The 57,671-nt window shown below is 66.5% G+C and carries 49 protein-coding genes, 1 tRNA gene and 4 pseudogenes (2 of these 54 only partly in view); 28 read left to right on the top strand and 26 right to left on the bottom strand.

All coding sequences use genetic code 11. The annotated features are described in order from the left end of the window. The 6 genes from MMSP_RS07850 to MMSP_RS07825 form a co-directional block, all read right to left on the bottom strand. Positions 1-267 carry the 5' end (the start) of a septum formation initiator family protein gene (locus tag MMSP_RS07850; protein WP_011742168.1) on the bottom strand. Its footprint begins 435 nt before the window's first position, so the window shows 267 of its 702 coding nt (coding positions 1-267); the start codon lies at positions 265-267; the stop codon falls past the left edge of the window. Positions 268-300: 33 nt separating this feature from the next. Next, a complete protein-coding gene (eno, locus tag MMSP_RS07845) occupies positions 301-1,587 on the bottom strand; it encodes a phosphopyruvate hydratase (RefSeq protein ID WP_012396016.1) in 1,287 nt (428 codons plus the stop codon). A gap of 80 nt (positions 1,588-1,667) precedes the next feature. Next, on the bottom strand, positions 1,668-2,399 hold the full coding sequence (locus tag MMSP_RS07840; protein ID WP_020786176.1) for a lytic transglycosylase domain-containing protein: 732 nt from the start codon (positions 2,397-2,399) through the stop codon (positions 1,668-1,670). Positions 2,400-2,753: 354 nt separating this feature from the next. Beyond that, positions 2,754-3,854: a nucleoside triphosphate pyrophosphohydrolase gene (locus MMSP_RS07835; RefSeq protein ID WP_020786175.1), complete on the bottom strand. Its 1,101-nt coding sequence runs from the start codon at positions 3,852-3,854 to the stop codon at positions 2,754-2,756. Next, positions 3,851-7,519, bottom strand: coding sequence for a transcription-repair coupling factor (mfd, locus tag MMSP_RS07830; protein ID WP_020786174.1), 3,669 nt, complete (start codon positions 7,517-7,519; stop codon positions 3,851-3,853). The genes MMSP_RS07835 and mfd overlap by 4 nt, the downstream gene beginning before the upstream one ends. 66 nt (positions 7,520-7,585) lie before the next feature. Then, on the bottom strand, positions 7,586-8,179 hold the full coding sequence (locus MMSP_RS07825) for a TetR/AcrR family transcriptional regulator (protein WP_011742173.1): 594 nt from the start codon (positions 8,177-8,179) through the stop codon (positions 7,586-7,588). Between the two features lie 293 nt (positions 8,180-8,472). On the opposite strand from MMSP_RS07825, the gene MMSP_RS07820 reads away from it, so the two are divergent. From MMSP_RS07820 to pth, 8 genes are all read left to right on the top strand, one after another. Beyond that, positions 8,473-8,544 (top strand) — tRNA-Gln (locus MMSP_RS07820). A 111-nt stretch (positions 8,545-8,655) separates the two neighbouring features. After that, a complete protein-coding gene (gene glmU, locus MMSP_RS07815; protein WP_020786173.1) occupies positions 8,656-10,134 on the top strand; it encodes a bifunctional UDP-N-acetylglucosamine diphosphorylase/glucosamine-1-phosphate N-acetyltransferase GlmU in 1,479 nt (492 codons plus the stop codon). Between the two features lie 112 nt (positions 10,135-10,246). Further along, a complete protein-coding gene (locus tag MMSP_RS07810; RefSeq protein WP_020786172.1) occupies positions 10,247-11,227 on the top strand; it encodes a ribose-phosphate diphosphokinase in 981 nt (326 codons plus the stop codon). After that, positions 11,228-11,596: an arsenate reductase (glutaredoxin) gene (gene arsC, locus MMSP_RS07805; protein ID WP_020729728.1), complete on the top strand. Its 369-nt coding sequence runs from the start codon at positions 11,228-11,230 to the stop codon at positions 11,594-11,596. It abuts the gene before it with no gap. A 44-nt stretch (positions 11,597-11,640) separates the two neighbouring features. After that, the gene (locus MMSP_RS07800; protein WP_200861969.1) at positions 11,641-12,249 is read left to right on the top strand and encodes an LpqN/LpqT family lipoprotein; all 609 of its coding nucleotides are present in this window, start codon (positions 11,641-11,643) and stop codon (positions 12,247-12,249) included. Beyond that, the gene (locus tag MMSP_RS07795; RefSeq protein ID WP_020786170.1) at positions 12,249-13,130 is read left to right on the top strand and encodes an oxidoreductase; all 882 of its coding nucleotides are present in this window, start codon (positions 12,249-12,251) and stop codon (positions 13,128-13,130) included. Before MMSP_RS07800 ends, MMSP_RS07795 begins: the two co-directional genes overlap by 1 nt. A gap of 229 nt (positions 13,131-13,359) precedes the next feature. Continuing rightward, positions 13,360-14,004, top strand: coding sequence for a 50S ribosomal protein L25/general stress protein Ctc (locus MMSP_RS07790; protein ID WP_020786169.1), 645 nt, complete (start codon positions 13,360-13,362; stop codon positions 14,002-14,004). Between the two features lie 12 nt (positions 14,005-14,016). Beyond that, entirely contained in the window at positions 14,017-14,592 is a 576-nt protein-coding gene (pth, locus tag MMSP_RS07785; protein ID WP_020726405.1) for an aminoacyl-tRNA hydrolase, read from the top strand. A 13-nt stretch (positions 14,593-14,605) separates the two neighbouring features. Here pth and MMSP_RS07780 read toward each other — a convergent pair whose 3' ends face one another. Both MMSP_RS07780 and MMSP_RS28205 read right to left on the bottom strand, forming a co-directional pair. Then, entirely contained in the window at positions 14,606-15,514 is a 909-nt protein-coding gene (locus MMSP_RS07780; RefSeq protein WP_106407446.1) for a DUF302 domain-containing protein, read from the bottom strand. A 184-nt stretch (positions 15,515-15,698) separates the two neighbouring features. Continuing rightward, a complete protein-coding gene (locus MMSP_RS28205; RefSeq protein WP_020786167.1) occupies positions 15,699-16,025 on the bottom strand; it encodes a hypothetical protein in 327 nt (108 codons plus the stop codon). Between MMSP_RS28205 and MMSP_RS29525 the strand changes: the two genes are divergently transcribed. Continuing rightward, complete coding sequence (locus tag MMSP_RS29525; protein ID WP_304412626.1) at positions 15,916-16,875, top strand: PE family protein; 960 nt, start codon at positions 15,916-15,918, stop codon at positions 16,873-16,875. The two genes, MMSP_RS28205 and MMSP_RS29525, sit on opposite strands and share 110 nt — an antisense overlap. Here the strand turns inward: MMSP_RS29525 and MMSP_RS07770 are convergent. The 5 genes from MMSP_RS07770 to MMSP_RS07750 form a co-directional block, all read right to left on the bottom strand. Continuing rightward, positions 16,868-18,502 (bottom strand): fatty acyl-AMP ligase, encoded by a 1,635-nt coding sequence (locus MMSP_RS07770; protein WP_020786165.1) that lies wholly within the window; start codon positions 18,500-18,502, stop codon positions 16,868-16,870. The two genes, MMSP_RS29525 and MMSP_RS07770, sit on opposite strands and share 8 nt — an antisense overlap. 365 nt (positions 18,503-18,867) lie before the next feature. Continuing rightward, positions 18,868-19,830, bottom strand: coding sequence for a 4-(cytidine 5'-diphospho)-2-C-methyl-D-erythritol kinase (locus tag MMSP_RS07765; RefSeq protein ID WP_179953019.1), 963 nt, complete (start codon positions 19,828-19,830; stop codon positions 18,868-18,870). A 58-nt stretch (positions 19,831-19,888) separates the two neighbouring features. Continuing rightward, a complete protein-coding gene (rsmA, locus tag MMSP_RS07760; RefSeq protein ID WP_036426311.1) occupies positions 19,889-20,821 on the bottom strand; it encodes a 16S rRNA (adenine(1518)-N(6)/adenine(1519)-N(6))-dimethyltransferase RsmA in 933 nt (310 codons plus the stop codon). After that, entirely contained in the window at positions 20,818-21,945 is a 1,128-nt protein-coding gene (locus MMSP_RS07755; protein WP_036426310.1) for a resuscitation-promoting factor, read from the bottom strand. The genes rsmA and MMSP_RS07755 overlap by 4 nt, the downstream gene beginning before the upstream one ends. A gap of 170 nt (positions 21,946-22,115) precedes the next feature. Then, positions 22,116-22,964, bottom strand: coding sequence for a TatD family hydrolase (locus tag MMSP_RS07750; protein ID WP_020726411.1), 849 nt, complete (start codon positions 22,962-22,964; stop codon positions 22,116-22,118). A gap of 33 nt (positions 22,965-22,997) precedes the next feature. Between MMSP_RS07750 and metG the strand changes: the two genes are divergently transcribed. Both metG and MMSP_RS07740 read left to right on the top strand, forming a co-directional pair. Further along, positions 22,998-24,554, top strand: a complete 1,557-nt coding sequence (gene metG / locus MMSP_RS07745) for a methionine--tRNA ligase (protein ID WP_015356980.1) — start codon at positions 22,998-23,000, stop codon at positions 24,552-24,554. Between the two features lie 283 nt (positions 24,555-24,837). Beyond that, positions 24,838-25,434 carry a serine O-acetyltransferase gene (locus MMSP_RS07740; protein WP_036426309.1) on the top strand — a complete coding sequence of 199 codons (597 nt, stop codon included), beginning with the start codon at positions 24,838-24,840 and terminating at the stop codon, positions 25,432-25,434. Between the two features lie 67 nt (positions 25,435-25,501). On the opposite strand, the gene MMSP_RS07735 is transcribed toward MMSP_RS07740, so the two are convergent. Then, complete coding sequence (locus MMSP_RS07735; protein WP_015356982.1) at positions 25,502-27,205, bottom strand: hypothetical protein; 1,704 nt, start codon at positions 27,203-27,205, stop codon at positions 25,502-25,504. 497 nt (positions 27,206-27,702) lie between these two features. Here MMSP_RS07735 and MMSP_RS07730 point away from each other — a divergent pair, with 497 nt between their 5' ends. The 4 genes from MMSP_RS07730 (at position 27,703) to MMSP_RS07715 (ending at position 32,383) form a co-directional block, all read left to right on the top strand. After that, complete coding sequence (locus MMSP_RS07730) at positions 27,703-28,887, top strand: NAD(P)/FAD-dependent oxidoreductase (RefSeq protein ID WP_020786158.1); 1,185 nt, start codon at positions 27,703-27,705, stop codon at positions 28,885-28,887. Further along, positions 28,884-29,789, top strand: a complete 906-nt coding sequence (locus MMSP_RS07725) for an RNA polymerase sigma-70 factor (RefSeq protein WP_015356983.1) — start codon at positions 28,884-28,886, stop codon at positions 29,787-29,789. Before MMSP_RS07730 ends, MMSP_RS07725 begins: the two co-directional genes overlap by 4 nt. Positions 29,790-29,889: 100 nt before the next feature. Continuing rightward, positions 29,890-31,164 (top strand): aminodeoxychorismate synthase component I, encoded by a 1,275-nt coding sequence (locus MMSP_RS07720; protein WP_036426308.1) that lies wholly within the window; start codon positions 29,890-29,892, stop codon positions 31,162-31,164. 124 nt (positions 31,165-31,288) lie between these two features. Further along, positions 31,289-32,383: a hypothetical protein gene (locus MMSP_RS07715; protein WP_235065696.1), complete on the top strand. Its 1,095-nt coding sequence runs from the start codon at positions 31,289-31,291 to the stop codon at positions 32,381-32,383. Here the strand turns inward: MMSP_RS07715 and rsmI are convergent. Next, positions 32,335-33,189: a 16S rRNA (cytidine(1402)-2'-O)-methyltransferase gene (gene rsmI, locus MMSP_RS07710; RefSeq protein WP_020786156.1), complete on the bottom strand. Its 855-nt coding sequence runs from the start codon at positions 33,187-33,189 to the stop codon at positions 32,335-32,337. The two genes, MMSP_RS07715 and rsmI, sit on opposite strands and share 49 nt — an antisense overlap. 25 nt (positions 33,190-33,214) lie before the next feature. Between rsmI and MMSP_RS07705 the strand changes: the two genes are divergently transcribed. Continuing rightward, entirely contained in the window at positions 33,215-34,771 is a 1,557-nt protein-coding gene (locus tag MMSP_RS07705) for a dolichyl-phosphate-mannose--protein mannosyltransferase (RefSeq protein ID WP_036426306.1), read from the top strand. Here MMSP_RS07705 and arcA read toward each other — a convergent pair. Then, positions 34,768-35,976: an arginine deiminase gene (gene arcA / locus MMSP_RS07700; protein ID WP_036426305.1), complete on the bottom strand. Its 1,209-nt coding sequence runs from the start codon at positions 35,974-35,976 to the stop codon at positions 34,768-34,770. The two genes, MMSP_RS07705 and arcA, sit on opposite strands and share 4 nt — an antisense overlap. Positions 35,977-36,055: 79 nt before the next feature. On the opposite strand from arcA, the gene MMSP_RS07695 reads away from it, so the two are divergent. Beyond that, positions 36,056-36,652: an alpha-ketoglutarate-dependent dioxygenase AlkB gene (locus MMSP_RS07695; RefSeq protein ID WP_179953042.1), complete on the top strand. Its 597-nt coding sequence runs from the start codon at positions 36,056-36,058 to the stop codon at positions 36,650-36,652. 25 nt (positions 36,653-36,677) lie between these two features. On the opposite strand, the gene MMSP_RS07690 is transcribed toward MMSP_RS07695, so the two are convergent. From MMSP_RS07690 to MMSP_RS07680, 3 genes and pseudogenes are all read right to left on the bottom strand, one after another. Continuing rightward, complete coding sequence (locus tag MMSP_RS07690) at positions 36,678-37,331, bottom strand: DUF5642 family protein (protein WP_015356990.1); 654 nt, start codon at positions 37,329-37,331, stop codon at positions 36,678-36,680. Between the two features lie 27 nt (positions 37,332-37,358). Then, positions 37,359-38,046: pseudogene (locus tag MMSP_RS07685) on the bottom strand (DUF5642 family protein). Positions 38,047-38,117: 71 nt separating this feature from the next. Further along, on the bottom strand, positions 38,118-39,119 hold the full coding sequence (locus tag MMSP_RS07680; RefSeq protein ID WP_085981874.1) for a GNAT family N-acetyltransferase: 1,002 nt from the start codon (positions 39,117-39,119) through the stop codon (positions 38,118-38,120). A 164-nt stretch (positions 39,120-39,283) separates the two neighbouring features. Between MMSP_RS07680 and MMSP_RS07675 the strand changes: the two genes are divergently transcribed. Next, positions 39,284-40,030: a class I SAM-dependent methyltransferase gene (locus tag MMSP_RS07675; protein WP_011742198.1), complete on the top strand. Its 747-nt coding sequence runs from the start codon at positions 39,284-39,286 to the stop codon at positions 40,028-40,030. Positions 40,031-40,065: 35 nt separating this feature from the next. Here the strand turns inward: MMSP_RS07675 and MMSP_RS07670 are convergent, their stop codons facing one another. Both MMSP_RS07670 and MMSP_RS07665 read right to left on the bottom strand, forming a co-directional pair. Beyond that, positions 40,066-40,317 carry a hypothetical protein gene (locus tag MMSP_RS07670; RefSeq protein ID WP_012396050.1) on the bottom strand — a complete coding sequence of 84 codons (252 nt, stop codon included), beginning with the start codon at positions 40,315-40,317 and terminating at the stop codon, positions 40,066-40,068. Between the two features lie 114 nt (positions 40,318-40,431). Continuing rightward, the gene (locus MMSP_RS07665) at positions 40,432-41,211 is read right to left on the bottom strand and encodes a DUF4239 domain-containing protein (RefSeq protein WP_020786150.1); all 780 of its coding nucleotides are present in this window, start codon (positions 41,209-41,211) and stop codon (positions 40,432-40,434) included. Between the two features lie 125 nt (positions 41,212-41,336). On the opposite strand from MMSP_RS07665, the gene MMSP_RS07660 reads away from it, so the two are divergent. The 7 genes and pseudogenes from MMSP_RS07660 (at position 41,337) to MMSP_RS07630 (ending at position 50,394) form a co-directional block, all read left to right on the top strand. Then, complete coding sequence (locus MMSP_RS07660) at positions 41,337-41,873, top strand: hypothetical protein (protein ID WP_015356994.1); 537 nt, start codon at positions 41,337-41,339, stop codon at positions 41,871-41,873. 316 nt (positions 41,874-42,189) lie between these two features. Beyond that, positions 42,190-43,362 (top strand): PPE family protein, encoded by a 1,173-nt coding sequence (locus MMSP_RS07655; RefSeq protein WP_020786149.1) that lies wholly within the window; start codon positions 42,190-42,192, stop codon positions 43,360-43,362. 188 nt (positions 43,363-43,550) lie between these two features. Then, positions 43,551-44,354, top strand: a complete 804-nt coding sequence (locus MMSP_RS07650; RefSeq protein WP_020786148.1) for a WecB/TagA/CpsF family glycosyltransferase — start codon at positions 43,551-43,553, stop codon at positions 44,352-44,354. Positions 44,355-44,485: 131 nt separating this feature from the next. Then, complete coding sequence (locus MMSP_RS07645) at positions 44,486-45,937, top strand: sugar transferase (RefSeq protein ID WP_223161176.1); 1,452 nt, start codon at positions 44,486-44,488, stop codon at positions 45,935-45,937. Between the two features lie 14 nt (positions 45,938-45,951). Continuing rightward, on the top strand, positions 45,952-47,427 hold the full coding sequence (locus tag MMSP_RS07640; RefSeq protein ID WP_020786146.1) for an oligosaccharide flippase family protein: 1,476 nt from the start codon (positions 45,952-45,954) through the stop codon (positions 47,425-47,427). Beyond that, positions 47,424-49,342: pseudogene (locus tag MMSP_RS07635) on the top strand (glycosyltransferase). Before MMSP_RS07640 ends, MMSP_RS07635 begins: the two are co-directional and overlap by 4 nt. Then, complete coding sequence (locus tag MMSP_RS07630) at positions 49,339-50,394, top strand: glycosyltransferase family 4 protein (RefSeq protein WP_036426303.1); 1,056 nt, start codon at positions 49,339-49,341, stop codon at positions 50,392-50,394. Before MMSP_RS07635 ends, MMSP_RS07630 begins: the two are co-directional and overlap by 4 nt. A 14-nt stretch (positions 50,395-50,408) precedes the next feature. On the opposite strand, the gene MMSP_RS07625 is transcribed toward MMSP_RS07630, so the two are convergent. Beyond that, positions 50,409-51,359 carry a bifunctional 2-polyprenyl-6-hydroxyphenol methylase/3-demethylubiquinol 3-O-methyltransferase UbiG gene (locus MMSP_RS07625; protein WP_020786142.1) on the bottom strand — a complete coding sequence of 317 codons (951 nt, stop codon included), beginning with the start codon at positions 51,357-51,359 and terminating at the stop codon, positions 50,409-50,411. A gap of 61 nt (positions 51,360-51,420) precedes the next feature. Further along, positions 51,421-53,383, bottom strand: a pseudogene (locus MMSP_RS07620) (hypothetical protein). A 436-nt stretch (positions 53,384-53,819) separates the two neighbouring features. On the opposite strand from MMSP_RS07620, the gene MMSP_RS28190 reads away from it, so the two are divergent. Together MMSP_RS28190 and MMSP_RS28185 are read left to right on the top strand one after the other, a co-directional pair. After that, complete coding sequence (locus tag MMSP_RS28190) at positions 53,820-54,428, top strand: FkbM family methyltransferase (protein WP_020786138.1); 609 nt, start codon at positions 53,820-53,822, stop codon at positions 54,426-54,428. Next, complete coding sequence (locus tag MMSP_RS28185; RefSeq protein WP_020786137.1) at positions 54,410-54,790, top strand: hypothetical protein; 381 nt, start codon at positions 54,410-54,412, stop codon at positions 54,788-54,790. The genes MMSP_RS28190 and MMSP_RS28185 overlap by 19 nt, the downstream gene beginning before the upstream one ends. On the opposite strand, the gene MMSP_RS07610 is transcribed toward MMSP_RS28185, so the two are convergent. Then, positions 54,770-55,567 carry a bifunctional 2-polyprenyl-6-hydroxyphenol methylase/3-demethylubiquinol 3-O-methyltransferase UbiG gene (locus MMSP_RS07610; RefSeq protein ID WP_036426301.1) on the bottom strand — a complete coding sequence of 266 codons (798 nt, stop codon included), beginning with the start codon at positions 55,565-55,567 and terminating at the stop codon, positions 54,770-54,772. The two genes, MMSP_RS28185 and MMSP_RS07610, sit on opposite strands and share 21 nt — an antisense overlap. A gap of 141 nt (positions 55,568-55,708) precedes the next feature. Then, positions 55,709-56,332, bottom strand: coding sequence for a class I SAM-dependent methyltransferase (locus MMSP_RS07605; RefSeq protein WP_020786135.1), 624 nt, complete (start codon positions 56,330-56,332; stop codon positions 55,709-55,711). 301 nt (positions 56,333-56,633) lie between these two features. Between MMSP_RS07605 and MMSP_RS29770 the strand changes: the two are divergent. Further along, positions 56,634-57,337: pseudogene (locus MMSP_RS29770) on the top strand (carbon-nitrogen hydrolase family protein). Here MMSP_RS29770 and MMSP_RS07595 read toward each other — a convergent pair. Continuing rightward, positions 57,316-57,671, bottom strand: partial view of a bifunctional 2-polyprenyl-6-hydroxyphenol methylase/3-demethylubiquinol 3-O-methyltransferase UbiG gene (locus MMSP_RS07595; protein WP_235065693.1) — the end only. It continues 406 nt past the right edge of the window; the window shows 356 of its 762 coding nt (coding positions 407-762); its start codon lies beyond the right edge, outside the window; it ends in the stop codon at positions 57,316-57,318. The pseudogene MMSP_RS29770 and the gene MMSP_RS07595 overlap by 22 nt on opposite strands.

Genomic DNA, 57,671 nt, shown 5'->3' with positions numbered 1-57,671 from the left:
GGCCAGCACGGCCGCACGCCGGGCGGTGAAACCCAAACGTTGGTCGGATCGCTGCTCCACCGATTCGGTGAATGAGCGCTTGATGGGTTCGACGACATGTTCACGCAGCGTTCGGGCGGTGTTGCGACTGGCGGCCGGCCCGGTGTTGGCCGCTTGTGTGGGCCTGGACACCGAAGTGGTGCGACGCCCGCGCGCCGACTCGCCGGCTTTACCCGGGCGCGATGCCGGGGATCGGCGCTTCGGATCGGGACGTTTCGCGTCGGCCATGAAGCTTCAGCCACGTTTCCGTCGGCCGTCGGCCTATTTCGGGTCCGCAACGAATCGGGGGAAGGCCAGATCGCCGGCGTAGCGGGCCGCGTCACCGAGAGCCTCTTCGATCCGAAGCAGCTGGTTGTACTTGGCCACACGCTCGCTGCGGGCGGGTGCGCCCGTCTTGATCTGGCCGCTGCCGACGGCCACCGCCAGGTCGGCAATGATGGTGTCCTCCGTCTCACCGCTGCGGTGGCTGATCATCGTGCGGTAGCCGCTGTGGTGCGCCAGCGCGACCGCGTCGAGCGTCTCGGTCAGCGTCCCGATCTGATTCACCTTGACCAGCAGCGCATTGGCCACGCCCCGGTCGATGCCCTCTTCGAGCCGCTCGGGATTGGTGACGAACACGTCGTCGCCGACGATCTGTACCCGGTCACCGATCTCGGCCGTCAGTGCGGCCCACCCGTCCCAATCGTTCTCGTAGAGCGGATCTTCGATGGAGACCAGCGGATAGGAGCCGAGCAGCCCGGCGTAGAACTCCGTCATCTGCGCGGCGGTGCGGGGCGTGCCCTCGAAGGTGTAGCTGCCGTCGGCGTGGAATTCGTTGGCGGCCGCATCGAGCGCCAAAGCCACGTCCACACCGGGCTTGAAGCCCGCCGCCTCGATGGCCTGGCTGATCAGATCGAGTGCCGCGGTGGTGCTGGCCACATCGGGAGCAAAACCACCCTCGTCGCCCAAACCGGTGGACAGCCCGGCCTTCTTGAGCACCGCCTTGAGCGCGTGGTACACCTCCGCGCCCCAGCGCAATGCCTCACTGAAGCTGGGCGCACCGATCGGGGCCACCATGAACTCCTGAATGTCCACGCCCGTGTCCGCGTGTGCGCCGCCGTTGAGGATGTTCATCATCGGCACCGGAAGGATGTGGGCGTTGGGCCCGCCGATGTAGCGGAACAGCGGCAGTTCGGCCGATTCCGAAGCCGCCTTGGCCACCGCCAGCGAGACGCCGAGGATCGAGTTGCCCCCCAACCGGGACTTGTCGGGCGTGCCATCGAGATCAACCAGGGCCTGATCGACCAAGCGCTGGTCGTCGGCGTTGAGTCCGATGACCGCCGGGCCGATCTCATCGAGCACGGCTTCCACTGCCTTCTTGACGCCCTTGCCGCCGTAGCGATCGCCACCGTCGCGCAGTTCGACGGCCTCATGCTCACCGGTCGACGCGCCCGACGGCACCGCGGCCCGGGCAAAGGTTCCGTCGATCAGAGCCACCTCGACCTCGACGGTCGGGTTGCCGCGGGAATCGAGGATCTCGCGGGCCCCGACCTGCTCGATTATCGGCACTGGGTTCTCCTTTGTGTCCTGGCGTTCGTTGAGGTCCCCGGCAGCCTTTAGCGTAAAGCCTGGGTCAGCGTTCCATCTTTCTACAGCGGGTGGCCCGCCGCGTAAGCGGTCGCCCAGTCGCGCACCGCCCGAGCGTAGACGCCGGAGTTGTTGTAGGCGCGCAAAGCGGTGATCCATCCCCGCGCAGTCGCGAGATCTTTACCGCGCCAGCATAAATACCCGGCCGCCGAAAGCGCGGCGTCGTCGATGTTGTCCGGACTGACGATGCCGTCATTGTTGGCATCCACCCCGTAGAGCCGCCAGGTTTCGGAGATGAACTGCATCGGCCCCATCGCACGCTCCACGCCGTCGTCACCGTCGAGGTTGGCACGCTCGCTATCGACGATGCGCAGGGTGCCGCCGGTTCCGTCCAGGCGCACGCCGCGAATGGGAGGCCGCACGTCCCCGTTGGGCGCTATGGTCGCGCCCCGATAGGTGCCGTTGTGACTTTCCACCTGCCCGATGCCCGCCAGCGTGGTCCACGCGATATGGCACTTCGGGTTCTCGACCTCCGCAACCCGAGCGGCGTAGGCGTAGGCCTCCAGCGCAATCACCGGCATCTCCAGCGCCGGGGCGCGTTGCTCGACCCATTCCCGCAGCTGATCGGCGGGCCGACCGCTGGCGTAGGTGTCCACCGGCGGCACCGGATCACCCGGTGGCGGCGGCACCCCTTCGGGGATGAACAAGCTGAGCTGCCAGGTGCAACTTGACGCCAAGAGCATCGCGGTCGCGCCAATAACGGCGGCCGCGCGCAACCAACGTCTTGGCGACACAATCCTCCCTTTGGCTACTGCTGGCGCTCTACGCGTCCGTTGGGCCACTTCGCCGTCCGCGCGCTCACGTTCCGACTTGGCGGCCGCTACGACCTAAATCATCGTCCCATGGGTTTGAGAGTTACCCCGTCGCAGTTCTCATCCAGCACACGGCCAGGAGTGCATCCTGGTACTGGAATTGGTTAGCCGAAGATCAGGCCAGCAAGCGCAATTTTTAGCTTCTATCTGGAAAACAGCTATTTCAGCAAACCTCATAAAGGTCGCTTGATATGGAGCGGCTCTGAGTCCCCGCAAAGTTGGCGAGAACCGGCTCAAGCGCCTCCGAAGTCCCCGCTAGTGCGCGGACGACTCGTCCTAGCGCCTGCCCTTCCGCTTCTTGCTGCCGCCGCGGGATTCCCGGGATTCTTTGGGGGTCTCGCCTTCGGCAGGCGCCTCGACTTGTTCTTCGGGCTCTGCTGGTTCTTGCGGCGGTTCTTCGTCGACCACGGGCTCCGGCGCCACATCGGCCCCCGCGCTGCCAGACGGCCAGTGCACCAGCCACTCCTGCTCGGTGATCGTCCCGACCGGCGCCATGTCGAGTTCCTCTGCCACGGCGTCGCCGCGCCGGGCGGCCACAATCGCCCGCTCGGCGCGGCGAACGTTATCCGAGAAGTCCAAAACCGCGGCGCGCAAGCAGTTTTCCGCGTCGATATCCGCCGACACGGCAATCGAGGTGATTTCGGCGGGGATCAGCTGCACCGGCAGGCCGGCATTGCAGACCCGCGCAATCACCTTCTGCGCCAACGCTAACGCGGGCTGACCGGTGGGAACGTCGTCCAATACCGACTCGCGTGGATTGCGCGCCTTTTCCGCCGCCTTGCCTTCCTCCCACTGGGCCATCTGCTCTTGCAGCGAAATCGATTCGCCGGCAAGTACTCCCGGTGCCCGGTTGCCGAGCTTGCGCATCAGCGTGTCGGCGACGTCATCGATGGTGAACGGAAGCAATGCCGCATCTTCAGCGATGCGGGCATGGAAAAGCACCTGAAGCAGCAGGTCCCCAAGCTCCTCGCGCAACTGGTCGGCGCTGCCACTGTGTACCGCGTCGAGCAGCTCGTAGGTCTCTTCGAGCAGGTAGCGCCGCAACGAGTCGTGGGTCTGCTCACTTTCCCACGGCCCGTCGGTGCGCAGTTTGTCCATCATCGCCACGGCATCGAGCAGGCGTTCCCCGCGCCGGCGATCCGGCGCCGCGATCAGCCTGGCCCCTGCCGCCAGCCTCGCCACCACCGCGGGGTGGTTCGGGTCGGACGACAACAGCACCGGCGCCTCCTCGCCCACGTGCACCGGATGCGCGTCGGGCAGTGACCAGGGCACGGCGATCGGCATCTCCTCGGTGTATTGCACGGTGCCCCCGAGCAGCTCGATGGCTTCGACAGGCACCAGCGACGGACGGCGGGGGTCGACCAGGACGACAATCATCGCGCTTGCCGCTCCTTACCCGACGCGGTGGCGCCCGCATCGTCTTCGGACAAACTGGTTCTACCAATATCTTGTTGCGGCTTGCCTGCCAATGCCGTCACCAGATTGGCCACCATCTGCACCAATTCCACATCCCGGATGCGCGGCGCACCGACGCCACCGTCACGCGGGATGGGTACCTGCACGGTGGACGTCGTAGCCCGGTAGTGGCCTCCCGGATACATCCGCTTGAGCCGCACCTGGGCGGAATCGGGCAGATCCATCGGTGCCAGCCGAACTGTCGCCGAAGACGGCGCCGACACGTCGGTGATGCCCGAGGCCCGGCACAGCAGCCGCAACCGCGCCACCGCGACCAGCCGCAGTGCCGGCTCCGGCAAAGCCCCGTAGCGGTCGATGAGTTCGTCCACCACGGCCGCGACGCCACTGTCGGAGGTGGCGGTGGCGAGCCGCCGGTAGGCCTCCAACCGCAGGCGATCGCTGCCGATGTAGTCCGGTGGCAGGTGGGCGTCGACCGGCAGGTCGATCCGCACATCCTTGGGCTCCTCGGGAGTGGTCACCATCTTGCCGTCGGCGGCGGCCCGATACGCCTCGACGGCCTCGCCCACCAAACGCACATAGAGGTCGAAGCCGACTCCGGCGACGTGCCCCGACTGCTCGACGCCGAGCACGTTGCCCGCGCCGCGGATCTCCAGGTCCTTGAGCGCGACCGCCATGCCCGCGCCAAGCTCGTTGTTTTGCGCGATGGTCGCCAACCGGTCGTAGGCGGTCTCGGTCAGCGGCGCCTGCGGCGGGTACAAGAAGTAGGCGTAACCGCGCTCACGGCTACGGCCCACTCGGCCGCGCAGCTGGTGCAGCTGAGACAACCCGAAGGTGTCGGCCCGTTCGACGATCAGCGTGTTGGCGTTGGAGATGTCCAAGCCGGTCTCCACGATCGTGGTGCAGACCAAGATGTCGAATTCACGCTGCCAGAATCCCTGGACGGTGCGTTCCAGCAGATCCTCGGGCATCTGCCCATGCGCGACGACCACCCGCGCCTCGGGCACGAGTTTGCGAATCCGCGCGGCGGTGTCGTCGATGGAACTGACCCGGTTGTGCACATAGAACGCCTGCCCGTCGCGCAGCAGCTCGCGCCGCAGCGCCGCGGCGACCTGCTTGTCGTCATGGGGTCCCACGTAGGTCAGCACCGGGTAGCGCTCCTCGGGGGGCGTCAGGATGGTCGACATCTCCCGAATACCGGCCAGGCTCATCTCCAGCGTGCGCGGAATGGGGGTGGCGCTCATCGTCAAGACGTCGACGTGGCTGCGCAACGACTTGATGTGCTCCTTGTGCTCGACACCGAACCGCTGTTCCTCGTCGACCACGACCAAGCCCAGGTCTTTCCAGCGCACGCCGGTCTGCAGCAGCCGGTGCGTGCCGATCACCACGTCGACCGATCCGTCGGCCATGCCCTCGATCACCGTGCGTGACTCGGCGGGGTCGGTGAAGCGGGACAGACCCTTGACCGTGACCGGGAACCCGGCCATCCGGTCGGTGAAGGTTTGCAGATGCTGGTCGGCCAACAGCGTGGTGGGCACCAGCACGGCAACCTGTTTGCCGTCCTGAACGGCCTTGAACGCCGCCCGCACCGCGATTTCGGTCTTGCCGTAGCCGACATCACCGCAGATCACCCGGTCCATCGGGATGGACTTTTCCATGTCGCCCTTGACCTCGGTGATCGCGGTGAGCTGGTCGACGGTTTCGGTGAAACCGAACGCGTCCTCCATCTCGGCCTGCCACGGTGTGTCAGGGGCGAACGCATGCCCGGGGCTGGCCTGCCGCTTGGCGTAGAGCGCCACCAGTTCGCCGGCGATTTCCCGCACCGCCTTGCGCGCCTTGGTCTTGGTGTTGGTCCAGTCACTGCCGCCGAGCCGGCTCAGTGCTGGCGCCTGCCCGCCGACATATCGCGACAACTGGTCCAGCGAATCCATCGGGACATACAGCTTGTCGGAACCACCGCCCCGCTTGGCGGAGGCGTATTCGAGCACCAGGTACTCGCGCCGGGCACCCCCGACGGTGCGCTCGACCATCTCCACGAACCGGCCGATGCCGTGCTGATCGTGCACCACCAGATCGCCGGCCGTCAGGGCCAGTGGATCGACGGTGTTTCGCCGCTTGGCCGCCAGGCGCTTGCCCTCGACCGCCGTGGCCCGGTTGCCGGTCAGATTCGTCTCGGTGACCACGACCAAGTTGGCGCCGGGGACGATGACGCCGTCGCGCAGCGGCCCCTTGAGCACGCCCACCACGCCCAACTTGGGTGCGGCGCCGGGTTCCAGCATGGCGGCGGGAATGTCGGATTCGGCCAGCCGCTCCACCATGCGATGGGCGGTGCCGGTCCCGGGCTCCACCATCACCGCGTACCCGCCGGTCGAGACATGCGCGCGCAGCATCGCAAAGATGTCGTCGATATCCTTCTGGTGCCCACGAGCCGAGGGCGCCGCGCGGACCTCCAGCTCCGTCGCCGATTCCTCGGACAGCTGGCTCAACGTCCACCACGGGTGCCCGGAACTGCTCGCCGCGGTCTGCACCTGCTCCAGCTCGGCAAAGCCGGACCCACCCAGGGCTTCGACGTCGACGGGCGCGTCGGTTCCCATCGCCGCGACCGACCATGAGGCCTCGAGGAACTCGCGGCCCGTCTTGATCAAATCGGCGGCCCGGGTGCGCACCTTCTCCGGGTCGCACACCAGCACCGGAGTGCCCTCGGCAAGCTGATCGGTCAACAGCGCATGGTCATCGGGGCGCAACACCGGCAGCAGCGCTTCCATCCCATCGGTCGGGATGCCCTCGGCCAGTTTGGCCAGCATGTCGATGACGCTGCCGGTCACGGTGTTCTCCGAAGCCGGGTGCTGGGCGGCCAGCGCCGCGGCTCGCGCCCGTACGTCTTCAGTCAGAAGCAGCTCCCGGCAGGCCACCGCGACCAGCGTGCTGACCTCGATCTCGGGAATGGAGCGCTGGTCGGCGACCGAGAACATGCGCATTTCGGTGATCTCGTCGCCCCAGAATTCGACCCGCACCGGGTGCTCGGCGGTCGGCGCGAAGAGGTCCAGAATGCCCCCGCGGACGGCGAACTCGCCCCGCCGGCCCACCATGTCGACCCGGGTGTAGGCCAGCTCGACCAGCCGGGCGATGACTTCATCGAATCCGATTTCTTGTCCGACACTCAGACTGACCGGTTCCTGCCGGCCCAGTTGCGGCGTCATCGGCTGCAACAGCGAGCGCACCGCGGTCACCACCACGCGCAACGGCGGGCCCAGCCGGGTGTCGTCGGGATGAGCCAGCCGGCGCAGCAGCAGCAGCCGGGCGCCGACCGTGTCGACACCGGGTGAGAGCCGCTCGTGCGGAAGGGTCTCCCAGGACGGGAACAACGCCACGGCTTCGCCGAAGACTCCCCGCAGTTCCGCGGTTACGTCGTCGGCCTCACGCCCGGTGGCGGTGACCACGAGCAGCGGTCCCTGTTGGGCCAGTGCGCTGGCGACGAAGGAGCGCGCGCTGGCCGGGCCGACCAACGTCAATTCATCAGGGCGATCGGAGGCACGCGCGATGAGTTGCTGGAAAGTCGGCGCGGTAAGCGCCAAGTCGACGAGCCCCGCGATCGGGGTATCTGGGCTAGCAGCCCCCGGTGCGGTCATGATGCGGCCATTCTAGGGCGCGGTCGTTTCTCGATATCGAGCCCGGCGGCCGATGGGCGGATCGGACTACTCGTCTTGCAGCTGCGGATCGGCTTCCAAGTGGGTCAGCCCATTCCAGACCAGGTTGACCAGGTGCGCGGCGACGACTTCCTTTTTGGGTTCGCGGGCGTCGAGCCACCACTGCGCGGTCATCGACACCGAACCCACCAAGGCCTGGGCATACAGCGGGGCCAGCTCGGAGTCCAGACCCCTGCGGGCGAAGTCGCCGGCCAAGATCGAGCTGACCTGGCTGACGGCGTCGTTGAGCAGGCTGGAATAGGTTCCGGAGCTGATCGACGCCGGTGAGTCGCGGATCATGATGCGAAAGCCGTCGGTGCGTTCTTCGACATAGGTGAGCAACGCCAGGGCGACCCGCTCGACGCGCACTCGCGATCGGTTGTTGGTCAACGACGAGGTGATGCCGTCCAGCAGGGCCGACATTTCGCGGTCGACCACCACCGCGTACAGGCCCTCTTTGCCGCCAAAATGCTCGTAGACCACCGGCTTGGAGACGTTGGCACGCTGGGCGATCTCCTCGATCGAGGTCCCGTCGTAGCCGCGTTCGGCGAACAACGATCGCGCGATGCCGATCAGCTGATGCCGGCGTTCGCTGCCCGTCATCCGGGCGCGCGGCGCCTTTGCCTCTTTTTCCGGCATTTTCTCCGGCCCTGCCACGCCAACAGGGTATCTGTTTTCCGGCCCGCGGCGCCCAGCGTGTGGGCCGGGCGCCGACTGTGTCTCCAGTGCGCTTCGGTGGCGATATTCGCGCCCCACACGCACGCTGGGCGCCCGGATTGCACCGTGGATGGGGCGCCGACGATGTCGGCGGGATATGGCGGGCTCGGGAATCGGCCCACCCACCCGTTAGAGTTTCATAGTGGCGAGCGGGCGAAATGCTCGCCGTCGACCGGCAGTCCGTCGTGGTGTAATCGGCAGCACCTCTGATTTTGGTTCAGATAGTTCAGGTTCGAGTCCTGGCGACGGAGCTTGTTTGGGTGGCACCATCTAGCCCACCTCCACGTGAAATGACACCCTGGAGGGCGTGTCATCACGCCGACCCCTAGCTTGCGTGAGAAAAAGCCAATAAAGGAGAGTCGATGACGTTTCGTGGTGACACTGCGGTCGTGGTCTTGGCGGCTGGGGCTGGCACCCGGATGCGATCAGACACCCCCAAGGTGCTGCACACCCTGGCCGGGCGCAGCATGCTGTCCCACTCACTGCACGCGATGGCCAAGCTCGCACCGCAGCACCTGGTGGTGGTGCTCGGCCACTGCCACGAACGTATCTCCCCGCTGGTCGACGAGCTGGCCGAATCCCTCGGTCGCACCATCAACGTGACGTTGCAGGATCGGCCGCTGGGCACCGGGGACGCGGTGCGCTGCGGCCTGTCGGCGCTTCCCGCCGACTACTCCGGCATCGTGGTCGTCACCGCGGGCGACACCCCGCTGTTGGACGCCGAAACGCTGGCCGACCTGATCGAGACCCACAGCGCGACGTCGTCCGCCGTCACGGTGCTGACCACCACGTTGAGCGACCCGCACGGCTACGGCCGCATCCTGCGCACCCAGGACAACGCCGTGATGGCCATTGTCGAGCAGACCGATGCGACGCCCTCACAGCGCGAAATCCGCGAGGTCAACGCCGGCGTCTACGCCTTCGAAATCACCGCACTGCAATCCGCGTTGAGCAGGCTGAGCTCGGACAACGCCCAGCAGGAGCTCTACCTGCCCGATGTCATCGCCATCCTGCGCCGCGACGGGCAAACCGTCAGCGCCCGCCACATCGACGACAGCGCGCTGGTGGCCGGCGTCAACGATCGGGTCCAGCTGGCCCAGCTGGGCGCCGAGCTGAACCGCCGGATAGTGGCCGCCCACCAGATGGCCGGCGTCACCGTGATCGACCCGGCAACCACCTGGATCGACGTGGACGTGGCGATCGGACGCGACACCGTTATCCAGCCGGGGACCCAGTTGCTGGGCCATACCCAGATCGGCGACCGCTGCGAAATCGGGCCCGACACGACGCTGACCGACGTCACCGTCGGGGACAACGCCTCGGTGGTACGCACCCACGGCAGCTCGTCATCGATCGGCGCAGCGGCCGCGGTCGGCCCCTTCACCTACTTGCGGCCCGGCACGGTGCTGGGCACCGGCGGCAAGCTGGGCGCCTTCGTGGAGACCAAGAACTCGACCATTGGCGCCGGCACCAAGGTGCCGCACCTGACCTACGTCGGCGACGCCGACATCGGCGACGACAGCAACATCGGTGCGGGCAGCGTGTTCGTCAACTACGACGGCATGACCAAGAACCGCGCCACCATCGGCTCGCACGTGCGCAGCGGGGCCGGCACCAGGTTCGTGGCACCGGTGAATGTCGGCGACGGCGCATACACCGGGGCCGGCACCGTGATCCGCGACGATGTTCCACCGGGCGCGCTCGCGGTGTCCGGCGGACCGCAGCGCAATATCGAAGACTGGGTGCAGCAGAAGCGTCCGGGAACCCCGTCCGCTGAGGCCGCCCGCAAGGCCTCGGCCGAACAATCCACACCGCCGCCCGACGCCGATCAGACACCGTGAATTCGCTTCTCGGCTACCCGGCGACATGTGCAGGCCCTTCGCTACGTACGATGAGGCGTTCGATTTCCCATTCAGATCCCACTTTTGATCCCGAAACGGCGAGGGCAGCGCGTTGAGCCACGACTGGACCGATAACCGCAAGAACCTGATGCTCTTCAGCGGGCGCGCCCATCCGGAGCTGGCCGAACAGGTGGCCAAAGAACTCGACGTTCACGTGACCGCGCAGACCGCGCGTGAGTTTGCCAACGGCGAGATCTTCGTGCGCTTCCAGGAGTCGGTGCGTGGATGTGACGCCTTTGTTCTGCAGTCCTGCCCGGCACCGGTGAACACCTGGCTGATGGAACAGCTGATCATGATCGACGCGCTCAAGCGCGGCAGCGCCAAGCGGATCACCGCGGTCATGCCGTTCTACCCCTATGCCCGGCAGGACAAGAAGCACCGCGGCCGCGAACCGATCTCGGCGCGGCTGATGGCCGATCTACTCAAGACCGCCGGTGCCGACCGAATCGTGACCGTCGACCTGCACACCGATCAGATCCAGGGCTTCTTCGACGGACCCGTCGACCACATGCGCGGGCAGAACCTGCTGACCGGCTACATCAGGGACAACTACTCCGACAACAACATGGTCGTGGTCTCCCCCGACTCGGGCCGGGTGCGCATCGCCGAGAAATGGGCCGACGCGCTGGGCGGCGTTCCGCTGGCCTTCATCCACAAGACCCGCGACCCGCGAGTGCCCAACCAGGTGGTCTCCAACCGCGTGGTGGGCGACGTCGCCGGCCGGACCTGCGTGCTGATCGACGACATGATTGACACCGGCCGCACGATTGCGGGTGCGGTGCAGTTGCTGCGCAACGACGGCGCCGGCGACGTGATCATCGCGGCGACCCACGGTGTGTTGTCTGACCCCGCCGCCGAGCGGCTGGCCGCATGCGGTGCCCGCGAGGTGATCGTCACCAACACCCTCCCGATTACCGAGGCCAAGCGCTTTCCGCAGCTCACGGTCTTGTCCATCGCTCCGCTGCTGGCCAGCACCATCCGCGCCGTATTCGAAAACGGCTCAGTCACAGGACTATTCGACGGAGACGCGTAGATGGCCGCCGGAACCGCGGGGACCACACCCGAGGCCGTCATCTACCACAATCCCAAGTGCAGCACGTCGCGCAAGACCCTGGAATTGCTGCGTGAGCAGGGCCTGGAGCCGACCGTCGTCCAGTATCTGAAGACACCACCGACGCGGGACGAGTTGGTGCGCATGATCGGCGATGCCGGCATCGAGGTGCGCACCGCCGTGCGCAAACGCGACCGGCTGTACGAGGAGCTGAACCTCGCCGACGCGACCGATGCGCAACTGCTCGACGCGATGGCCGAGCACCCCGTGCTCATCGAACGGCCGTTTGTGGTCACCCCGAAGGGCACCCGGCTGGCTCGGCCGGTCGAGGCCGTTCGCGAGATCCTGTGACAGCTCGCCGGATCGCAGCGGCCGTCGTTTCACTCGCGGTCACGATGCCGGCGGTTGCCTGCAGCACACCCGAGCCCCCTGACTACAAATCCATCTGGACCACGAGCGCAACAACCAGCACCACCGCCACCACCGCCCCGCCCGTGCCGCTGTCGCAGTACCTGGAAAGCATCGGGGTCAGCGGAAAGCAGATCGCGCCGAGCGACCTCAAAGGCCTTACCGTGTCGATCCCGACACCACCGGGCTGGTCCCCCTACGAGGGCCCGAAGATCAACCCGGAAACGGTGATCATCTCCAAGGGCGGCCACTACCCCACGGCCAGACTGGTCGTGTTCTTGCTGCGCGGGAACTTCGACCCCGCCGACGTCGCCAGGCGCGGCAACGACGACGCGCAACTGTTCGAGAACTTCAAACAGCTGGACGCCTCATCGGCAGACTTTCACGGTTTTCCCTCGTCGATGATGCAGGGCAGCTACGACCTCGAGGGTGCCCGCATGCACAGCTGGAATCGGATCGTCATTCCCACCGGGCCGCCGCCGGACAACCAGCGGCATCTGGTCCAACTGACCATCACCAGCCTGGCCAGTCAGGCCGCCGGCAGCGCATCCGACATCGAGTCGATCATCAACGGATTCGTGGTTGCGGTGAAGTGATGGCCGACTGGACCGCCGCGGATCTACCGTCGTTCACCGGGCGCACGGTCATCGTGACCGGCGCAAACAGCGGGCTGGGCGCCGTCACCGCGCGCGAGCTGGCCCGCCATGGCACCAGGGTCATCCTGGCCGTGCGCAACACGAGCAAGGGCGAGGCCGCCGCACAACAGATGACCGGCCCCAATGCCGGCCCGGTCGAGGTCCGCCGCCTCGATCTGCAAGATCTGTCATCGGTTCGCGAATTCGCGGCCGGCGTCGACAAGTCCGACCTGCTGATCAACAACGCCGGCATCATGGCCACGCCCTACTCGCTGACCGCGGACGGCTTCGAGAGCCAGATCGGCACCAACCACCTCGGCCATTTCGCGCTCACCAACCTGTTGCTGCCCAAACTCACCGACCGGGTGGTCACGGTGTCGTCCATGGCGCACTGGACGGGCCGGATCAACTTGGCCGACCTGAACTACCAGTCCCGGCGGTACTCCCCCTGGCTGGCCTACGGCCAGTCCAAACTCGCCAACCTGCTGTTCACCAGCGAGCTGCAAAAGCGCCTGGACGCGGCCGGCTCGCCGCTGCGTGCGCTGGCCGCCCATCCGGGGTTCTCCCACACCAACCTGCAGGGGGCCTCGGGCCGCAAGCTCGGCGATGCGGTCGTGTCGTTCGGCACCAGGCTGATCGCCACCGACGCCGATTTCGGGGCCCGCCAGACTTTGTACGCCGCCTCTCAGGATCTGCCGGGCAACACCTATGTCGGGCCCAGATTCGGCTACGTCGGTCCCACCCGATCGGTGGGCCGCAGCCGGCGCGCCAAGAACGCAGTCACGGCCGCCGCGCTGTGGGAGCTGTCCGAGCAGCTCACGGGGGCCGAATTTCCGTTCTGAGCGCCACCACACCGGCCCAGCCCCACCAGTCGCTGGGGTAGCCGGCGGGCACCCCCGCCCGCCGCGAATTTCCACTCCGAGGTGCGGATGCGCTAACCTTGCCGGGTGTCACGGCGAGGGTGGCTGACGGGTATGTGCCGATCAGAGCACCGTTATCGACGGAGACCGACGGTTGTCGCGATCCTCGCCCGTGCCATGAACCAGGCACCAAGCCCAGAGGAGCGACACAATGGCCAAAGCTGCAGTCAACCAACTAGTGGTTACCGTACGCACCGAGACCGGCAAGGGCGCCTCCCGGCGAGCCCGCCGTGAGGGCAAGGTTCCGGCCGTGATGTACGGCCACGGCGCCGAGCCGCAGCACTTGGAGCTACCCGCCCACGACTACGCGGCGGTCCTTCGAAACTCCGGCACCAATGCGGTGTTCACCCTCGACATCGCGGGCGAGGAGCAGCTGGCGCTGACCAAGGCGCTGGACATCCACCCGATCCGCCGCACCATCCAGCACGCCGACTTGGTGGTGGTGCGCCGCGGCGAGAAGGTCGTCGTCGAGGTCTCGGTTGCCGTCGAAGGCGACGCCGCGCCCGGCACCCTGGTTACCCAGGAGGCCAACACCATCGAAATCGAGGCCGAGGCCATGTCGATTCCCGAGCAGCTGACGGTGTCGATCGAAGGCGCGGAGCCTGGCACCCAGTTCACCGCGGGGCAGATCGAGCTGCCTGCCGGCGTCGGTCTGATTTCCGACCCCGAGATGCTGGTCGTGAACGTGGTGACCGCACCGACCGCCGAGGACCTCGAGCAAGCGGGTGGCGAAGAAAGCGCCGAGTCCGCGGCAGCCGAGGGCGAGGGCGGTCAAGCCGAAGCCGAGTCCGAGTAAGCGGTTCGCAGTATGGCCGAGCCGTTATTGGTCGTCGGCCTGGGCAACCCGGGGGAAAACTACGCCCGTACCCGGCACAACCTCGGGTTCATGGTTGCCGACCTCCTTGCTGCCAGGCTGGGCGCAAAGTTCAAGGTGCACAAACGCTCCGGCGCCGAAGTGGTGACGGGTCGATTGGCGCAGCGCTCGGTGGTCCTGGCCAAACCGCGCTGCTACATGAACGAGTCGGGCCGCCAGGTGGCACCTCTGGCGAAGTTTTACTCGGTGCCACCGGCGGACCTTATCGTCATTCACGACGAGCTCGACCTCGATTTCGGCCGCATCAGGCTCAAATTCGGGGGCGGCGAAGGCGGGCACAACGGATTGCGCTCGGTGGCCGCGGCGCTGGGCACCAAGGACTTCCAGCGGGTGCGCATCGGCATTGGCCGCCCGCCCGGCCGCAAGGATCCGGCGACATTCGTGCTGGAGAATTTCAGCTCACCGGAGCGTCCGGAAGTACCCACGATCTGCGAACAGGCCGCTGACGCCACCGAGTTGCTCGTCGAAATGGGCCTGGAGCCGGCCCAAAACCGGGTCCACGCCTGGTGAGGCCGGTGTGGGTTTAGCGCTTGGCCGCCGCGGCTTCGGCGATGGCGTGGATGGCCTGCGATAGCTGCTGTCCCACCTCAGCGCGACCGGGGTCGATGGCGGTGAGCAGCGGAGCTGGATCGAAGTAGCTGATGTGCGCCGGACCGCGGGCGTCCGCCCAAACATGGACCCGCACCGGAACCACCGCACCGATCGCTTGAGTGGTACCGAACAGCGTCTTGCCGATCTGTGGATCACCCACGAAGAAGCTGTGTGAACGCTGTAGCTGCATTCCGATCGCTTCCAGCCTGGAAGCTTGATTCACATCACCGAGAATCACCATCCCGTTCTGGTCGGCCGCCGAGTGCAACGCATCAATGCTCGCCTCGAAAGCGGTCGATGTGTCGACCGTGACGAACCTGGTCTCCACCTTGGTTTCCTGAGGTGTGCCGCCGCCCGCGGCCGCGGCCGCGGCGATGGTGCGGATTGCTTGCGAGATCTTCTGACCGGCGTCGGCCAGGCCCGGATCGACGGCGGTGAACTCCGGCGCCGGGTCGATGTAGCTGATATGCGCCGGGCCATCGCCATCCACCCAGACGTGCACCCGTACCGGAACCACCGTGCCGATCGCTTGAGTCGCATCGAAAAACGTCTTACCGATCTGCGGGTTACCAACAAAAAAGCTATGCGCGCCCGGCAACCGCAGGCCGTTGGCCGCCAGCTCAGCATCCTGGTTGATGTCACCGACGATGAGCATCCCGTTGTCGGCGGCGGCGGCGCGCAGCGCATCGGCGGTGGCTTCGAACGGCTGGCTCGAGGTGTAGGTGATGTAGGTCGTCGAAACGGTTCGCTGCCCGTTTGCTGCACCGGTGGTCACCGAAGCGCTGGGCGATTCGGTAGCGATCTTGTTGCCGCCGCTACAGCCGGTCACGGAAAAGGCCACGACAACGGCAACGACAGAAAGGCGTGCGGCGACTCGCGCCGCTAGGGATCGTGATCCGCGAAACATCAGGTACTGCTCCCTTCGACACCGCGATGGGGCCGGCTGTTCGGCTAGCAAAGCCGTGGCAGCGGTCACTTTGGCAAGAACATTCCACCATTGCTTCGCTGCCCAGAGAACACCGTGATCAGTCGGCCAGGCGTGCATGTCCTGGCAGCAGCCAACGCGCCAGCATAAGCGCGCGCCAGTAGGGGCCGGATGCCCTTGTGGTACCGACGATGTCGCCCGGGGCGGCAGTCCGACGGGTCTCCACAATGCGGCTCTGTACAAGAGAGGGAATCGCCATGTCGTTTGTGCTCGTAACGCCCGAAGCATTGTCCGCGGCGGCCGCGGACACGGCCCGAATTGGGTCGGCCATCAACGCGGCCACCACGGCAGCGGCGGCCCAGACCACATCCGTGGTGGCGGCCGCGGGCGATGAGGTATCGGCGGCGGTCGCGACGTTGTTCGGCACCTATGGTCAGACATATCAGGCGCTGGCGGCTCAGGCCTCGGGGCTTCACCAGCAGTTCGAAAACGCCCTGGCAGCGGCCGGCAGCTCATATGCGGGCGCGGAGGCCGCCAGCGCCGCACCCCTGCAACAGACGCAGGCCGCGTTCAGCGCCGTCGAGCAGAACGTGTTGTCCGCGGTCAACGCGCCCTCTCTCGCGCTCACCGGGCGCCCGCTCATCGGCAACGGGGCCGACGGCGGACCGGGCCAACCGGCGGCAACGGCGGCAACGGCGGGCTGCTGTTTGGCAATGGTGGAGCCGGCGGCAACGGCGGAGACGCCTACGTGTTCGGCAATGGCCAACCCGGTGGTAGTGGCGGCGCCGGCGGCGACGCCTACCTGTTGGGTACCGGCGGCGCCGGCGGACACGGGGGTCTCGGCTCTGTCGGCGCGGCCGGTACCAACCCCTCCGCGCCCTACCTTCAGGCCGCGAGCGGCACCGATGGCCTCAGCGGCCCCGCAGCCCAGACCGGTGGAGCTGGTGCCGACGGCAACCCCGGCCAACAAGGGGGCACGGGCGGCACCGGCGGCGCCTGCAGCGTCGGCACCGGCGGCAGGGGCACCGCGGGGCGGGCGGTGCCGGCGGCACCGGCGGCACCGGCGGGGTTGGTGGCACCGGGGGTACGGGTGCTGGTGGAGGGGGCAGGACCGGAGGGGTTGGTGGCGACGGCGTAACCGGTGCTACCGGTGCGTCCGGGCAACCCGGCGCATCCGGCTGACCTGGCTGCGCGCGCAACAGGTAGAGGCCCCCGCCAGCGGCGGGGGCCTCTACCTGTTTCTTGCCTTTATCCGTCTCTTCGCGGCGGCTACGTGACCAGAGTCAGTGAGTTGGACCGACGCAGCTTGCCCGACGGGGTCTTCGGGATGGTGCCCGGACCCAGCACCACAACATTGCGCGGACGCACGTCGACCTCGGCGACCACCTCATGGGCCACCTGGTGCTCGATGCGGCGCACTTCGGCGGGATCCTCGTAGGCATTCGACTCGACGGCCACGGCGAAGGTCTCGCGCGAGTGCCCGGCGTCGAGGCGCACCGCTACCGCGCAACCCGGACGCACCCCTTCGACGCGGCCCGCGGCCCGTTCGATGTCGGTGGGATAGATGTTGCGACCCGCCATGATGATGACGTCCTTGACCCGCCCGCACACGACGACGTGGCCGTTTTCCATCTGGTAGCCCAGGTCGCCGGTGTCATACCAGCCGAGCTGGTCCTGAGCCGGGATGAATCCGCCCATGGTGAGGTAACCGGGCGTGACGGACTCGCCGCGCAACTCGATCACTCCGACACCCCGGGAGGGCAACACGTTGCCGTCCGCATCGACGATGCGGGCCTCGATGCCCTGCAATAGCGGGCCCAGCGAGGCCAGCCGGCGGGTGTTGCCCTTGGCGGCAGGAACCGCCCGCCGCAACGCAGCCATCAGGTCGGCGTCAACCTCGTCGACCACCAGACCGGCGCCGCACTCGGAGAAGGCCACCGCGAGGGTGATTTCGGCCATCCCGTAGGCCGGCAGGATCGCCTGCGGCCGCAGACCGAACGGTGCGCCGGCTTCACACAGGTCTTCGACATCGGACGGCTCTACCGGCTCGGCACCGGAGAGCGCGAAACGCAGACTGGACAGGTCGAACTGGCCCGGCTTGGCTTGTTTGCGCAGCCGCTTGGCGAACAGCGAGTAGGCGAAGTTGGGGGCGGCCGTCATCGTGCCCTTGTACTTGTCGATCAGCTTGGCCCACAGCAGCGTGTCCCGCATGAAGTCCATCGGGGTGACCTTGACCAGCTCACCGGCGAAGTACATCGGCACGGTCAGGAACCCGATCATGCCCATGTCATGGAACAGCGGCAGCCAGCTGACCATCACGTCGGTTTCCGCGTCGTACTCGGCGCTGATGTACATCGCCTCGAGGTTTGCGAACAGGTTGCGGTGGGTGATCTGCACGGCTTTGGGCGAACCCGTGGATCCCGATGTCAGCTGCATCAGCGCCAGCTCGTCTTCGCCGACTTCGACGGGGTCGATGGGCTCGGATGCCAGCAGCTGCTCGAAGGTGAGCACCCTGATGCCGCGCTCCTCGAGCACCGGAGCCGCGGCCATGAACGGGTCGGAGATGACGACGGCCTTGGCCTCGATCATGTCGACGACGGTCGTGGTGTCCTCGGCCCACAGCGCCAGGTCGGTGCGCGGGGTGGGCTGGTGCAGCATGGTCAGGCTGGCGCCGCGGATCCACAGCCCTTGGGCGGTGGGAGCGATCTCCACCGGGGCTCCGGCCAGCACGCCGACCGCGTCGCCGGGGCCGACGCCCGCGGCGGCAAGCCCTCCGGCGATCTGACGGGCCCGCTCGTGCACCTCGCCCCAGGTGTGCCGAACCGGGGTGTGCGGCTCACCGGTCACCATGCCCTTGGTGGTCTCGCGAGCGTTGCGGAACATCTTTTCGGTAAACCTGCTCAAAGCAACCTCCTCGGTTCGGGCCCCAGGGTCCGGGTTTTCATGTTCCGCCTGCTTGATGTCACATTGCGACAGGCGCGCGCACACAATTGGGGAGCGGTTAGGTCTCGAATCAGTGATGAATCCTCGACCCGATACCGGGTCGCGTGATGGGCAAGGGCAAGGCTCGGCGAGCCGAGCCGGCGGTGACTAGGCGTCCGCCCAGCGCTGCGCTGGGCGGACAAAAATCTCGCGCCATCTTGCTCATCACTACTCGTCACCGCGGATTATCTTAAGCAGTTCTTAAAGAACTGCCAAACCCTCACGCGTATTGAGGCAGATTTCACAATCCGCTTCTCAGACGGTGCTCTGCGAACTATCGTGCCCGGCTACTCCGGGGTTCCCGGCGTCGGCACCACCCGGGCTCCCGGCACCGGTCCGGTGGCGATTCGAACGGTACGACAGACGCCCGCTCCCGACAGCTGCGCGCTGACATCCAGCGCGGACTCGGCCGTGCGGCACAGGAAGGCACACGTCGGACCGGAGCCCGAGACGATGCCGGCGAGGGCGCCGGCCTCCACCCCGGCACGCAGCGCCCGGCGCAGCGCCGGGTCCAGGCTCACCGCGGCGGCCTGCATCTCGTTACCCAGCAGGGGCGCCAGCTGCTCGGGATCGCCGGCCGCCAGAGCCGCCAGCACCGGCCCGGGCTCGGCGAGCCGAGGTGGACTCCCCACGTCCCTGAGCCGGTCCAGCTCGGTGAACACCGCCGGGGTGGACAGGCCACTGCGTGCGAACGCCAGCACCCAGTGGAAGGTATTCCGGGACAAGACCGTCGCCAGTTCCTCGCCGCGGCCCGTGCCCAGCGCGGTACCGCCGTGCAGCGCAAAGGGCACATCACTGCCCAGCTGCGCGGCCAGCATGCGCAGGTTACGCCGGGGCAGGTTGAGCTCCCACAGCGAATTCATCGCCACCAGTACCGCGGCCGCGTCGGCGCTGCCCCCGGCCATGCCGCCGGCCACCGGAATCGACTTGTCGATGAAGATCGACACGTCCGGTGCGCGGCCGACGTGTTCGGCCATCAGCTCGGCCGCCTGCCAGGCGAGGTTGCGTTTGTCGGTGGGCAGTTTGTCGGCGCCCTCGCCGACGACCTCCAGCGACAGCAGGTCGGCGTTGCGCACCGTCACCTCGTCGACCAGGGAGACCGCGTGAAACACCGTGGTCAACTCGTGATAGCCGTCATCGCGGCGATCGCCGACCGCCAGGTACAGGTTGACCTTGCCGGGGACCCTTACGGTCGCCGACCCGGTAGGCACCCACAACTCAGCGGTGTTTCCGTCCGACGTCCTCGACACCGCAGCAGACTATCGCTGCAACCTGCGAACACACCTACCGGCGTGCGTCCACCACCGATCAGGTCGCCGAAACCGGCCCCGGCACCTGCCCCTCATCGCCTGCCACACCGGCGTCGGGCGGCCCACCGGAGGTGTCGGCAGAGCGGGTGAGCAATCGCACGAAGTCCTCGATGGACAGCGTCTCACCACGACGAGCTGGGTCGATGCTGGCCGCGAGCAACCGATTGGCCGATTCGTTGCCCGAGCCCGCCCACTCCAGGAACGCGTTTCGCGATGTCTTGCGCCGTTGCGCGAAGGCGATGTCCACCAATTCGAACACCTGCCGGCGGAAGTTCTCGTCGGTGGGCCAGGGCGTGGTCTCGTGGCGGTCGATGCGGACCAAGCCGGAGTAGACGCGCGGGATCGGCCAGAACACCGTGGGCGACACCATGCCGCAGCGGCGCACCCGTCCGTAGAAGCCGACCTTGACGCTGGGCACGCCGTATTCCTTGCCACCTGGTTCGGCGGCAAGCCGTTCGGCGACCTCAGCCTGGACCATCACGGTCACGACCCGGATGGACGGGAACTCGGCGAGTAGATGCAGCAACGCGGGAACCGCGACGTTGTAGGGCAGATTGGCGACCACCGCGGTCGGCTGGTCGGCCACGTCCTGCCTGCGCAGCGTCAAGATGTCGTGATGGACGACGGTCAAGCGCCCGATCTCGCTATCGGAGTGCTCGGCCACGGTTTGGGGTAGCCGAGCCGCAAGCACCGGGTCGATCTCGACGGCCGTCACGGCGGCGCCGCGCTCCAGCAGGGCCAGCGTCAGCGAGCCCAGCCCGGGACCAACTTCGAGCACCTGGTCAGACCGGGTGATACCGGAGACAGCAACGACCTTGCGCACGGTGTTGGCGTCGTGGACGAAGTTCTGTCCAAGGGATTTGCGTGGCCGGATATCGAGTTCTTTGGCCAGCCGCCGGATCTCGGTACGCCCGAGCAGCCGGATGGTCAGTGTGCCCCCGCTCGCCCACTACACACGGGCCAGGCGCCCCAGCCCTGCCGTTGACGGGTCACCTCGGCCACCGCGATCTGTTCTTCGCGGGTGGCCAGGTCAGCCCGCTCGGCGTACCGCAGCCCGCCGTTAGCCACCCAGGTGCCCTGATCGAACTGCACGCCGCCGTAGTAGCCGTTCCCGGTGTTGATCGCCCAGTTGCCGCCGGCCTCACAACCCGCGATGGCATCCCAGACGGATCCGTCGATCACCACGGGCACTTCGGTGCCCGGCTTGGTGCCCACCCGGACCACCGCTTCGCGCGCCGGAGTGATCACCACGTTGGCGACCGGCAGCTTGCCGGTCACCACGCCGTTGACCTCGGCGACCGCGAAGGTCACGTCCTGGGTTCCCGGCGCACCCGGGTCCTCCACCACTTCCCGGCTGATGTTCATCTCGGGGTCCTCGATGCGCCGCGCCGGCGGGGGCAGCTCCACCCGCTCGGTGACCCGCTCGATGCGGTTACGCGTCACCTCGATCTGCATGCCGTCGACGATCGGAGTCGCCGCACTGGGCGCCACCTGGTCGTTGCCCTGCAACGGGGCGCCGGCCGCGCTCAGCAACGCCGCGACGTTGGCGGCCGGCAAGTGCACGCTGCGCACCACACCGCCGTCGTTGATCTGCACGTTCTTGGCGCTGACGACGGGCAATGCCATCCCCGCCAGCGGCACCCGGCTGCCACGAGAGGCCGTGGCCGGAGCCGTGTCGGTCATCGCGAGTTGGGCCAGCGCCTCATCCACGGTGGAGGCCGTGGTCCACACCTTCTTGACCTGGTGGCCGTCCAGCGAGATCTCCAGCGGGCGGCTGCGCCGCAGCACGATGGTCTCCGCGTTGTGCACCGCCACTTCGGCGGCCGGATACAGGTCGTCACCGTCTCCGACGGAGTAGCCGTTCTCCTGAACGATGTCGATCACCCGCGACTTCATCGTCGTCACCCGCATCGCGGTTCCATCGACGGTCAATGTCACGGTCTTGGACGCAGAAACTGCGTAGCCGCCGGCCAGGGCCAGTCCCACCAGCAGAGCGCCAACCACAGCGCGCAACATGGGCGATTCAGTTTGATGAAGTTTCGTAATCAGATTCAACGTCCGTCTATCCCCGACCTCAGCAACAACCCAACGACCTTTTCAGCAGAAAATGACAAAATGGACCCAGAGGCCCACCTGTTCGATAACAAGACGGTAACGAACCGTCCAATGTTGAGCAACTCCGGCGGCGGGGTGTTACAACCGCGGACCGGGAATCGCCTGTTGGCCTAGCCTAGTCCATACACTCGCCGAGCATTGCTGGCCGTTACCTGGGCCAATTCCTCAGCACTACCATTGAGCAGCTCAGCGAGCGCCCGAACGGTGTAGGGCAGGCAATACGGTTCGTTCGCTGCACCGCGGTAGGGGTGCGGGGTCAAAAAAGGTGCATCGGTTTCGACCAGAAGCTGGTCCAGCGGTATCAGCGGGACCGCTTCGCGCAGCTCGCGGGCGTTGCGGAAGCTCACCGTCCCGGACAGGCTCAGCAACCATCCGGCCGCCACACACTCGCGAGCCATCGCAGCGTCCGACGAGAAGCAGTGGAAGATCACGGTGTCGGGAGCGCCCTCGGCGCGCAGCACGTCGAGCACCTCGCGATCGGCCTGCCGGTTGTGGATCATCAGCGGCTTGCCGGTCCGCTTGGCCAGGTCGATGTGCCAGGCAAAAGCCTCCCGCTGCACGTCGGGGTCCGCACATCCTTCCAGTCGGCCCGGCCAATACATGTCCATACCGGTCTCCCCCACCGCCACTACCCGCCGATGAGCTACCAGTTCTTCGATTTCACGGCGCGCGGCCTCGGTCAGCGCGTCGGTCCGGGTCGGGTGCAGCGCCACCGCGGCGTAGACCCGCGGATCCCACTCGGCCGCACGGGTCACCCATCGCGCCGATTCCAGATCGTCAGCGATGGTCACCACCGCCTCCACCCCGACCGCCGCGGCACGGTCGACGATGGCGATCACTCCCGCGGCATCGGCGGCGCCGCAGGCATCGAGATGGGTATGCGCGTCGATCAACGGTGCCAGGGGCTGCGGGGCGGGCGGTGCTTCTCGTTTGGCGGCGCGGTTGGAGCTCACGCGCACACAATAGGACTAACCAATAGGGTGGGTTCTGAGATGAAGCCCTATTACGTCACCACTGCGATCGCGTATCCCAACGCCGCACCGCACGTGGGTCATGCATACGAATACATCGCCACCGACGCGATTGCCCGGTTCAAGCGGCTCGACGGCTTCGACGTCCGCTTCTTGACCGGGACCGACGAGCACGGGCTGAAGGTGGCGCAAGCCGCCGCGGCCGCGGACATCCCGACCGCGCAGCTGGCCCGGCGCAATTCCGATGTGTTCCAGCGCATGCAGGAAGCGTTGAACATCTCCTTCGACCGGTTCATTCGCACCACCGATTCCGACCACTACGAGGCCTCCCAGGAGATCTGGCGGCGCATGGATGCTGCCGGCGACATCTATCTGGACAGCTATTCCGGCTGGTACTCGGTGCGCGATGAAAGGTTCTTCGTCGAGTCGGAGACCCAAGTTGTCGACGGCACCCGGATAGCCACCGAAACCGGAACCCCGGTGACCTGGACCGAGGAGCAGACCTACTTCTTCCGGCTGTCGGCCTACGCCGACAAACTGCTGGCGCACTACGAAGCCAACCCGGATTTCATCGCGCCCGAGGTGCGGCGCAACGAGGTGGTCAGCTTCGTCTCCGGTGGGCTCAAAGACCTATCGGTCTCCCGCACGTCGTTCAACTGGGGCGTTCCGGTACCCGGACATCCCGACCACGTCATGTACGTGTGGGTCGACGCGCTGACCAACTATCTGACCGGGGCCGGCTACCCGGATACCGGCTCGGAGGCCTTCCTGCGCTACTGGCCGGCTGATCTGCACATGATCGGCAAGGACATCATCCGGTTCCACGCCGTCTACTGGCCGGCATTCTTGATGTCGGCCGGCATCGAGCTGCCGCGCCGGGTTTTCGCGCACGGGTTCTTGCACAACCGCGGCGAAAAGATGAGCAAGTCGCTGGGCAACACCATCGACCCGATGGGCCTGATCGAAACGTATGGAGTGGACCAGGTTCGCTACTTCTTACTGCGCGAGGTCCCATTCGGGCAGGACGGCAGCTACAGCGAAGAAGCCATCATCAACCGGATCAACACCGATCTGGCCAACGAGCTGGGAAACCTGGCCCAGCGGTCGTTGTCGATGATCGCCAAGAACCTGGGCGGGGCGGTACCCGAGCCCGGCGAATTCTCCGCCGCCGACAGGGAGCTGCTGGCGATCGCCGACGGGCTGCTGGAACGGGTGCGCGAACACTTCGACAATCAGTCGATGCACCTTGCTCTGGAAGCGATTTGGCTGATGCTCGGCCATGCGAACAAATACTTTTCCGACCAGCAGCCGTGGGTGCTGCGCAAGAGCGAGTCCGAGACCGACCAAGCCCGGTTCCGCACGACGCTCTACACCACATGTGAGGCCGTGCGCATCGCGGCGCTACTGGTTGCGCCGGTCATGCCGGAGTCGGCCGCCAAGTTGTTGGACCTGCTGGGCCAGCGGCCAGATCAGCGGTCGTTCAACGCCATCGGCGCCCGCCTGGTCCCGGGCACCGCGATGCCGTCGCCCACCGGTGTATTCCCGCGCTACCAGCCGCCGCCTTCCGAAACCGGGTAAGCGTTACCAGCGCGGCCGATCGCCTGTACCGCTGCGGCAGTAGTGCGGTTGAGCGAACCACTTTTGGGAGCCCACCCCACTGCCGCACTTTCGGCTTGGCCGGTCGACGCCGTGGCGCCAAGGACGCTTCCCGCGCAACGGTTTTGCCGGGCATGCTTTCAAGGTGAGCAGGGGGTTTCAACGCCAAGACTCCGGATTTGTCCAGACTCCCGGGCTCGCAGAGCGAACGGCCAGGCGCCAGGCTAGATCCCGGCATCAAGCGGACCAATAGGATGTTTCCGCAGTGATCGAGAATCGCAAGAACCTGGAGTCATACCTGGCCGCGGATCTACACGCCTACGGCCTGGATCGCTGGCGACTCCGGCCCCCAGGGAACGCCGGAGCCCTGCTCCGGCACCGGATCTTGCAGCGCCCCGCGCATTTTCAGCGTTTGCTACGCAAGTCCGAGTATTGGACGAATTCGGCTCGGACGCCGGCCGGCCGACTCCTTGCCGGGTATCTTCGGCTACGAACCAAGTTCCTCGGCGAACGCCTCGGCTTCGACATCCCGCGCAACGTATTCGGCCCGGGCCTCTCGATCGCCCATATCGGCTCGATTGTCGTGAACTGCAACGCCAAAGTCGGCTCGAATTGCCGAATCCACCATGGCGTGACAATAGGTGAAGGACGCGCCGGCGAATACCCGACGATCGGCGATGACGTTTTCATCTCGGTCGGAGCCACGGTGCTCGGCGCCGATGTCGGCAGCCGTGTGGTCATCTACGCGAGCGCGGTCGTCATCAAGCCGGTACCTGACGATGTCGAGGTCGCCGGCATTCCCGCCCGAGTCGTCAGGGACCGTCGTCCGGGCGGCCTGCGCCCCCAGAGGCCGGGCTCCTAGGTCCGGCACCCAGATCGCCGACCGGCACAGGAAACTCGTTCAGCACAACGTCAGCAAACCTACGGTGTCATTGATCGCTGACCGAGGTCTGCGCGTCGCGGGGCACATCGAGTGCTGCAATGGCGTAAAAGCCGGAATCGTCGCGGCCGTCCCGAGCCAGCAGCATGGGCGGATAGTCCACCAGGTGCGAACCATTCGGTTTGTGCTGTTGCCAATCGATCGCAGCCCGTAGCGTGTAGTGACCGGCCGGCAGGCCAGTCAGATCGATACGTACCGTCTCGGTTGCCGACGCCGGTATCGGCGCAATGGCATTGCGATCGCCGGGCGCCTCGGGAACCAGAGATTTGAGGTCCACGCTCGATGGCAGCGTGCGAATCGTCTGTCCGGTGAAGTCCACCAACCGGAAGCCGGGTACCCATTTCTCGGTCGCAGCGGCGGAGCCGGAGTTGGTCCAGACCACCGAGATGGTCGCCGCCTTGCCGTCCATCCCTTGGGATCCGGGTTTGGCTTCGACCGAATAGCGATATCCCGCGGTCGCATTGGCCTGGGCCCACAGCAAGTACAGCTTGGGATCCATCGGTGAGCGCGAGTCCTCGTCGGGGAAGTTGATGCTCGATGTCATCGAGACGTGGTATCTCATGACGTCGCGCAGGCCCTTCTCGTAGTAGGCCTGCCGCGTGGTGCCCTCGGGCAATTGGCACCATTCGGTGATCACCGGCGCCGTGGCCAGTCGTTGCCGCAGCTGCCCGACCACGGGATCTTGGGTCTGCACGTAGTGAGCGCCATTGCCGTCCGCCCAGGCCGGCATTGGCGCATAGACCCCAAGGCAGTCCGACCGGATACCGACCGGCGCGGAAAGCTTCTTGGTGACGTCGTCGGCAAGGAGTTCGCGAACGATCTCCGGGTTGGCCGGACTGGTCACCAATTGGGTTCGGGGGAAGGCGCTGACGTTCGCCCCGACCAGCTGCCGAATGGAATCGGTGGTGATGTTCTGGTCGCGGAACTGGCTGTAGTAACCAAGGGCGGCGGCGCTGGCATCGGGGGCCGGACCGGGCGCACCTAGCGAGTCACGCAGATAGGCGATGTGGTTTTCGCTGAAGTCTCCGTATCCGGAGAACTCGAACACGCTGAGCCGTTCGTCGCCGTCGTAGCGGCGGCCCAGCGCCGCCAGCAACTCGCCGAAGCTGCGCAGATAGGTGGGATCGTTGAAGTTCGGCACCACCTGCGTCACTCCGGCACCCACGCCGTGGGCCGGCCCCGGATAGCTGGTGGTGGTTCCCGGAATCGCGCGCAACCAGTCGGGCACGGCGATGTTGGTGTTGTTCGGGTAGGAGTCGTTGCAGCAGGAGTTGTAGGCGTAGATGCGCAGGGTCAAGCGCATGCGACGATCGGCCAGCTTGCTCAGCGCGTCGTCGATCAGGCCGAAGTCGTACTTGAGTTCATCGGGAGGGTTGGGCCCCAGCGTGGCCGGATCCACCGGCTGCAGCTGGCGCCACGGGAGACGCAAGCTGGCGTCGAACGACGCCGGCCAAGCCGGGTACCGCTGCTGGGCGGGATCGCGTTGCGGGAACAGCGGTTCCAAGAGGTCTTCGTACTGGCCGCGCAGCGGGTTGGGGAGCTCCTGGGAAGCTGCCGGAATCGCGGGACTGACTATCGCGGCCAGTGGGCTGTTGTTTTCGTGGCTTCTGCTGCAGCCGTCGAGTGCCCCGCCCAGTAGAAGAACCACGCACGCAACAACGATCGATGTGTGTTTCTTAATTGTCCGAACCATTCTCACATTCGAGCCAGATCGCGCCGAGCATCGACGCCTCGCGGTCGGCGAGCAACGGCATCGGCATCCAACGAGCGGATAACAACGCCGCCAACGCGTTGCTGACTACCTTCAGTTGACGAGCGGCCTGTTCGAGCCCAGATTTTCGAATGCACGCCAGTGCGCATTGATAAACCCCAGTTCGCCTGGTTTTCCGCCGGGTCTACCGGGAAAGTCACGGCTCGATTCTAGTTAAGCGAGCCTAACACGCACGCCCGGTCCAGCCGCGCCGCCGAGCCGGCGCGCGACGGCCCAATGCGGTGACGATGCGCCCGGTCAGCTAACCGGAGGTGGTTGGCGCAAGCAGGCCCGGCCGTGGGACCGGGCGTGCCGAAAGTGAGACAGCTCACAATCGGGGCCCTTACTGTCACGGCAGGCCGGTCTGCGGTGTCTTGAGGGCACAAGTCCGTTGCGTTCCCCAAGAGTCCGCAACAACGGCAACAACACGGAGGCAGCAGATGAGCGAGATGACCGAGGACCGCAACCATGTCGTCGTGATCGGCGGCGGCTACGCCGGAATCATGGCCGCCAACCACTTGAGGTCGCGTGCGGACCTGGAGATCACCGTGGTGAACCCGCGTCCTGTCTTTGTCGAGCGGATTCGGTTGCACCAGTTGGCCGCGGGCAGCGGCACCGCCACCGTCGACTACGACTCGATGCTCGGCGACGGCATTCACCTGGTGGTCGACGCCGTCGACCGGATCGACGCCGATGAACACCGGTTGCTACTGACATCGGGATCCGAGCTGGGCTACGACTACCTGATCTACGCCGTCGGCAGCACCGCGGCGATGCCCGCCGTGGCAGGCGCCGCCGAGTTCGCATTTTCGGTGGCCGACCTCGACGGCGCGACACGGCTGCGGCACGCGATGGCCGATCTGCCCGCCGACGCCGCCATCACCGTGGTCGGCGGCGGATTGACCGGCATCGAGGCCGCGGCCGAGCTTGCCGAGCGTGGCCGCCGCGTCACGTTGGTCTGCGGCGGCAGGCTGGGGCCGTCATTGAGCAACCGCGGCCGCCGCTCGGTGGCCAGGCAACTGGGCAAACTCGGGGTGAACGTGCTGGAATCGGCGGCCGTCAGCGAAGTCCGGTGGAATGCGGTGGTGCTGGCCGATGACACGGTGCTCGCCAGCGCCGCCACCGTGTGGACGGCGGGATTCGGTGTCCCGGATCTGGCCGCCCGCAGCGGGCTCCGCACCGACGATCTGGGCCGATTGCTCACCGATGAGACGCTGACCAGCGTCAGCGATGACCGCATCGTTGCCGCCAGCGACGCCGTCGCGCCGTCGGGCCAGCCCTTGCGGATGAGCTGCCAAGCCGCCGGGCCGCTGGGGGCCCAGGCGGCAAACACGGTGCTGAGCCGGATCGCTGGAGATCAACCCGTCGCGCTGAACCAGGCGTTCGTCGGACAATGCATCAGCGTGGGCCGCAGCTACGGCACGATTCAACTCGCGCACACCGACGACACCCCGGTGAACGTGATCATCGGCGGCCGTGCCGGCGCGGCAGTCAAGGAAGCCATCTGCAAGGGCACCCTGTGGGCGCTGCGGCGCGAGGCCGCCAAACCCGGCTCGTACTTCTGGCTGAAGGGCGGCAGCCGACCCGTCCAACCGTCGGCCGAGCAACCGGTTGTGCTCCCATGACACCACCGTCGCACAGTGACGAGCATGCCGAACGGTTCACCCTGCTGCGCCCGCTGTTGTTCACCATTGCCTACGAAATCCTGGGCTCAGCAACCGAATCCGACGACGTGCTGCAGGAGAGCTATTTGCGGTGGGCGGCGGTCGACTTGTCGGCCGTCCGCGACACCAAGTCCTACCTGGCCCAACTGGTAACTCGCCAGTCGCTTAACGCATTGCGGGCCGGCGCTCGCCGCCGCGAGGAGTACGTGGGGCCGTGGCTCCCCGAGCCGCTGCTACTCGACGAGAGCGACCCGTCGGCTGATCTGGTACTCGCGGAATCGGTGTCGATGGCCATGCTGGTCCTGCTGGAGACCCTGACCCCCGACGAGCGCGCGGTGTTCGTACTGCGCGAGGTGTTCGGATTCGACTATGAGGAGATCGCCGACGCGGTGGGAAAGCCCGCTCCGACGGTGCGCCAGGTCGCTCACCGGGCCCGCGCGCACATCCAGGCGCGGCGCAAGAAGTACGGCGATGTCGACCCGCAACGCAATGCGCAGCTCACCGCCCAGTTTCTGCAGACCGCTGCCAGCGGCGACGTGGAAGCGTTGATGGCGATGCTGGCACCGGATGCGACCTGGCTGGCCGACAGTGGCGGCAAGGTGTCTGCGGCCCGCAAGCCGGTGGTCGGCGCCGAACGGGTGGCCAGGGCCATCACCGGGCTCATCCGCAAAGCAGCAACCGAACTGCAGGTCGAGCTGGTGACGTGCAACAGTGCTCCCGCGGTCCTGTTCTATCTCGGCGGGCAGTTGGAGGGAGTGATCACGCTGGAAATCGTCGGCGACAAGATCACCAACTTCTATGTGATGCGTAATCCGGACAAGCTGACGGCGGTGGCGCGGGCCCACGAAATCAGCCGCGGCTAGGCGTCGCGGCCCGGCCGCTCACCGGCACCGCCGCACCGCCTGCCGTCGCCGGGCTGGACTCGTGGCGTGCGAAAACCCATCGTTCTGTCAAGCTAAAGCGGTGTTAATCGACCGGCTCGGCGATCTTGGCAGCGCCCCCCAGGTGCTGCGCGCCGTCGGCCATGCCACCCGGCAACTGGATCTGCCGCCGCCGGCCGCCCTCACTGGCGAATGGTTCGGCGCGCTGGCAGTCATCGCCCCCAGTGTGTCGGTGCGGCCGGTGACCAGCACAGATACCTTCCCGATCCGGCGCGGCGCCGATACCGCGGCGGCGTCGGTGCCGGGCGCGGTCGGTGGCGGCTGGGTGGGCTACCTGTCCTATCCAGACCCTGGCGCCGACGGACACGGTGGCCGAATCCCGGAAGCGGCCGGCGGCTGGACCGACAGCGTGCTGCGCCGGGACCGCGACGGGCGGTGGTGGTACGAAAACCTGTCCGGTGCGCCCATGCCGGACTGGCTGGGCAACGCGCTATCAGCAACCCCGGGGCTATCCGCCCGCCCGGCGGCGACCTGCCTGATCGACTGGGGAACGGCCGACCGGCACGCACACCGCGAAGGCGTGCTGGCCTGCTTGGATGCGATCGCGGCCGGCGAGGTCTACCAGGCGTGCGTATGCACCCAGTTCACCGGAACGGTGGCCGGGGACCCACTGGATTTCTTCATCGACGGAGTCGCGCGCACTTCCCCGGCCCGGGCCGCCTATGTCGCCGGCGATTGGGGCGCGATCGCATCGCTGTCCCCCGAGCTTTTCCTGCAGCGTCGCGGCGACACGGTGACATCCAGCCCGATCAAGGGGACCCTGCCCCTGGACGCCTGGCCGTCGGCGTTGCGGGCATCGCCCAAAGAGGTGGCCGAAAACATCATGATCGTGGACTTGGTCCGCAACGACCTTGGCCGGGTTGCGATTACCGGCACCGTGACGGTGCCCGAACTGCTGGTGGTGCGGCGCGCCCCTGGGGTGTGGCACCTGGTGTCCACGGTGTCGGCCCAGGTCCCGGTCGAGTTGCCGACCTCGGCGCTCCTGGACGCCACCTTCCCACCCGCCTCGGTCACCGGAACACCCAAACTCCGTGCCCGCCAATTGATTTCGCAATGGGAACAGCGCCGTCGTGGAATTTACTGCGGCACAGTTGGTTTGGCCTCTCCAATCGCCGGTTGCGAGCTCAACGTCGCCATCCGCACCGTGGAATTCGACACGATAGGCAACGCGGTACTGGGCGCGGGAGGCGGCATCACCGCCGACTCCGATCCCGGCGCCGAATGGGAAGAATGCCTGCATAAGGCCGCGCCCGTCGTTGGCTTGCCGGCGCCCACAACCGCCACCAGGGTGGGCTAGTCAGCAAACCAGGCCCCGATAACCAACGAATTTCGGCCAACGCCCACGCAATGGGCCGCTGACGCCTAAGCCCCTAAGCATCGACCCGTGTGCGCGCCGCGGTCGAATGCGAGAGGGGACCTTCATGAGAGTCGGTGTCGTTGGCGTTGCCGCCGCGGCCATGGTGGGCGGGACGGTGGCGGTTTCGCCACTGACCATGTCCGGGCCGATGCACGCGCCTAACCAGGGGGCATGCACCGCGGGGCAGCAATGCGACCGGCTGGCATCGGTCCTGATACCGAAGCCGCCCGGAGAGGCAGCACAGCCCGCCGGACCGGCGGAGATAACCCCCGCCGAGGCACCGCAGGCCATGCTGCCGGGCTTGGAGCAGCCACCCGCGGTCCCTGCAGCAGCTCGCATTCCCGGCGGATCGGGCCTACCGGGCGGCCTGGACGCGGGCGGCTCGGCCCTGACCGCGTTGCCGCCCCCTGCCGGCGTCCCTGACGTCGGCATTCCCGGCGTTGGCATCCCCGGTGTCGGTCTTCCCAGCGCGGGTGTTCCGACGGTTGGTTTCCCCACGATCGGTGTGCCCTCGGTGCCGAACGTGGTCGGCTCGGTGCTGGGCATCACCGGCTCAGTGACGAGCGCCGTGACTTCCGGCGCACTGGCAGTCACCTACGTCATGCTCGCCTACAACACCCTGCGCTCGGCAGGAATCCTGCCGGACCTCAGCGTACCGATCAGCTCCGTGACCAATATGCTGCTGCCCTCCACGGCGACGGCATCATCACTGCTGCCCACCTTGGCCGCGCCGGGCCTGGCCGCCTTGCCCGGCCTGACCCCCGCAGGTCTGGTCACGCTGGCGTCAATGGGCGGAATACCGGGTCTTAGCCTGCCCGCCCTGTCGGGAGTGTCTCCAGCAACTCTGCTGACCGAGGCGGCCAATGCCTTGCCGGGTCTGGCGAGCGTGTCAACCACCGACCTGCTGGCGGTGGCCGTGATGGGCGGAGCGCCGCAGCTGGCCTCCATGCTGCCCATGCTTCAGGCCGCGCTGCCGGGCATGTCGGCCACCGATGTGATGGCGATGGTGACGGGCGGACTGCCGCAGCTGCCGGGCGGCCTGCCAAACCTTCAGGCCATTCTGCCCGGGGGCGATCCGACGATGCTGGCAGCGACCCAACTGATCGGCAGCTACGGCGCCGCATCCGTTTCGCGGCGCGCCAGCTGGACCGCATCGTAGAGTTCGCGCGTACGGATGCCCTGGTGCCCCGTAGCCACCTCACTGCAGGCGTCTTTGACCCGAATGCCGCCCGCGACGAGGTTCTCCACCTCCGCCACCAGCGACTGCAGGTCGACGTGCAACGGGGCAGCACCGGCCAGTACCACGGTGATTTCGCCGAGCACGCCGTCGGCCGCCCAGTCGGCAAGTTCGCCGAGCGATCCGCGTCGCACCTCCTCGTGCACCTTCGTCAGTTCCCGGCAGACCGCGGCGGGACGCGAACCCCCGAGCTGCTCGACGGCATCGCGCAGGCACGCCGCCAGCCTGCGCGGTGACTCGAAGAACACGCAGGTGCGCGGCTCTTCGGCCAGCGAGGCCAGCCAGGCCCGGCGCGCCCCGCTCTTGCGTGGCGCAAACCCCTCGAAGCAGAACTTGTCCGACGCCAAACCGGATACCACCAGTGCCGTCGTTACCGCGGACGGCCCGGGCAGGCAAGTCACCGAGATCCCGGCCTCGATACACGCCGCCACCAATCGATAGCCGGGGTCGTTGATGATCGGCATTCCGGCGTCGCTGACCACCAACACCGTCGCGCCGGCTTCAATCGCCTCGACCAGGGTGCCCACCCGCAAGGCCTCAACCCGATCGAACAGGCTGACCACGCGGCCGCCAATCGAGATGTCGAGCGCCTTGGCCAGGGTTCGCACGCGGCGCGTGTCCTCGGCCGCCACCACATCGGCACTGGTGAGCGCATCGATCAGGCGCGCGGACGCATCCGAGGGCTGGCCCAATGGGGTTGCCCCGAGCAGCAGACGACCAACGGTCATGACCGACAGCCTACGATCGACACCGATGACCGCACCGCCTCAAGAAACCTCCGTCGTCGCCGGGGAACGCGCGGTACCCGTTGTCAGTCCCGGACCGCTGGTGCCGATCGCGGATTTCGGGCCGGTCGACCGGTTGCGCGGCTGGGTGGTGACCGGCGTAATCACGCTGCTCGCCGCGGTGACCCGGTTCCTGAACCTGGGTTCGCCGACCGATGCCGGCACGCCGATCTTCGACGAGAAACACTACGCACCGCAAGCCTGGCAGGTGCTCAACAACCACGGCATCGAAGACAACCCGGGGTTCGGCCTGGTCGTTCATCCTCCCGTCGGCAAACAGATGATTGCGATCGGTGAGGCCCTGTTCGGGTACACCGGATTGGGGTGGCGATTCAGCGGCGCGCTGCTGGGCGTGGTCATGGTGGCGCTGGTGGTGCGGATAGTGCGCCGCATCACCCGGTCAACCCTGGTCGGAGCCATTGCCGGACTACTGCTCATCTGTGACGGCGTCAGCTTCGTGGCCGCCCGCACCGCGCTGCTCGACGGCTTCCTGACGTTTTTCGTGGCGGCCGCCTTCGGCGCGCTCATCGTCGATCGCGATCAGGTGCGGGCGCGCATGCACGTCGCCATGCTGCAGGGACGTATCGGCGAGACGGCCTGGGGCCCGCGGCTGGGGGTGCGGTGGTGGCGCTTCGGTGCCGGGGTGCTGCTGGGCCTGGCCTTCGCCACCAAGTGGTCTGGTCTGTATTTCATCGCGTTCTTCGGCGCCATGTCGCTGGCGTTCGACGTGGCGGCGCGGCGTCAGTATCGGGTGCCCCGGCCATGGCTGGGGATGTTGCGTCGCGACCTCATCCCCACCGGATATGCGCTGGCGCTCATCCCGTTCGGGGTCTACCTGGCCTCCTATGCGGGGTGGTTCGCGTCGGAGACTGCGATTGACCGCCACCAGGTGGGCCTGACCATCGGTCCCGATAGCGTGGTTCCGCTGCCCGACGCCATTCGGTCGCTCTGGTACTACACCGCCAAGGCGTTTCACTTCCACGCCACCCTGACGAATTCCGCCGGCAATCACCACCCATGGGAGTCCAAGCCGTGGAGCTGGCCGATGTCGTTGCGCCCGGTGCTTTATGCCATCGATCAGCAGAACGTTCCCGGCTGCGGTCCACAGTCCTGTGTCAAGGCCGAGATGCTGGTCGGCACGCCCGCAATGTGGTGGCTGGCCGTGCCGGTGTTGCTCTACGCGGCGTGGCGAATGTTTGTGCGCCGGGACTGGCGTTACGCGGTCGTCCTGGTTGGCTACTGCGCCGGGTGGTTGCCCTGGTTCGCCGACATCGATCGACAGATGTACTTCTTCTATGCGGCGACCATGGCCCCATTTTTGGTGATGGCCATCGCGTTGATTCTCGGTGACATCCTCCACCAGCCCGGCCAGGGCAAGGAGCGGCACACCTTGGGGCTGATCTTCGTCTGCTGCTACATCGCGTTGGTGGCGACAAACTTCGCGTGGTTGTTTCCGGTGCTCACCGGCCTGCCGATCTCACAGCAGACCTGGGACATGCAGATGTGGCTCCCCAGCTGGCGCTAGGGCAAGGGGTCTCGGGCGACCGGGCATGACATGCACCGCGGCCCGCCCCGGCCGGTACCCAACTCGGATCCGCCGATGGTGAGCACTTCGATGCCCGCCGCCTCGAGGCGCGCGTTGGTCTGGGCATTGCGCTCGTAGGCGACGACGACACCCGGCGCCAACGCCAGTGCGTTGTTTCCGTCGTCCCACTGCTCACGTTCGGCGACAACGGGATCGATACCGGTCCCGATGACCTGCAGCTTTTCGATGCCCATCGCACGGGCGGCCGCCTCCACGAACGGAACCGCATCGCTGATGGTGACGCCATCGGGCTGGCGCTCGATGGTGAAGGCCGTGAGCTCATCGACGACGTTCGCGTACATCACCACCTTGTCGACGTCGACCATCGTGCACACGGTATCCAAATGCATTTGGGCACGCCGCTGAGCGATCGGCACGGCCAGCACCGTGTGGGCGAGGTCGTCATCAAAAAGGCTCCGCGCCAATGCTTCCGCACCGGCCGGCGTGGTTCGCTCCCCCACCCCGACGGCAACCACGCCGGGAGCCAGTAGCAGCACGTCACCGCCCTCGACGGGAGCGGTGCGCGACTCGTAGGCGCGGCGTATTCCGGTGAAGCGCGGGTGATGGGCGTAGATGATGTCGGTCAGCGACGCCTCGCGTACGCGCGCCCGCATCGCCAGCGACGGGATGACAAACCGCGGCCCGATCCATATCGACGAGTCGCGGGTGAACAGCAGATTCGGCAGGGGCTCGATGACAAAGTCCGCGTCGTGGTGCATCCGAACCACCAGCGACACGTCGGTGCGGGCATCGGCCGGAAGCTCGTTGAACGTCATCCCGGCGGTCAGGACATGCGACAGCCGAACCGGGTCCAGACCACGCAGGTAAGCGGAAAGCTCTTGCGCCAAGGGTATTCCAAGCCGACGCGAATCCACGGCGGCCGCGACCCCCTGCATGCGGGCGGCGCCGCTGTGCAGCGCCTCGGTCAGCAGCTCGGAAAGCAACAGCACTTCCACACCACGAGAGCGCAGCAGCTCGGCGAATTGGTCATGCTCCTCCTGCGCCCGCGATACCCACGGCAGCCCATCAAAGAGCAGCTGGTCGCTGTTGCGCGGGGTGAGCCTGCGCAATTCGGTTCCCGGGCGGTGCAGGATGACGACCTTCAGCGTTCCCACTTCGGAATTGGAGCCCAACTCATCAACCACAACTCAAACCGTAGCGGTGCCGGCTTCACCGGTCGCGCCGTACGTCGCCATCGAACTGATGTGCGATAAGCTCGGTGCCGTGGCGTTCGCGGTACAGGGCTCGCTATTCGAGCACAACGAGCGAAGACAACTCGGCGACGGCGCCTTCATCGATATCCGCGCGAACTGGCTCAGAGCCGGCGATGACCTGCTGGAGGCGTTGATATCGCGCGTTCCTTGGCGATCCGAGCGGCGCCAGATGTATGACCGGGTGGTGGAGGTGCCCCGGCTGGTCAGTTTTCATGACCTGATGATCGAAAAGCCGCCGCACCCCGAGCTCGCCCGGATGCGGCGGCGGCTCAACGACATCTACGGTGGCGAACTGGGCGAGCCCTTCACCACCGTCGGACTGTGTTGCTATCGAGACGGTTCCGACAGCGTCGCCTGGCACGGCGACACGATCGGCCGCAGCAGCACCGAGGACACCATGGTCGCGATCGTCAGCCTTGGCGCCACCCGCATCTTCGCGCTGCGCCCGCGCGGCGGCGGAGCGTCGTTGCGGCTTCCACTGGCGCATGGGGATCTGCTGGTGATGGGCGGATCATGTCAGCGCACCTGGGAGCATTCGGTACCCAAGACATCAACCCCGGCGGGCCCGCGGGTCAGCATCCAGTTTCGGCCGCGCGGCGTGTGCTAGCGGCGCCGGCGAAACCTCAACAACCTCAACGACGCACCGCTTGCACCGCTTTGACGAGTAGGTCGCGGGCGCGGTGGGTGTCTACCGGCGCCACGTTCTGGCCCGGGACGACGAGCGGATTGGCGATGACGTTGAGCTGATAGTCACCGAATTGCGCGGAGAAATCGTAAAGCTCGCCGGTGTGCGCCGATCCGTCCACCAGGGCCTGAAGCACGCGATGCACACCGAGTGTGTGCACCCCCTCGATGTGCGGGGCTTCGACCACCTCAATGCCGCCGCGTACCCCGGCACCGGAGAAAGCGATCTTGGCGCACTCCTTACCCGGGTCATTGGTCGGCAGGGTCTGCGAGGTCTCCACCGCGATGACGACGAATCGATTGCCATTGCCTTCGGCGGTGACAGCGGCCATATTGCCCTGCAAACCGGGTGGCAGCGGTGGCCCCACGGCCGCTGTCGCGCAGATGGCCGGATCGAAGGTCAGTCCGTCGGGCAATTTGCGGGCGGCAAAGAACTGCGGATCGATAGCCCGGGGCGGGATCTCGCTGACTTTGAAGTCCGGTCCGAAACTCGATTTGAGTTCCGTAACTCGGGAGATGTCGGCGGTCATCGAAGGCGCGGCTCCGTGCGAACACCCGACAAGCAAGCACACCAATCCGAGCGCCAGCGCCACCTTCGACATCGTGGCTACCCTACCCAACGCGAAAGGTCAGCTTCGTAACATTGCCACCGTTTTGACCAGCAGATCCGCGGCGAACTGCGGCGGCAGCGGCGGCAGCGGCGGCAGCACCGAACCCGGGTCGGTGGTCACTGCGGTGAACGCAATAGTAGTCGCCCAGATAGGCGGTGAACGTGTATGTCTGCGAGTCGATTTCGGTGCCGGCTTCCACCGGTGTCCGAACCCTGGCAACCATGCCCAGCGTTCGGGCGCCCTCGATGCGGGGAGCTTCGACCAGCTCGACGTTGGCCCGGGTGCTCCCGTCGGACATGGTCCATTGCGCACACTCAGCGACCACGCTGTCGTCCACGATCACCGGGCCCGACGGCACCGAGACCACCACCGCATTGACGATGCCGCCGGCGCCCGAACCGGACACCCCCTGGGCGAACTGGTCGCGCCCATCGCCCGGATCGGCAAGCGTCGCGCATCGCGCCGGCGTGGCGGTCGCACCGGCCCCCAGATGCCAGAGCGCGCGCGGTGGCGCGCCTTCGGGGACATCACTGCCCACTTCGTAGCCGGGCGGCAGTTCGCGGGCGACCCGCTTGATGTTGGCCGGGTTGATGACGGCGGAGCGCGCCGCCGGGGAGGATCGCACCGGCACGATCACCGGCGCCGGGGACCGCGCGCATGAGCCCACCAGCAGGATGGCCAGCAGACCGATCCAGAGCGGGCGCATGACCGTTCATATCACGCTGCGTGGGCCCCGTCAGGGGGTTCGCCGGTGCTTGAGTCCGCACCGGCCCCCGATCAGCTCACCGCCTCGATCACCTGGCGCGCGACGCGCCTGATCTGGCCGGCCATCTCGCGCCCGAAGCCCAGATCGCGCGGGCCGGGCACATCGATGACCGTGGTGATGACCCCAACGTCCTCGCGCTGCCAGACCGCGCCGTGGCGGTCCATGATGGTTCGCATCGGCAGGTTGTCGGCGAGCATCCGCGCGGAGAACCTGGCCACACCGTCGACGCGGGCGGCCACCGCTAGGGCGCCGATCAGAAAGCTGCCAATGCCCTTGCCCTGGTAGGCGTCGGCGACGGTGAAGGCGATCTCGGCAACGGCCGGATCGACGCTGTCGCGGATGAAGCGTGCGTCGGCCACCGGATCACTGCCGTCGACCATCACCCAGACGAAGTGGTCCACGTAGTCGACCTCGGATAGGTAGTGCATCATCGCCAAATCGGGCACCCGGGCCGACATGAATCGCCGGTAGATCGTCTCGCTGGAGAAATGAACGTGCCCGTGCACGGTGCGTTCACTGTCGCCGGGCAGGACTGGGCGCAACATCAGCTGCGTGCCATCGCGCAATGGCACCGGGATCGGGGTGATGAAGGCGGCCAATCGCTGGCGGACGGTGCGCACCAACCGATCCATGATGCCGGGTATGTGAACCATCAGGTCAAAGGCGTCGGTGCCGCCGATCCAGCCGGTCAGCGGCTCGACCGTGGTGACGGTCGCGGTGCGCGGGACGTTACGCAACAGCGCGATTTCGCCGACGATCATGCCTGGCAACGCCTGCTCGACGATCACCACGCCGTCGTCGCCAACGTGGATGACCTCGGCGCTGCCCGACGAGATGAGCAGGAATGAGACCGCCTGCTCACCCTGGCGCATCAGGATCTGCCCGGCCGCCGCCCGCAGCGGCGCAAGGCGGGCCGCCAAGGGCATGAGATCCTGCGCTGCGCATCCGGCAAAGATGTCCATGCCCGCGAGTTCTCCTACCCACGCGCCGGTCACTTCGGCCATCCCGTCCAATCCGCCACAGCGCCAAGCAGGGCTCGCCGTCCGCTCCGACCCAGGTTATGGCGTTGCGTGCCACCGCGGCAATACGCCACCGGCGCCCTTTGGCCCGGCACCGGCGAGTCGGGCCGGACTCGGCATCAGAATGGGCAGATGGACCAGACACCAGGGCACCGGCTATGAGTGCCACCCCAGATCCGCGCGAGGTGACCCGCGGCCTGCTCACCGAGCCCGGCGATCTACGGCACGGCTTCCTCGACGTGCTGGGTGAATCCACCAGTTCACCCGTTCCCACGGTTGCCCAACGGGCCATGAACAGTCGCTTCGTCGCGACCGTGTACGAGCGGTTGTGGCGTCCGGCGGCCTTCTACCTCGCCAGCGGCGTCACCACACGAGCCGAGCAACACCGGGCGGCGGCAGCGTTGCATCTGTCGACCGCCCACCGCCTACTCGACGTCGCCTGCGGCCCAGGAAATTTCACCGCCCCGTTGGTCAAGCAGCTGCCGGCCGGAAGCCTGGCGGTGGGGCTCGATATTTCCGAGCCGATGTTGACTCGGGCGGTGCTGGACAACAGCGGACCACAGACCTGTTACGTGCGCGGCGACGCCCGCATGTTGCCGTTCGACGACGAAACGTTTGACGCTGTTTGCTGTTTCGGCGCGCTGTACCTGATGCCCGAGCCGTTCCGGATCGCCCGCGAGATGGTCCGGGTGCTAGGCCCCGGCGGCCGCATCGCGATTCTCACCACCTACTCCGGGCAGCGGGCACCGATCCGCCATGCGCTCGATGCCGCGGCCGGCGCCATCGGGCTCACCATGTTCGACCAGGACAGCTTCGTCGACCTGTTCTCCTCAGCCGGTCTGGTCGACATCGACCAGCAGACCCAACGTGGGCTGCAGTTCGTGGTCGCCGCGAAACCGAAGTAGGCCCGACGCACGGTGGCGGACCAGGCCGGCCCGCACTACGAGGCGACCTGGCAAACACCGAGCAGCCGCGCCACCGGGGCGCCGGCCTCGTATTCCAGAATCCAGGGATCGCTGCCACCTGGCCGCTCGGAGGTGAGCTTGATCATCACGGGCTGCCCGGTGCGCCGGGACATCTGGGTGCAATCGACCTGGAACAAGCGGTAGTCGCCGCGGTGCTCGACGGCCAGCGAAAAACCCGGCTCCACGGATTCAACGGGCACCATCTGCAGGTAGTACTTCGTGCTCATGCCAGCGACCCTAGGACCGATGCGATCCTGAGCCGCCCGGCAAAACACCGTCTTAGCAAATGCTCAGCTGAATTTTGGATCATCATCAGACTTGGCGCCCGGGCCGTGTCGTGACTACGACGAGGGCGGCGACAGCACGTGGATGACGTCGCGCAGCGGCTCAGGGGAAGTCGCCAACGCGCCGGTGAACGGATGGCCGAGCTCCAGTAGCAAGAACAGGTTCACCGCCACCAGGACCCCCACGGTAGCGACCAAGGTGTAGTGAATGCGGGGCTGTTCGACGCCGAAGACGATCGAGCAGCCCAACACCAACCCACTGGTCAACAGGATGACCGACCACAACAGCCAGGACGGCCCCTCGTCGGTGCAAGCTTGAATCACCCGTTCCACCCGGGCCTGGTACATCTTTTCCAGGTTTCTGAAAGATGCGGCGAGAAAAATCTTTTGGGTGTCATCGCGCGGTTGCACCTGCTGGTAGGCGGCGTAGAGATCCTGCAGAGTGGAGTCCGCCTGCGGGTAGTCGGATCCGCTTGCGGCGATGGGCCATTCCGCCACGGCGGCGCGCTCGTACTGCAGTAGGGCGAGCCGGATCCGGTCGCGGTCGGCGGTGTCGAAAACGGTGAGGTCTCGCGCCAGCTGGATCGCCGCCGCCCCCTCGCTGCGGGCCTGAGAATCCTCGTTGTTGATCTGGCTCCAGAGCGCAGACACCATGAATCCCACAAAGAAGGCGTAGACGAATCCGATTACGCCGTAAGCGAATCGGGTGGCATCATTGTGTGCGTCCTGGGTTAGTTTCGGGAACCGGCGCCGCACGATCATCTGGATCAGCACCGCCCCGCCCGCCACCAGGATGACCAAGGCGACCAGCAGCAGCCATGCCGGGATGTTGATCACTACCCAACGACTCACCATCGCAGGCCTCCGAGAACGACACAGGGTGGACACGCAGGCAGGCATTTCGACTTCATGCGCGGATCACCAGTAGCGTTCATCATCATGCTCGACATCTTGGACATTCGGTGACAGTCGCCGCGTTTGTCCTCGGCATCGTCGCGACCGTACTGGCGGTGGCGTCGATTACCTGGCAGGCGATGTTGCTACGGGGCGCACGACCGAGGTTGACGCCGATAGTCGGCCTGCTGACACCCGACGGTTTGGTGACCAACGATGCCGGCTGCGACGTCCGCGAATCCCTGGCGTCCGCCGCGGAGAAACTGCACTCCGGCCCGTTTTTCATCGGCGTCAAGGTGGTCAACAGCGCGCGAACACCATGCCTGGTAACCGGCTGGGCGATACGCGCCGATCCTAGCGGCACATCATTGGTGCCGGTCGATCCACCGATCGGCGGTACCGAAGTGCCGCACGAGATTCCACCCGGCGCCAGCGCCATCTTCCTCACCGAGCTGCACCGCGCACACCGCTTCGCGGCGGCCACCGAACGTGTCGAGGATCAACCCCCGCGCATCGCGCTTACCGTGTCGGCCGGTGGACGTACCTATGCGACCCGGCCGGTCGCGCCCGCCTTGTTATCGCTCAGCGCGCAGACAACGCCTTGACCGCCCCGACCCGTTCCCGCGCCGGCCGCTCGAACAGCCTGGCGGTGACATAGCACACGCAGCGGGTTTCGCAAAAACTAGTTAAGTTTTTGGTTGATTCGATATTCTGAGCGCAGAAATTTACGGTCGTGACTAACAGACCGTACCTGGACGCCGACGGCCAGACTGGATCATACACCGCGCCCGCCTCGCGGCGGAAGGGATGGGCAGGGGGTCACGCCATCACGACCATCACAAATCCAGCTGCGCCGCCAGCGCCGCTGCTAGCAGCCTCACGATTCGAATCGCACCCAGCGGCCACGAGCTGAGGCATGAAGTGATTGACTTTGGCGCCCTGCCGCCGGAGATCAACTCCGCGCGGATCTACACCGGGCCCGGCCCCGGATCGCTGTCGGCGGCCGCGGCGAGCTGGGCGAGCCTGGCCGCCGAATTGCAGACCGCCGCGGGCTACTACCAATCGGTGGTCTCGGGACTCACCAGTGGCGGCTGGCTGGGACCGGCATCGCTCTCCATGGCATCTGCCTTCTGGCCGTATGTGACGTGGACGTCCATGGTGGCCACCCAGGCCGGCGAGGCCGCCAGCCAGGCCACGCTGGCCGTGGGAGCCTACGAGACCGCCCTGGCAATGACCGTGCCACCACCGGTGGTGGCCGCCAACCGGGTCCAGCTGGCAACACTGACCGCCACCAACTTCTTCGGTCAGAATTCGCCGGCAATCGCGGCCACCGAGGCCACATACAGCGAGATGTGGGCGCAAGACGCGTTGGCGATGTATGACTACGCGGCAAACTCGGCAAGCGCGTGCGCGCTGACGGTGCTGAACTCGCCACCGGAGGTCGTCAATCCGGCTGGGGCGGCCACCCAAACCACCGCGGTCACCCACGCAACCGCCGCCTCGGGAGCCCAGGCCGCCGCGGTCACGGGAACAGACCAGTTATCGCTGGCCGGACTGGTTTCCGCGGTTCCCACCATGCTCGGCGGGCTCGCATCACCCACCTCCGCGCTTACCGCGGCGACGTCGTCGCTACTCCCCGAACTCGGCACCACCCCGATCTACGCCCTGCCGAGCTATTTCATGGCGGCCGGCACCCCGCTGTATGCGATGTCGTCCATCCTGGGAATGGCACAGACCGCACAGGGCTTGGCGAACGGAGCTGCCGCGGCCGTGCAGGGGGCGGCGGCGGGGGCGGCCAGCTCGGGGGCGAGCGCGCTCGGATCGTTGGGATCGGGCGTGGTGGGCGGCCTGGGCAACGCCGCCTCACTGGGCCCGTTGTCGGTACCGGCCAACTGGACCAGCGTCATCCCAACGCTGAACGGGGGCGCGATTTCCGGGCTACCCAACGCCGGGCTCGACGCCGCCAACGCGGCGCCAACAGTCCTTGGTGCGGCGCCGCGGGGAGCGTTGGCCGGCGCGCCCAGATCACCCGGGCCCCGATACGGCGTGGTCCCCACGATCATGTCGCGGCCGCCCTCTGGCGGATACGCGTAAGCCCCGCCATGAGCAGCGAGCGGCTGACTTCCCGGATTCCGTCGGGGATGGTGCACGCGGTGACCGCAATCGCACGGTGCCGGTCGCCGCACCCCGTTCCGGAAGGAGCGGCGAGTGACACTCGATGCCACCGCGGGCGCGGTCGCAATAGCCGCACCCCTGCCGGGCGAGACAGGAAGCGCGAGAACATGAACCAGGGCATCCAGTCTGCGCCCGCGGTGCGAATGGCCGTCAGCGGCACCATCGTCGAGCGCCACGAGTTCGATGAGGTGCTGTCGATCATCGCGTCACGCCTGCAATCCACCTCCCAGGGGTGCCTCTCGGTGGGCTCGGTGAATCTCGACCACCTCTTCCATTTCCGCAAAATCGCGGCCGCGCCCCGCGGCCGGCTGGAATGGCTGCTGCTGGCCGACGGCATGCCGATCGCATGGCGGGGCAAGCTGCTCACGGGCGAGCCATGGCCCCGGATCACCGAGGCCGACCTACTCCCCAGCCTGTTGGAGTTGGCCGAGCGCTCGGGTCAGCGCGTCGGCTTTTTTGGCGGCAGCGCCGGGACCCATCGGCTGCTCACCGAGTCCTTGGCGACGCGACACCCGACACTGGCAATTTCGGGCATGTGGGCGCCGACCCCCGACGACATCGAATCATCGTCAGAACACCTGGCGGCCGCTATCCGCAACGCAAGCACCGACATCCTGATCGTCAGCTTGGGCAAACCTCGCCAGGAAAGGTGGGTCGACCAGCACGGCTGCGCGACCGGGGCCCGGGTTTTCCTGCCGTGCGGCGGTGCCATCGACTTCCTGGCCGGCGCCACCAACCGAGCCCCCGGTTGGATGCAGAAGGCCGGCCTGGAATGGCTGTACCGGTTGGCCAGCGAGCCCCGCCGGTTGGCCCGCCGTTATCTGTTGCAGGGCCCCATTGCCTTGCTCCGCGCGGCGCGCGCAGTTGATCTACTACCCCCACACCTACTGCGGGGGCCCGCCATCGAGTGATCATGTCGACATCCCAGCCTCCGTCCGCGACACCACCCAGCCCGAACCTGCGACTGCGTAAGGGAAAGCGGGCCAGCGTGACCTCGTTGCTGCACGGGCGAACCGGTGATTGTCCGGCAACTCCGGATCCCATGGGCTCGCCCAATCGCGACACGGTGCGGCGCTGGCGGCTGCAGTATTCACGCCGTCTGCGCATCACCGACTCGGCGATCGTCTTCGCGGCGGTCATGCTCGCGCAATACGTGCGCTTCGGCGATTCACCGAACAGATCGGGCTACCCGGGCCCGGTTATGACGCTGTTCTCGGTTCTGTTCGCGGCGCTGTGGCTGTCGTGTCTGGCGATCTTCAACACGAGATCACAGCACGTCATCGGGGTGGGAATCGACGAATACCGCCGAATCAGCAGCGCATCATTCTGGACATTCGGGGCCATCGCAATGGTCACCCTGCTCGCCAAGATCGACCTGGCCCGCGGCTATCTGGCGGTCGCCCTGCCGGTCGGCACCATCGCATTGCTGGCGAGTCGCAACGGGTGGCGCAAGTATGTCGGCCGCAAACGCGCTCGGGGCCAATGCCAGACGATCGCACTGGCTATCGTTGACCGGCAAGGGGTTTCGCGCCTCATCCAGGAACTGGTCCGCAATCCGCGCGACGGCTACTCCGTGGTCGGGGTCTGCATACCGGGCTACGGGTCCCCGCGCGGCGACGTGCTGCAGGTCGAAGGCCGCCAAGTCCCGATCCTGGGCGACGAATCGCACGCGATGGCGGCGATCGACGAGTGCGGCGCGGACACGGTGGTGGTGACCCAGACCGAGCAGTTCGGCGTGCACGCGATCAGGAACCTGATCTGGCGGCTGGAGACGCTGGATGTGGACCTGGTGGTGTCGCCGGGGGTGATGGACATCGCGCAGGCCCGACTGACCCTGCGCCCCGTGGCCGGCTTCCCACTGCTGCATGTCGAAAAGCCGCAGTATTCAGGGGCGCAACGGTTTCAGAAGCGGGCCTTCGACTTCTGCTTCGCACTGACAGCTCTGATCGCCGCATCGCCACTGCTCATCGCCGCCGCCGTCGCTATCAAGCTGACCAGCAAGGGGCCGGTCTGCTACCGCGCCGAACGCATAGGCATCAACGGCCAACCCTTCACCATGCTGAAACTTCGAACGATGGTGGTGGGTGCCGACAGCCAAATCGACCACCTGGTTTCCCGGAATGAGGGCGCCGGCGGCATTCTGTTCAAGATGCGCGACGATCCGCGGGTGACACCGATCGGCCGAATCCTTCGCAGATTCAGCGTCGATGAGATTCCGCAGTTCATCAACGTGGTCAAGCGGGACATGAGCGTGGTCGGGCCCCGGCCGCCGCTGAGTCGAGAAGTCGACAGCTACGACGGGGATGTCCGGCGGCGGCTGCTGGTGAAGCCGGGCGTTACCGGGATATGGCAAGTCAGCGGCCGGTCCCAACTTTCCTGGGAAGAATCGGTCCGGCTGGATCTTTACTATGTCGACAACTGGTCGATGGCAGGTGATCTCATGATCATCGCCAAAACCGTGAAGGCCGTTCTGGCCAGCCGCGGCGCCTACTAGGTGGCCCGCGAACCATGACCGAACCGACGGCGCCCAGCCCGGTTGTGCCATCGGTGCCGGTAGCACGGTTGGCGCAGGCGTTCTCGATCCAGCTCATCTGCCGGATACTCGGGATGCTGGCCTCGGTGGTCTCGGTGATGCTGACCGCGCGCTATCTCGGGCCCGGCCGTTACGGCCAGCTCACCATTGCGGTGGCGTTCATCGGAATGTGGGCGAGCCTGGTGGATCTCGGTATCGGCCGGGTCATCGTGCGCCGCGTCACCTCATCCCCCGACGATCTGGAACGCCTGGTCCGGATCTACAACGGCCTGTCCCTGGTCTATTGCATTCCGCTGACCCTGGTGGCGGCGGGATCTGGATTGCTGGTGTATCACGACCACGAGGTGCGAGCCATGCTCGTGGTGCTCTCGTGCCAGCTGCTCATCGTGACGATGCTGACGCGACTGGAACCGGTGTTCCTGGTCACCGTGCGGTTCACCGCCGTGGCCGTCTCCGACGTCGTCGGCCGGTTGGCGACGCTGGGCGTGATCAGCTTTCTGGTGGCCAGCCGAGCCGATGTCATCTGGTTCGCGGTACCGCAACTCATTCAGACGGCGCTGCAGTTGCTGATCCAGAGCCGCGCGGCGTCCCAGCGGGTCCGGCTGCGCCCCATCCTCGCGCTGCGCGAGGCCGCAGATCTCTTGCGGGAGAGCCTTTTTCCAATGGGCGTCACGGTCATCACCGTGCTGTACTGGCGCGTGGACGGGGTGATCCTGTCCCTGCTGAACACCCATTCCGAGGTCGGCGTTTACGGGTTGGCCTCCTCGATCGCACTCAACACCCTGGTCTTGTCGGTGTTCTTCCTCAAGTCCACGCTCTCCACCGCGACCGAACTGTATTCCCGCGACCTGGCGGCATTCGCCGGTTTCATCCGCCGCAGCGTCGAGCTGATGTATTTCCTTGCCGTGCCGATCGCCGTGGTCGGCGTGCTGGTGGCGCAACCCCTGATCCGGCTCCTGAGCAGCCAGGCGTTCGTCAGCCGCGGTACGCCCACGCTGGCCTTGCTGTTCATCGCGGTGGGGCTACGCTTCATCGCTACCACCCTCGGCGAGGGTCTGTTCGCCAGCCACAGTCAGCGGTTCTGGTTCTGGCTGTCGGTCGCCACCCTCACACTCAACATCGTCCTCAATCTCGCCCTGGATGGGCGCTTGGGCGCCGCGGGAGCCGGGATCGCGCTGGTGTGTACCGAGTTGTTCAACATGACGATCGCCAGTTGGTGGCTGCATCGTCAGTGCGGCTACCACACACCGGTGCTGTTCTTGCTGCGGTTATCGGTCCCGACGGCGGCCAGCGTCGCGGTGGTCCTACTCCTGGCCGGTCACCACGTCATCGTCGTGCTGGCCGCCGCCGCGGTCGCCTATCTGGCGATCAACGCGGCCATCGGCCCGCTCACCTGGTCGACTATGGCCTCGTTACGGCCCAATGCGCAGCCCGAGCAGCTCACGCCATGACCGACGAGATGGACCGCGCGTATCTGCGGCGCCCGGTCGGCGACCCGGCCCCGCTACCCGCCGAGCGCTCGCTGGCGGTCCTGATCGTGATCGAGAACGGCCACGACCCGGTGCAGAGCTGCCTGCACAGCGTCGCGGAGCAGCTGCCCGGGCTCCCGGTCTACGTGTACGACAACAATGCTCAGGGATATCCCGGCCGGCAAGAACTAGCCGCCGGCCACCCAGCGGTGCACTGGATCTCGGGTCCGGCCGACGTCGGCTTCGCCGCGGCCTGCAACGCGTTGGCGCGGCAGTCGCCCGGCGATAGCGATCTCCTGTTACTCAAGGCCGATGCCCGGCTGCGGGGGCCGTTGACCCGCACCAGACAGTTGCTGCGCCAACCGGGAGTGGCAGCGGTCTCGCCGCTGGTGCGCGACGAGGCGGCACCGGATCGGCCGCCATGGGACATCGCGACCCAGCGGTTGACACTGGTCCGGGGCGTGGTCGAAGCGACCGGACTGTCTAGCTCGCTGCGGGCCACCCCCATCTCGCCCCTCTACCCCCAACGGCCCCGCGAATCACAAAGCGTCAGCGGCTATTTGAAGGCGACCTGCCTGGCCATCAGCCGTGCCGCGTGGAACGCCGTCGGCGGCTTCGACGAGGAGTACTTCAGCCACGGCGCCCCGGCCGATTGGCAAGCGCGTGCCCGCGCGGCGGGCTGGCGGGTGCTGCTGGCCGACGAACTCGGCGCCCAGCAGGGCGGCGCGCCAACGACGCGCTACTGCTCGAGCATCAGTGCAGCCTGCATCACGCGAACGCGTACTTGGCCACCACCAAGGTGCTGCAGCGGCTGCGCCGGGCCCAGCGCCGCGCGATCCGCAATACGGATGCCGGCAAGCGCCGCCCGGCGATCGTGATCGCCACCAACCGATTGGTCTACGGCGGCGCCGAGCGGCAAAAGGCATTGCTGGCAGCGGAATTGGACCGCCGCGGCTACCCCGTCACCATCGTGTGCGTGCAGCGGTTCGGCCCGCTGATCAAGGAGATCCCGGACACCGTCCGCGTGGTGCGCCAACCCTGGTGGGCACCGATCGTCGACGTTGGGCCGGGTCCGGCCGTGCTGATCAGCGGTGACACCAACACCGAGACCGGCTTCGCCACGCTGTGGCGCGCGGCCGGCCGCCGGCGGCGCTGGCTGGTCGCGGCCCACATCCCGCCACTCGAGGATGGGCCCATCTATTCCCGGCCGCTGACCGCCGCGATGCGCCGTGCGGACGGTTTCATCGTGCTGGCACAACACCATTGGGACATGTTGACCCCCTACCATCGCCTTGGCGGACCACGGTTCGTCGCACCCAACGGCGTCGCGGTGACCGACCGCCCGGCCGGTCGCAGCAGGCCGGCCGGCGCACCGCCGCATCTGGTCATGCTTTCGCGCATCGTCGAGCACAAGAACCCGCATCTGCTGATCGAAGCGCTCAGCGGGATTACCGAACTACCTTGGACTCTTTCCATTTTCGGTGACGGACCGGACCGCGAGCGGTTGCAGGCCCGCACTCCCGAACGGCTGCGTGATCGCGTCCATTGGCGCGGCTGGTCACCCGGGCCCGGGCCGGCTCTTGCCGATGCCGACCTGCTCTGCGTACCGAGCCGCTCAGAGGCGTTCCCACTGGTAATTCTCGAAGCGATGGCACGGGCGGTACCGGTCGCGGCGTCCGCGATTTGCGCCGTCCCGGAGATGCTGGATTTCGGCGGGGCGGGCTTTGTCGTCGAGCCGGTGACGGTGTCGGCCTGGCAAGAGCGGCTGGCCCAGATCCTGGCTGACCCCGGCGGGCTGCCCGCCGTCGGACAACGCGGTTTCGCGCGCATGCGCAAGCACTACACGGTGGCCGCGATGACCGACGCCTACCTGGACGCCATCCACGCGGTGCTATGAACTCGGCTCGTCTGCTTTGGCTTTCACCGTGGATGCGGCCGCTGGCACGAATCCAGGCGGAGGCGCTGCGCAGCCGCGGGATCGACGTACTGCTGGTGACCACCGACCAACATCCCGAGTCGGACGCGGCCCGCGACTACGAGGTGGTGCTTGATCCGCGGTTGCGTGCGGCCGCCAGCTGGCCCGCGGGCGTCGCGGCCGGGCGCCGAGTGCGCGGGTACCGCCCGCACGTGGTGATCGCCGAGTTGGTTCGCGATCCGCGCTGGATCGCACTGGCCGGGCCGGCTCCTCGCATTCAGCTGGTGCACGACGACCGCCCGCACGACACGGCCGAACACCGGCGCGCCTACGAAAGGGCGATATTCGACCGCTGGGGCGCCCGTTCGGCGGCAACCATCACCTACAGCGACTATGTCGCCGGAGCGGTCGCCACGCGCCGTGATGTCGCCGGCACGCCGGTGCACGTGGTGCCCCTCACCAGTGACCTGGACCCCACACTGGTTCCGCCACTCGTGGGACCCGAGGACCGTCACGACTTCGTCATGATCGGCCGGCTGCACCCCTACAAGAACGCCGATGTGGTGCTCGAGGCTTGGCAACGCCATGTCGGCGGAAACGGCTGGCGCGGCGACGATCTGCTGCTCATCGGTGGACCATTCGATGCCCGCGCCCTGCCCGAGCACACCCGCTGGCTGCCCGGCGACTACCGCTACTGCGACGTTGTCGCGACCCTGGCCGCCGCGAAGGCCTCGGTTGCCCACTACCGTCGCGCGTCGCAAAGCGGCGTACAGGTGCTTTCAATGCAGCTGGGCGTCACACCCATCGTGTCGAACGCCGGCGGCCTGCCCGAATACCAGCCGCCCGGCTGCCCGCCAGTCGGCATCGACGATGTCCGCGGCCTCGCCGCCGCCTTCGACACGCTCGCCGAGCCGCTCACCGCGGCGCGCCACGGTGCCACCGCGGCGCGCTACTACCAGCAGCGCTTCGCCGTCGACCGGGCCGCGCAAGCGTTGCTGGCCGTCATCGAGGAAGTGGCCACCCGGCGGCCCTAGAGCGGGCCGCGATCTCATTTCTCGGCCACCACCGAAATGGTGCCCGAGAAAACACCCAGCTTGCAGAGCATGTTTGCACAAAGACGGCGCAGCCAGTGGGCGCGCAACCCGCACAACACCTTCTCCACGAATAGCACCATCCGCAGAAACAGGACTCCCACCCGCTCGGGTTCGGCGAGCTTCCTTGCCCCCACAGCGACGAGCAGAAGCCGGAACCTTCGAGGCACAAATCCGTAGCGCACCGCGCTGAAGCCGGCCCGCTTCGTGACCTCAACGATTTCGCGGCAGTCATATTCTTTGAGGTGCATTCCCTCCGGCTCAGCGCGTTTGAACACGCGCGAGACGTCGTGCGGCCCGGTGTATTTACTGGGCGTGTTGAATATGTAGCGCCCACCCGTCTTCAATATGCGATGGACGCTGCGCAGGTGGGTCTGCAGGTCATCGGGATGTAGGTGCTCGATCACCTGATCCGAGACCACCACATCGTAGGTCTGCGCGGGCTCGAACCGATCCAGATGGACTCCGTCGGATACTCCCCAGGACAGGTTCTCGTGCGAGTCCGAGAGCAGCGCGGGTCCACGTTCGCGGGTGATCTCCGTGGCCTTGCAGTCATAGCCGTTGAGGGCCAGGAACGAGATGAGACCGGCTTTGCCCGAACCGATTTCGTATATCGACTGCGGCGGTGGCCCGATGAGTTCCAGCCATCTTCCGAATCGCTCTTGTGCAGATGCTGATGACGCGGTGTGGGAGAACTCGTTGAGCCACGTCAACTCGGTGTATAGACGCGTGTAGCACCGGTCGAACGTTTCCCATCGGGTTTCGGGATCCGATTGCAGCAGCTCGCGCGTGAGCCGCTTCTCCAAGTTCCAATGCTCCAGGATCATGAGTTCGGTGATATCCGCCTCGGCCGCAATGCCGTACGTTTGCTTGTAGCGCGCGATTAACTTGTCGCCCCGCGGTTCCACAAAAGCTATTCCCTTGCTATCCGGGCTATCTGAGCTATCTGGGCTATCCGGGCTATCCGGGCTATCTGCGCCGCAGGGGGCCGAGCCGGCTACGGAACAGGATCACCCCGGCGCCGACGACGGCCGCAACAAGCCAGGCGCCACCAAACCACCAAATCCATCCCGAGCCGGAACGCTGCTCGGATGTCGCGTCGTCCACCGAACCCGCGTTCGGACGTTCCACCACAACCGGGTCTTGCCCGGGCATGGCCACCAGCGCCACGCCCCTGATCCCGGGCCAGCGGGCGCTGTCGCCATCGAGCCACCCGAGAAGCCCGTCGAGCTGTTCGGGGGCGCCATTAGACGTCGCCACCAGCAGCGACCGGCCGTGCTGGAAAACCGTTTGCAGAGAAGCAAATCGCAGTGCGGGGTCCAGGGTCAAGGTGGCCGGTTTGCCGTCCGACTTGACCGCGTTGATGGTGATCGGCCCGCCGGGTCCGGCCGAGACCGGAAGCACGATATCGGCGTGGTTCCATCCGTCGGCCGCAATCAATATCGCCGACTTCGACGAATCGATCGCTTGCTGCACGCTGGTCACGGTGGTCTGCAGCGGCACCGAACTGGTTCGCTGCAGACCAACCACAATCCTGACGGCGCGAGCGGTGTCGTCAAAGGAGTGCTCTTCGATGCCCACCTGGATCTGCGGCATCAGCGCTTGGGGCACCGATCGCAGTCCGTCGGGCACCGGCGGCGCCGCCGGGCTGCTCTGCACGGCGGTGTCGCCGTCGATGGTCAGGGTAAGTACGTGATCTCCCGCCCCGGCGGTGTAGAAATCTCCGCAGCGCCCAACGTTGCCCGACACATCCAGCATCAGGTCAACGCCGGTCCACCGTTGCAGGAGCCGATCCGGAACGTCCACCCAGCGGTCGATGACACCACTGCTTTCGGTTGGCCAGCGGTCGATGGTCTCCGCGCCGATCGTTGCGACGATCTGACCGGCCATACTCGGCGGTATCGGCGAGTATGAGCCTTGTAGATGCACCCGCATCGAGTGCACCGATCTCGCGAACCGAGTCTGGTCCAGCCCGATGGTCACCCGCGGCTGCAGTCCAACGGAGTTCAGGCCGGGCTGCCCGAGTTCGCGCAGCGTGGTGGTGTCACCGGGCAGGTGCAGGCTGGGCTTGAACGATCCCACCACGGCCTTGGAAGCCAGAGCCAGCTGGGACAGGCTGCTGAACAGCAACGTTATCGATGATTCCGCGGCCGAACCCAGCGGCCCGGAGATCGGCAGCCAGGGCACACCGGTGGCCCCCCCGAAGGGAAAGCCCCTCGTCCTGCCCCTCTTTGATGACGACTTGGCGTTCCAGCGGTCGCGGCGGCGCCGGCGGGGCGAGCTCCCCCTCGGGCAACCGGACCACCGCGATTTCCGGGGCTTGTTTGCCGTAGTGGGCCGCCGCGGCGGCGACCAACTGGACCACCGCGTCGGACTCGGCCACCGACGGCGATGGCGGCACGAAGATGCTCAGCCGCCGCAGCACCGGCGGCAGGAAATGGGCCACCGTGACGGGCGGCCGCTCCACGCCGACGAAGCTTACCGAGCCGTTGAACAGGCTAAACGGGCTCCACGGGTAGACGCACAAGTCCTCCAATGGCACCAGGTAGGCCCGCAAGATCACGGTCACCGCGTCATCGACCACCGTTGCGTCGGCCAGCGAAATGACAATGGGCGATTGGTCCGCCGCGGGCAGGTTCACCCTCGCGATTTCGCGGTCGTTTTGGGTGACCGTGATCAAGCCGGAGCGCAGATTGACCGGCAGTACGGCGGTCGCGTTCAACGCAGTCGGTTTGAGCCCGTGCGGAGCGGGAATGGTCAGCTGCTGGGTGCCCTGCAGACCATAGAACGACAAGACGGAGTTGTATCCGAGACTGCTCAACGTCATGGTCGGCGCGTCCACGAGCGTGGTATCGGTCTCCTCGGGCGCACCCCAGGACGCCGGCGCGCTCAAGGCCAGGAATCCGACCACGCTGGCCAGCGCCAGAGCCATGCGAGCTATGCGCACAGAATTGCGGTACATCAATATGCCTCAATACGTTCCAGGAAATCCGGCCTGATCAACTTCCGCAGACACCAAAGATGTTCTGCCTCAAGGAAAATCGACGTCGCACAGCAAGCCGAAATGGTAATAGAGCACCCCTCACAGGTGCACACTACTACAGATCGGCGCCGAACCTGTGGGTAACGTTCGACCTGGTCACGCGGCCGGCGAGGCACTCACGCGGTGTCGCTGACCCGCCTGAGCCAACCAACAAGCCGCGCCGCTGTTTGGTTGGCGCCACCGCGGATGGTTAAGGTGACGGCGTGGCCAAGCGCAGCGATCAACGGCCAACGCCGCGCGGCCACCGCCGTCGCTGCCAATACCGTCGCGACAAGCCCCAATTCACGAGGGCGCAGCAAACATACAGACATTCGGCGGTGCTCGAGTGACCGGCGGGTTGCGAGACATCCTGTCCCCGTCGCGGCTCACCCACATCGTTGATGTCGGGGCCAGCCGAAGCTGCGGCGACTGGCCGTACACGGCCATGCTCAACGCAGGCCTGTGCCACCTCACCGGCTTCGAGCCGGGGCCCGAAGCGTTGCTCGAGTTGCAGCGCACGCGCGGCCCCAACGAGTCCTACCTGCCCTACACCCTCGGCGACGGCACGCCACAGACTTTGCAGGTCTGCCCGCCACCGGGGGGAATGACCAGCCTGCTCGAACCCGACCCGACAACGCAGGGGTTGTTCACGCTCTTCGATCCGTTCGGCAAGGTGATCGAGCGCCTCCCGATCCAGACTCATCGCCTCGACGACATCGGTGAAATCGAACATCTTGATCTCTTGAAAATCGATATCCAAGGCGGCAAACTGGCTGTTTTTCAGAACGGCCGGGAAAAACTGGCCGAAGCGGTGGCAGTTCAGACCGAGGTCTCATTCATCACCTTGTATCGGGATCAGCCGCGCTTCGGGGATGTCGACCTGGAACTACGCAGTCAGGGGTTTGTCCCGCACTGCATCCCCAACGCGGTGAAGAGATGGGTGATCGGCAGGTGATCGGCGACTTTGTCGTCGGCGGGAGTCCAAGCCGCCCACTGAACCAGATCCTGGAAACCGACATCGTCTACGTCCGGGACTTCTTTGACCCCGACGCGATGACCGCCGAACAGCTCAAGCACCTGGCAATGATTTCGCATCATTGCTCTGGCTCGTTCGACCTGTCCTTCCGGTGCGTGCAGCTGCTGCAGGCCAGGGGCGCGGTGGGCCCCGCAAGCGCGCAACGCTACCCGGATATTTACCGGCGCGCGGTTCGCCACAAATCAGCGCTCTGGCGCGCGCAAAACGCCGCTAGCCGGCTAAAGCATCGACTGCGGGCGAGCGCCGCGAAGTGGACCCGTTCACCCGGTCGGGGTCGTTAAACTCTGGCCGAACCCGGCGGCGCGGTGCACGGCGTTGGCGGACTTGACCGGCTCCGCCTTGCGGATCACGTAGGTGAGGTTATTGTGCCGCCAGGCCAGAACACCAAAGGAGAAGGCCCACAGCGCTTTTGCGTATGCCCGAACGATCCGGACCCGTAAGCCTTTGCCCCGGACGTAATAGGTGTGCCCGCGCTCTTCGACAATCGTGCACTCGTTGTTGTCGCAGAACGCCCGTATGCCGTGCCGGGAGATGACCGGCGCATGGTAGGTGCGAAACGGCGGATGGCCGGGCTTCCCGGCGTCGGGGTAACCCACGAAGTAGCGGTAGTAGGCCAGATGAGCCGAAAACGGTGTGTGCCGCGTGGTCCAGCCGTAGACCGCGTCGCGGTCCGGGATACGCAGCAGCAGCAGCCCGCCAGGTTTGAGCCCGTCGAGCATCAACGCGAGCGCGGCCTCGGCGTCGTGGATGTGCTCGAGCACGAACGAGCTGTAGATGACGTCGTAGCGCCCGGGCGGGATCGTTCCCTTGACGGTCAAATCACCCAGAATCGCCTCGTCGAGGTCTCCGACCTTCTCAACACGCCTTTGCAGCGCATCAGCATTGAGGTCGATACCGGTCAACCGATAATCGATGCCATCCAGATTGATTGGCCATTCGAGCCCACATCCGGCTTCGAGTATCTCCAGCGGACCGCCGAGACTTTTGATGACCGAGGAACACAGCGCCACTTCGTCGCTCCAGCTGTCGACGGTCTTCAAGTCCGTTCGACTGCTCATCTAGTCCCCTTAACGCTGGCCCGGTGCGACGGTAAACGCACAATTTCAGTATGTCGGCTCCGCCCGGTTGGGGCCCCGCCGGTGCCGCGGCCGCCGTTACCTATCCGTCGTGGTCGGTTTTGATGGCGACCAGCGATTTGATCAGCCGGCGAATCGTTCGTACCAAATCAACGATGACGGGAAGTATCGGCGCATCTGTGCAATACCGATCAAGTCGATCTCATCGACCTGCTCTTGTGCCTCTTCGCGAGTATGCGTCCGAATGTAACCGCGATTCCAGCGCATCGATATCTGCACCCGCGCCTCGTAAGGCAACCACTGGATGCCCGGGAACAACCAGTGCGGCTCGATCGGAAAATAGCGGTAGGGGGTTTGCACCCAGTGCCGGTCGGCCAGCCGGTGCACATTGTCGGCCAAGCGTTGCCGCCGCACATGGCCGCCGACATGTTCCAGTAGCGAATTGGAGAACACCATGTCGAAGTGGTCGTTCGCGATCGTGCTGGGCAGCTCACATGCGTCGCCTTGGATCGCGGTGATGCCCGTGATCTGCGATTCGATGGGCAGCAGGTTGACCGTGGTGACCGCGGTGGGCCGCACTGGGGCCAACCGCCACGACTCCGGTGTTCCGCCCAGATCGAGCACTCGCATTTCGGCGAACGACGGAAAAACCTCGATGAGGTGCCGCCATCGTCTCGCGCGGGCGCGCCCCGAAAGGGATAGCCGCGAATTGATGTCCGTGGCGGTGTCGCGCAACCAGTTCGACATTTATCCCTAGTCTTTGACGTCGGCCCGATGACATCGGAATCTCCGGTGTGGCGTTTCGAGCCGGATCCTGCCAGCGACCGCCGCATAACGAAACTAATGGCTGCCGGTGAGCACCGCAAGAAAACGCCCCGCTGCGGAAAACGCGGCGTTCGGCGAGAATGCACCAGGTGAAGACGGAGTTGGTGGTTGCCGTCGCACAGCCACCAGGGCTCCGGCGTTGTTGATTAGCAGGCTTGTGAGCTGGGGAATTGTGGATTGAGGAGGTCTAAACGCCGGAGCCCTGGCACAGCCACGAACCGTGATGGGCGCGGTGGCCGCGAATGTCGATGCCCACGCGGCCCTGATCCAACGGGCCAACGCACGCCTGGTGGTGTTTCCGGAGCTTTCGCTCACGGGCTACCAGCTAGAGGTGGCACCGGTCGATGTCGCCGGCCCAGTCGTTGATCGGTTGGTATTGGCATGTGCGGCAACGGGTTGCAGTGCCTTGGTCGGCGCACCCGTCGAAGACCGCGGGCGGCGCTACATCGCGATGGTGCTGGTCGACTCCTCGGGCGCTGAGGTAGTCTACCGCAAGACGCACCTGGGCGCCGCCGAAAAGGCGCGGTTCCGGCCAGGTCCCGCCCCCCAACGATCGACCTTGACGGGTGGCGCATTGGGTTGGGGATATGTCGTGACACTGGTGTGCCCGAGCACGTGCGGGGCACCGCGCGGCTCGGGGTGGACCTGTATGCCTGCGGTGTCGTTCATCATGACGGGGAACTCGGCGAGCAACGGCACCGTGCTCGCGCCATTGCCGCGACGTGTACCGCGCCGGTTGCCATGGCAAGCTTCGCCGGGCCCACCGGAGGTGGCTACCTACACACAGCGGGCCATTCGGCTATCTGGTCGGCGACGTCGACGCTGGTAGCCGAGGCCGGCGCCGGACGGGACCAGATCGCACACGCCACGATCGGCCGGACCCCGCCGGGTCGGGCCGGCGACGATCACACCCCGAAGACGGCATAGATGCTGACGGTGGTGAACCTGTCGAAGCGCCGCCAGTGCCGGCGCGCCCTCTCCAATGCGGGCAGCAACCGCTTGGCGCCCCGGTTGTAGCCGATGTCGAGCTGTCGCAGTCCGCTGTTGTCGAACGCCGCCCGGAACTGATCGGGGGTGTTGCCGTTGAGGCCGATGTCCAACAGCGAGCCCACCGGATGGCCGTATTTGCGTGCTGCGGCCGCAAACACCAGCCGTTTCGGCAGGATCGCGTGCGCCCAGGGCACCTTCAAACCGGTGCGCCCATGGTCGCCGAAGGGGCTGTAATACAGCGGGCTGAATCCCGCGTAGATGCGCCCGCCGG

Origin of the sequence: Mycobacterium sp. 012931 (assembly GCF_000419295.1) — a bacterium.
Classification (GTDB): Bacteria; Actinomycetota; Actinomycetes; order Mycobacteriales; family Mycobacteriaceae; genus Mycobacterium; species Mycobacterium marinum.
This window is presented reverse-complemented; position numbering and strand designations above follow the sequence as displayed.

Coding starts and splice junctions, on each gene's coding strand:
- metG (WP_015356980.1), top strand. CDS start 22,998: ATGAAGCCCTATTACGTCACCACTGCGATCGCGTATCCCAACGCCGCA.
- MMSP_RS07725 (WP_015356983.1), top strand. CDS start 28,884: ATGACACCACCGTCGCACAGTGACGAGCATGCCGAACGGTTCACCCTG.
- rsmI (WP_020786156.1), bottom strand. CDS start 33,189: ATGACCGTTGGTCGTCTGCTGCTCGGGGCAACCCCATTGGGCCAGCCC.
- MMSP_RS07610 (WP_036426301.1), bottom strand. CDS start 55,567: ATGAGCAGTCGAACGGACTTGAAGACCGTCGACAGCTGGAGCGACGAA.
- MMSP_RS07790 (WP_020786169.1), top strand. CDS start 13,360: ATGGCCAAAGCTGCAGTCAACCAACTAGTGGTTACCGTACGCACCGAG.
- MMSP_RS07730 (WP_020786158.1), top strand. CDS start 27,703: ATGAGCGAGATGACCGAGGACCGCAACCATGTCGTCGTGATCGGCGGC.
- MMSP_RS28185 (WP_020786137.1), top strand. CDS start 54,410: ATGGGTGATCGGCAGGTGATCGGCGACTTTGTCGTCGGCGGGAGTCCA.
- MMSP_RS07640 (WP_020786146.1), top strand. CDS start 45,952: ATGACCGAACCGACGGCGCCCAGCCCGGTTGTGCCATCGGTGCCGGTA.
- pth (WP_020726405.1), top strand. CDS start 14,017: ATGGCCGAGCCGTTATTGGTCGTCGGCCTGGGCAACCCGGGGGAAAAC.
- MMSP_RS07630 (WP_036426303.1), top strand. CDS start 49,339: ATGAACTCGGCTCGTCTGCTTTGGCTTTCACCGTGGATGCGGCCGCTG.
- MMSP_RS07675 (WP_011742198.1), top strand. CDS start 39,284: ATGAGTGCCACCCCAGATCCGCGCGAGGTGACCCGCGGCCTGCTCACC.
- MMSP_RS07735 (WP_015356982.1), bottom strand. CDS start 27,205: ATGGTTCGGACAATTAAGAAACACACATCGATCGTTGTTGCGTGCGTG.
- MMSP_RS07650 (WP_020786148.1), top strand. CDS start 43,551: ATGAACCAGGGCATCCAGTCTGCGCCCGCGGTGCGAATGGCCGTCAGC.
- mfd (WP_020786174.1), bottom strand. CDS start 7,519: ATGACCGCACCGGGGGCTGCTAGCCCAGATACCCCGATCGCGGGGCTC.
- MMSP_RS07835 (WP_020786175.1), bottom strand. CDS start 3,854: ATGATTGTCGTCCTGGTCGACCCCCGCCGTCCGTCGCTGGTGCCTGTC.
- arsC (WP_020729728.1), top strand. CDS start 11,228: ATGGCCGCCGGAACCGCGGGGACCACACCCGAGGCCGTCATCTACCAC.
- MMSP_RS07825 (WP_011742173.1), bottom strand. CDS start 8,179: ATGACGGGCAGCGAACGCCGGCATCAGCTGATCGGCATCGCGCGATCG.
- MMSP_RS07715 (WP_235065696.1), top strand. CDS start 31,289: ATGAGAGTCGGTGTCGTTGGCGTTGCCGCCGCGGCCATGGTGGGCGGG.
- MMSP_RS07800 (WP_200861969.1), top strand. CDS start 11,641: ATGCCGGCGGTTGCCTGCAGCACACCCGAGCCCCCTGACTACAAATCC.
- glmU (WP_020786173.1), top strand. CDS start 8,656: ATGACGTTTCGTGGTGACACTGCGGTCGTGGTCTTGGCGGCTGGGGCT.
- MMSP_RS07645 (WP_223161176.1), top strand. CDS start 44,486: ATGGGCTCGCCCAATCGCGACACGGTGCGGCGCTGGCGGCTGCAGTAT.
- MMSP_RS07795 (WP_020786170.1), top strand. CDS start 12,249: ATGGCCGACTGGACCGCCGCGGATCTACCGTCGTTCACCGGGCGCACG.
- MMSP_RS07605 (WP_020786135.1), bottom strand. CDS start 56,332: ATGTCGAACTGGTTGCGCGACACCGCCACGGACATCAATTCGCGGCTA.
- MMSP_RS07670 (WP_012396050.1), bottom strand. CDS start 40,317: ATGAGCACGAAGTACTACCTGCAGATGGTGCCCGTTGAATCCGTGGAG.
- MMSP_RS07690 (WP_015356990.1), bottom strand. CDS start 37,331: ATGTCGAAGGTGGCGCTGGCGCTCGGATTGGTGTGCTTGCTTGTCGGG.
- MMSP_RS07705 (WP_036426306.1), top strand. CDS start 33,215: ATGACCGCACCGCCTCAAGAAACCTCCGTCGTCGCCGGGGAACGCGCG.